The 49180-nt window shown below is 63.9% G+C and carries 46 protein-coding genes and 2 tRNA genes; 16 read left to right on the top strand and 32 right to left on the bottom strand.

Features of this window, described 5'->3' with window-relative positions:
* Positions 1-1020: O-antigen ligase family protein (locus tag RIN79_RS18255; protein ID WP_309086112.1), on the top strand; the 1020-nt coding region annotated here is incomplete at its 5' end.
* 44 nt (positions 1021-1064) lie between these two features.
* Positions 1065-1141: transfer RNA gene (locus tag RIN79_RS18250), tRNA-Pro, on the top strand.
* Positions 1142-1187: 46 nt separating this feature from the next.
* Here RIN79_RS18250 and RIN79_RS18245 read toward each other — a convergent pair.
* The gene (locus RIN79_RS18245) at positions 1188-1829 is read right to left on the bottom strand and encodes a TerC family protein (RefSeq protein WP_309086111.1); all 642 of its coding nucleotides are present in this window, start codon (positions 1827-1829) and stop codon (positions 1188-1190) included.
* A 144-nt stretch (positions 1830-1973) separates the two neighbouring features.
* On the opposite strand from RIN79_RS18245, the gene RIN79_RS18240 reads away from it, so the two are divergent.
* A complete protein-coding gene (locus tag RIN79_RS18240; RefSeq protein ID WP_309086110.1) occupies positions 1974-2783 on the top strand; it encodes a Ku protein in 810 nt (269 codons plus the stop codon).
* A gap of 24 nt (positions 2784-2807) precedes the next feature.
* On the opposite strand, the gene ligD is transcribed toward RIN79_RS18240, so the two are convergent.
* From ligD to RIN79_RS18200, 8 genes are all read right to left on the bottom strand, one after another.
* A complete protein-coding gene (gene ligD / locus RIN79_RS18235; RefSeq protein WP_309086109.1) occupies positions 2808-5288 on the bottom strand; it encodes a DNA ligase D in 2481 nt (826 codons plus the stop codon).
* Positions 5288-6151 carry a Ku protein gene (locus RIN79_RS18230; protein WP_375165969.1) on the bottom strand — a complete coding sequence of 288 codons (864 nt, stop codon included), beginning with the start codon at positions 6149-6151 and terminating at the stop codon, positions 5288-5290. The genes ligD and RIN79_RS18230 overlap by 1 nt, the downstream gene beginning before the upstream one ends.
* Before the next feature lie 140 nt (positions 6152-6291).
* Positions 6292-6801 carry a MerR family transcriptional regulator gene (locus RIN79_RS18225; RefSeq protein WP_309086116.1) on the bottom strand — a complete coding sequence of 170 codons (510 nt, stop codon included), beginning with the start codon at positions 6799-6801 and terminating at the stop codon, positions 6292-6294.
* 100 nt (positions 6802-6901) lie between these two features.
* The gene (locus RIN79_RS18220) at positions 6902-7225 is read right to left on the bottom strand and encodes an integration host factor subunit alpha (protein WP_309086108.1); all 324 of its coding nucleotides are present in this window, start codon (positions 7223-7225) and stop codon (positions 6902-6904) included.
* Positions 7226-7334: 109 nt separating this feature from the next.
* Positions 7335-8306, bottom strand: coding sequence for a beta-ketoacyl-ACP synthase III (locus RIN79_RS18215; RefSeq protein ID WP_309086115.1), 972 nt, complete (start codon positions 8304-8306; stop codon positions 7335-7337).
* A gap of 9 nt (positions 8307-8315) precedes the next feature.
* On the bottom strand, positions 8316-9368 hold the full coding sequence (plsX, locus tag RIN79_RS18210; RefSeq protein ID WP_309086107.1) for a phosphate acyltransferase PlsX: 1053 nt from the start codon (positions 9366-9368) through the stop codon (positions 8316-8318).
* 98 nt (positions 9369-9466) lie between these two features.
* Positions 9467-10018, bottom strand: coding sequence for a DUF177 domain-containing protein (locus tag RIN79_RS18205; RefSeq protein WP_309086114.1), 552 nt, complete (start codon positions 10016-10018; stop codon positions 9467-9469).
* Positions 10018-10563 carry a ubiquinol-cytochrome C chaperone family protein gene (locus RIN79_RS18200; RefSeq protein ID WP_309086106.1) on the bottom strand — a complete coding sequence of 182 codons (546 nt, stop codon included), beginning with the start codon at positions 10561-10563 and terminating at the stop codon, positions 10018-10020. The genes RIN79_RS18205 and RIN79_RS18200 overlap by 1 nt, the downstream gene beginning before the upstream one ends.
* A 140-nt stretch (positions 10564-10703) precedes the next feature.
* Between RIN79_RS18200 and RIN79_RS18195 the strand changes: the two genes are divergently transcribed.
* Complete coding sequence (locus tag RIN79_RS18195) at positions 10704-11240, top strand: outer membrane protein assembly factor BamE (RefSeq protein WP_375165968.1); 537 nt, start codon at positions 10704-10706, stop codon at positions 11238-11240.
* A gap of 66 nt (positions 11241-11306) precedes the next feature.
* Here RIN79_RS18195 and RIN79_RS18190 read toward each other — a convergent pair whose 3' ends face one another.
* The 12 genes from RIN79_RS18190 to RIN79_RS18135 form a co-directional block, all read right to left on the bottom strand.
* A complete protein-coding gene (locus RIN79_RS18190) occupies positions 11307-13445 on the bottom strand; it encodes a sodium-translocating pyrophosphatase (protein WP_309086104.1) in 2139 nt (712 codons plus the stop codon).
* Positions 13446-13603: 158 nt separating this feature from the next.
* Positions 13604-14818 (bottom strand): MFS transporter, encoded by a 1215-nt coding sequence (locus RIN79_RS18185; protein ID WP_309086103.1) that lies wholly within the window; start codon positions 14816-14818, stop codon positions 13604-13606.
* A complete protein-coding gene (gene nusB / locus RIN79_RS18180) occupies positions 14815-15318 on the bottom strand; it encodes a transcription antitermination factor NusB (RefSeq protein WP_309086102.1) in 504 nt (167 codons plus the stop codon). Before nusB ends, RIN79_RS18185 begins: the two co-directional genes overlap by 4 nt.
* Positions 15319-15321: 3 nt before the next feature.
* Complete coding sequence (gene ribH / locus RIN79_RS18175; protein ID WP_375165971.1) at positions 15322-15795, bottom strand: 6,7-dimethyl-8-ribityllumazine synthase; 474 nt, start codon at positions 15793-15795, stop codon at positions 15322-15324.
* 174 nt (positions 15796-15969) lie between these two features.
* Positions 15970-16584 carry a riboflavin synthase gene (locus RIN79_RS18170; RefSeq protein WP_309086100.1) on the bottom strand — a complete coding sequence of 205 codons (615 nt, stop codon included), beginning with the start codon at positions 16582-16584 and terminating at the stop codon, positions 15970-15972.
* Positions 16584-17693, bottom strand: a complete 1110-nt coding sequence (ribD, locus tag RIN79_RS18165) for a bifunctional diaminohydroxyphosphoribosylaminopyrimidine deaminase/5-amino-6-(5-phosphoribosylamino)uracil reductase RibD (RefSeq protein WP_309086099.1) — start codon at positions 17691-17693, stop codon at positions 16584-16586. The genes RIN79_RS18170 and ribD overlap by 1 nt, the downstream gene beginning before the upstream one ends.
* A gap of 76 nt (positions 17694-17769) precedes the next feature.
* Positions 17770-18234, bottom strand: a complete 465-nt coding sequence (gene nrdR, locus RIN79_RS18160; RefSeq protein ID WP_309086098.1) for a transcriptional regulator NrdR — start codon at positions 18232-18234, stop codon at positions 17770-17772.
* Positions 18235-18271: 37 nt separating this feature from the next.
* The gene (glyA, locus tag RIN79_RS18155; RefSeq protein WP_309086097.1) at positions 18272-19585 is read right to left on the bottom strand and encodes a serine hydroxymethyltransferase; all 1314 of its coding nucleotides are present in this window, start codon (positions 19583-19585) and stop codon (positions 18272-18274) included.
* A 187-nt stretch (positions 19586-19772) separates the two neighbouring features.
* Positions 19773-21032 (bottom strand): L,D-transpeptidase family protein, encoded by a 1260-nt coding sequence (locus RIN79_RS18150; RefSeq protein ID WP_309086096.1) that lies wholly within the window; start codon positions 21030-21032, stop codon positions 19773-19775.
* Between the two features lie 319 nt (positions 21033-21351).
* The gene (gene ldtR, locus RIN79_RS18145; protein WP_309086095.1) at positions 21352-21867 is read right to left on the bottom strand and encodes a transcriptional regulator LdtR; all 516 of its coding nucleotides are present in this window, start codon (positions 21865-21867) and stop codon (positions 21352-21354) included.
* Positions 21868-22019: 152 nt separating this feature from the next.
* Positions 22020-22442, bottom strand: a complete 423-nt coding sequence (locus tag RIN79_RS18140; protein ID WP_309086094.1) for a DUF6163 family protein — start codon at positions 22440-22442, stop codon at positions 22020-22022.
* The gene (locus RIN79_RS18135) at positions 22439-23485 is read right to left on the bottom strand and encodes an enoyl-CoA hydratase/isomerase family protein (RefSeq protein ID WP_309086093.1); all 1047 of its coding nucleotides are present in this window, start codon (positions 23483-23485) and stop codon (positions 22439-22441) included. The genes RIN79_RS18140 and RIN79_RS18135 overlap by 4 nt, the downstream gene beginning before the upstream one ends.
* Before the next feature lie 151 nt (positions 23486-23636).
* Here RIN79_RS18135 and hemB point away from each other — a divergent pair, with 151 nt between their 5' ends.
* The 4 genes from hemB to RIN79_RS18115 all read left to right on the top strand — a co-directional run bounded on the left by hemB (position 23637) and on the right by RIN79_RS18115 (position 27061).
* Positions 23637-24668: a porphobilinogen synthase gene (gene hemB, locus RIN79_RS18130; RefSeq protein WP_309086092.1), complete on the top strand. Its 1032-nt coding sequence runs from the start codon at positions 23637-23639 to the stop codon at positions 24666-24668.
* 73 nt (positions 24669-24741) lie between these two features.
* Complete coding sequence (locus tag RIN79_RS18125) at positions 24742-25206, top strand: RDD family protein (RefSeq protein ID WP_309086091.1); 465 nt, start codon at positions 24742-24744, stop codon at positions 25204-25206.
* Positions 25207-25376: 170 nt separating this feature from the next.
* Positions 25377-26123: an arginyltransferase gene (locus RIN79_RS18120; RefSeq protein ID WP_309086090.1), complete on the top strand. Its 747-nt coding sequence runs from the start codon at positions 25377-25379 to the stop codon at positions 26121-26123.
* 38 nt (positions 26124-26161) lie between these two features.
* Positions 26162-27061, top strand: coding sequence for a DMT family transporter (locus RIN79_RS18115; RefSeq protein ID WP_309086089.1), 900 nt, complete (start codon positions 26162-26164; stop codon positions 27059-27061).
* A gap of 6 nt (positions 27062-27067) precedes the next feature.
* Here RIN79_RS18115 and RIN79_RS18110 read toward each other — a convergent pair whose 3' ends face one another.
* Positions 27068-27553: an SRPBCC family protein gene (locus RIN79_RS18110; protein WP_309086088.1), complete on the bottom strand. Its 486-nt coding sequence runs from the start codon at positions 27551-27553 to the stop codon at positions 27068-27070.
* A 105-nt stretch (positions 27554-27658) separates the two neighbouring features.
* Between RIN79_RS18110 and RIN79_RS18105 the strand changes: the two genes are divergently transcribed.
* Positions 27659-29248: a DUF6600 domain-containing protein gene (locus RIN79_RS18105; protein ID WP_309086087.1), complete on the top strand. Its 1590-nt coding sequence runs from the start codon at positions 27659-27661 to the stop codon at positions 29246-29248.
* A 119-nt stretch (positions 29249-29367) separates the two neighbouring features.
* On the opposite strand, the gene parC is transcribed toward RIN79_RS18105, so the two are convergent.
* A complete protein-coding gene (parC, locus tag RIN79_RS18100) occupies positions 29368-31623 on the bottom strand; it encodes a DNA topoisomerase IV subunit A (protein ID WP_309086086.1) in 2256 nt (751 codons plus the stop codon).
* Positions 31624-31959: 336 nt separating this feature from the next.
* Here parC and RIN79_RS18095 point away from each other — a divergent pair, with 336 nt between their 5' ends.
* On the top strand, positions 31960-33156 hold the full coding sequence (locus tag RIN79_RS18095) for a hypothetical protein (protein ID WP_309086085.1): 1197 nt from the start codon (positions 31960-31962) through the stop codon (positions 33154-33156).
* A 159-nt stretch (positions 33157-33315) separates the two neighbouring features.
* On the opposite strand, the gene RIN79_RS18090 is transcribed toward RIN79_RS18095, so the two are convergent.
* On the bottom strand, positions 33316-33831 hold the full coding sequence (locus RIN79_RS18090; protein WP_309086084.1) for a hypothetical protein: 516 nt from the start codon (positions 33829-33831) through the stop codon (positions 33316-33318).
* Between the two features lie 47 nt (positions 33832-33878).
* Entirely contained in the window at positions 33879-35663 is a 1785-nt protein-coding gene (gene aspS, locus RIN79_RS18085) for an aspartate--tRNA ligase (RefSeq protein ID WP_309086113.1), read from the bottom strand.
* 192 nt (positions 35664-35855) lie between these two features.
* On the opposite strand from aspS, the gene rnd reads away from it, so the two are divergent.
* A complete protein-coding gene (gene rnd / locus RIN79_RS18080; protein WP_309086082.1) occupies positions 35856-37034 on the top strand; it encodes a ribonuclease D in 1179 nt (392 codons plus the stop codon).
* Here the strand turns inward: rnd and ppx are convergent, their stop codons facing one another.
* Together ppx and RIN79_RS18070 are read right to left on the bottom strand one after the other, a co-directional pair.
* Positions 37035-38555 carry an exopolyphosphatase gene (ppx, locus tag RIN79_RS18075; RefSeq protein WP_309086081.1) on the bottom strand — a complete coding sequence of 507 codons (1521 nt, stop codon included), beginning with the start codon at positions 38553-38555 and terminating at the stop codon, positions 37035-37037.
* A 4-nt stretch (positions 38556-38559) separates the two neighbouring features.
* Positions 38560-40764 (bottom strand): RNA degradosome polyphosphate kinase, encoded by a 2205-nt coding sequence (locus RIN79_RS18070; RefSeq protein WP_309086080.1) that lies wholly within the window; start codon positions 40762-40764, stop codon positions 38560-38562.
* 140 nt (positions 40765-40904) lie between these two features.
* On the opposite strand from RIN79_RS18070, the gene RIN79_RS18065 reads away from it, so the two are divergent.
* Both RIN79_RS18065 and RIN79_RS18060 read left to right on the top strand, forming a co-directional pair.
* Entirely contained in the window at positions 40905-41150 is a 246-nt protein-coding gene (locus RIN79_RS18065) for a zinc-finger domain-containing protein (RefSeq protein ID WP_309086079.1), read from the top strand.
* A gap of 18 nt (positions 41151-41168) precedes the next feature.
* Positions 41169-42374: an FAD-dependent monooxygenase gene (locus tag RIN79_RS18060; RefSeq protein WP_309086078.1), complete on the top strand. Its 1206-nt coding sequence runs from the start codon at positions 41169-41171 to the stop codon at positions 42372-42374.
* A gap of 14 nt (positions 42375-42388) precedes the next feature.
* Here the strand turns inward: RIN79_RS18060 and RIN79_RS18055 are convergent, their stop codons facing one another.
* From RIN79_RS18055 to RIN79_RS18040, 4 genes are all read right to left on the bottom strand, one after another.
* The gene (locus tag RIN79_RS18055) at positions 42389-43192 is read right to left on the bottom strand and encodes an amino acid ABC transporter ATP-binding protein (RefSeq protein WP_375165967.1); all 804 of its coding nucleotides are present in this window, start codon (positions 43190-43192) and stop codon (positions 42389-42391) included.
* 14 nt (positions 43193-43206) lie between these two features.
* Entirely contained in the window at positions 43207-44700 is a 1494-nt protein-coding gene (locus RIN79_RS18050) for an amino acid ABC transporter permease (protein ID WP_309086076.1), read from the bottom strand.
* An 8-nt stretch (positions 44701-44708) separates the two neighbouring features.
* On the bottom strand, positions 44709-45899 hold the full coding sequence (locus RIN79_RS18045; RefSeq protein WP_309086075.1) for an amino acid ABC transporter permease: 1191 nt from the start codon (positions 45897-45899) through the stop codon (positions 44709-44711).
* Positions 45900-46009: 110 nt separating this feature from the next.
* Positions 46010-47035 carry an amino acid ABC transporter substrate-binding protein gene (locus RIN79_RS18040; RefSeq protein ID WP_375165970.1) on the bottom strand — a complete coding sequence of 342 codons (1026 nt, stop codon included), beginning with the start codon at positions 47033-47035 and terminating at the stop codon, positions 46010-46012.
* A gap of 244 nt (positions 47036-47279) precedes the next feature.
* Here RIN79_RS18040 and RIN79_RS18035 point away from each other — a divergent pair, with 244 nt between their 5' ends.
* Entirely contained in the window at positions 47280-48449 is a 1170-nt protein-coding gene (locus RIN79_RS18035; RefSeq protein ID WP_309086073.1) for a cystathionine beta-lyase, read from the top strand.
* A 14-nt stretch (positions 48450-48463) separates the two neighbouring features.
* On the opposite strand, the gene RIN79_RS18030 is transcribed toward RIN79_RS18035, so the two are convergent.
* A tRNA-OTHER gene (locus tag RIN79_RS18030) sits at positions 48464-48569 on the bottom strand.
* A 157-nt stretch (positions 48570-48726) separates the two neighbouring features.
* Between RIN79_RS18030 and RIN79_RS18025 the strand changes: the two genes are divergently transcribed.
* Both RIN79_RS18025 and RIN79_RS18020 read left to right on the top strand, forming a co-directional pair.
* Positions 48727-48978: a hypothetical protein gene (locus tag RIN79_RS18025; RefSeq protein WP_309086072.1), complete on the top strand. Its 252-nt coding sequence runs from the start codon at positions 48727-48729 to the stop codon at positions 48976-48978.
* Positions 48979-48993: 15 nt separating this feature from the next.
* A partial coding sequence (locus RIN79_RS18020) for a hypothetical protein (RefSeq protein ID WP_309086071.1) occupies positions 48994-49180 on the top strand: 187 nt, incomplete at its 3' end.

Below are 49180 nucleotides of genomic sequence, written 5' to 3'. Positions count from 1 at the left end.
TTCAATATCGGCGGGCTGATTTCCATGAGCCAGCTCGCCGACCTCGGCGACATACCCCTCTACCTCGCCGTATCCCTATTTCTGGCCTTCACGTCCGTCTTTTTCGCCTCCGTGGTCGAGACCCAGTCGAGCCTCTTGTCGCTCGTCTTCCGCGCCTGGACGGCGGCGGCGGTGGTCACTGCGCTGTTGGGCATCGCCGGCTATTTCCAGGCCTTTCCGGGCGCGGAGATGTTCACCCGCTACGGCCGCGCGGCGGGCGCGTTCGAGGACCCTAACGTCTTCGGTCCGTTCCTGACCCTGCCGGGCATCTATCTCCTGCACCGCATCATGACGGGACGCCCTGCGGCCGCGCTGCTGGCGATCCCGCCCTTCCTCATCATCACGCTCGGCGTCTTCCTCTCCTTCTCACGCGGCGCATGGGGGCTGTTCCTCGTTTCGGCGCTCATGCTCATGCTGGCGCTCTTCATCCATAACCAGCGCGGCGTGGTGCGCCTCAGGATCATCGGCATGAGCCTCGCAGCCTTCGCCATCGCCGCGGTCGCCCTTCTCCTGGCGCTACAGATCACGGAAGTGGCCGACCTCTTTTCCGAGCGGGCGCGGCTGGTGCAGGACTATGACGCCCAAAGGCTCGGCCGCTTCGACAGGCACTTCATCGGCTTCGAGCTCGCCGCCGAGCGGCCCCTCGGCATCGGCCCGCTGGAGTTCGGGCAGATCTACGGCGTGGACACGCACAACATCTGGCTGAAAGCCCTTCTGGACTATTCCTGGCTTGGCTTTGCCGCCTATCTGATGCTGATGGTTTGGACGGTCGCGGCCTGCTTCCGCATCCTCTTCCGCGCGCGGCCATGGCAGCCCTATCTCGTCTGCGCCTATGTCGTCTTCATCGGCCACATCATGCTGGGCTGGGTGATCGACACCGATCACTGGCGGCATTTCTATCTGCTGCTCGGCCTGCTCTGGGGCATGATGGCTCTGGAGCAGCGATACCAGGCGTCCCCCGCCGCCCTGCAGCGGATTTAAGGCCTTGCGCAGGCGGCGGCGAGACTATAAGGCTTCACGCGGTTCGGAGCGTAGCGCAGCCCGGTAGCGCACTTGACTGGGGGTCAAGGGGTCGTCGGTTCGAATCCGGCCGCTCCGACCAATTTTCCCCAAGCACCCCGATTGTGTCGTCGCAGGCTCGCCACCGGTCACAACCAGGTCGAGACTGGGTCGGAGACTTCGACCGCGCCGCGATAGATCATCTCCAGCGCCACATAGAGGACAATCGCCAGCCCCAGATAGGCAATCCAGCGGTAGCGGTCGAGGAGTCGTGCAATGAGGGTCGCTGCTAACCCCATAAGCGCGATCGACAGGCCAAGGCCGATGATCAGCACGGAGGGATGCTCCCGCGCGGCTCCTGCCACGGCGAGCACATTGTCCAGTGACATCGACAAATCCGCGACGACGATCTGCGTCGCCGCCTGACGGAGCGTCTTGCGGCCGCCCGGAACGGGATTCGAGCCGGCAACGCCCTGCCCAGCCGCGGCCCGCGGCTGGGCGTCCTCGGAGGCGCGGAGCTCCCGCCACATGCGCCAGCAGACCCACAGCAGCAGAAAGCCGCCGACCAGAACCAGACCGACGATGCGGAGAAGTTCCAGCGCGATGGCGGCGAATGCGATTCTTAGAACGGTCGCCGATCCGATGCCGATCAGAATCGCCTTCCTCCGCTGCGAGGCAGGCAGGCCGTTCGCGGCAAGCCCGATGACGACAGCGTTGTCGCCGGCCAGCAACAGGTCGATCATGATCACCTGCAGCAGGGCCGCAAAACCGGCGGCGGTAAAGATATCCATATTTGCCCCCGATCCCCGTCCAATCTTCCGCCGCAGTCGTGCCCGGCTTGCGATCCCAATCCCGCGCGCCCAATGCATGCAAAAGCCAGCCTGGGGAAACCATCTCGGCTTACGTGCGTTCCAGATTGTCCCCGGGAGGGCAATATGGCGCCACGACCCTATTGGAAAGGTTATCTGAAGCTCTCGCTCGTCACCTGCGCGGTGTCGCTGACACCGGCGACCAGCGAACGGGAGAAGATTCGCTTTCACACGATGAACCGCGACACGGGCAACCGTGTGCGGAGCCGCTATGTGGACGCCGAAACGGGCAAGCCGGTCAGCGACGAAGACGAGGTCCGCGGATACGAGACCGAGGACGGCAAATACATCACCTTCGAGGACGAGGAACTGGAGGCGGTGGGCCTCGAAAGCACGCGCACCATCGACATAAACCAGTTCGTGCCCGCTGATTCGATCGACTGGATCTGGTACGATACGCCCTATTACCTGATGCCGGACGACGAGGTGGCGCAAGAGGCCTTTGCGGTGATCCGGGAGGCGATGGCGGCGACGGGGACTGTGGGCATTTCGCGCCTCGTTCTCTCCCGGCGCGAGCGTGCGGTGCTGCTCCAGCCGCACGGGAAGGGCATCGTGCTCTGGACGCTGCGCTATGGCGATGAGGTGCGGGAGCCTGAGCAAGTGTTCGCCGGGCTTGATGACAAGAAGGTGGAATCGCGTCTGGTTTCCCTCATCGAGACGCTGATCGAGGATCTCACCAAGCCATGGGATCCCTCCATGGCCAGCGATCCCGTGCAGGAACGCCTCAAGGACATCATCGAGAGCAAGCAGAAGAAGGGCAAGCGTCCGGCCAAACGCAAGAAGACGGAGGAGGAGCCGGAAGCGCCCGACAATGTCGTCAGCATCCTGGACGCGCTGAAGCGGTCGATCTCGCAGGAGAAACGGAAAAGCCGCTAGGGCGGCGTTTTCCAGGGCGCCGCCTCAGGCGGCGCGCTTCATCCGCTTTCTGAGCGGCACTGCCGCTTTCCAGAAATCCTCCCACGGGTCTTTTTCCAGAGCCGCAAGGCGCGTCGGCGCGTTGACGACCGTGAAATAGTCGGCGCGGATGCCGGCGTTCAACTCCTCCCATGCAAGCGGCATGGAAACCGCCGCACCAGGTCTGGAACGGGTGGAATAAGGGGCGACCGCAGTGGCGCCGCGCCCGTTGCGCAGATAGTCGATCAGGATCTTGCCCGTGCGCTTGGCCTTCGTGACGGTCGCCACAAAACGCTCCGGACTATCGGACGCCATCGCGTCGGCAATGCCTTTGGCGAAGGCCTTCACTTCACCCCACTCCGCCCGGGGCTTGAGGGGCGCCACCACGTGCAGGCCCTTGCCGCCGGATGTCTTCACGAAGCTTGCAAGCCCAGCATCGGCCAATCTGTCCTTCACCTCCCGGGCGGCCTCGATCACCTCCTCCCAGGAGACGCCCGGACCCGGGTCGAGATCCATATTGATGAGATCGGGTTTCTCCAGATCGTCGAGCCGCGAACCCCAGGGATGGATCTCCAGCGTGCCGCCCTGAACCAGTCCGAGCAGCCCCGGCAGACCGTCGATAGCGATGATCGGCTCGTCATCCTCGGGATCGACCGCTTTCATGATCTCATGCGACTGGCCGCGCCAGGCATGCTTCTGAAAAAAGCACTGGCCGCCGACGCCGTCGGGGCAGCGGACCAGCGCCAGCGGACGGCCGACGATGAACGGACCCATGCGCGGCCAGACTTCCATGTAGTAGTCGGCAAGTCCCTGCTTGGTAACGCCGGCGTCCTTCCAATAGAGCCGGTCGGGATGGGTGAGGCGGACGGCAGGCGCCGGCCGCTCCACCGGCCCCTTGCCGCCGGTCTCCCGCGTTACCTCCTTGGGCTCCTTGTCGTCGCGCAGGCCCCTGAAGGAGGCGTGCCGGATCAGGTTTTCGGCGGTCCAGGTTCTGAACTCCACCTCGGCGACGAGTTCCGGGCGCACGAATTTCGCTCCGCGAGCCTCCTCGGCCGTCAGCTTCTTGGAAAAAGGGCTCTTCGGTATGCGAATCTTGTCGAGGCGGTTGAACAGCTCCTGCGCCAGGACGTGGCTGAACCCGGTGCCGACGCGGCCGGCATGGACGAGCTTCCCGCCCTCATAGTAGCCCAGCACCAGCGACCCTATCGCCCGGTTGAACGTGGACGAGGGCACGAAGCCCGCCACCACAAATTCCTGCCGCATCGAGCACTTGGATTTGAGCCAATCCTTGCTGCGGCCGGAGCGATAGGGCGCGTCGCGATCCTTTGAGACGATGCCCTCAAGGCTGAGCCGGCAGGCATGGCGGAAGACAAGTTCGCCGTCCTCCTCGAAATGCTCGCTATAGCGGATGAGCGGAGGCGCTCCCTTCAGGATCCTTTCCAGAACGGCTTTCCGCTCGATGAGCGGCACCGGACGGAAGTCATAACCGTCCAGGTAGAGGATATCGAACAGATACAAAGCCATCCGGTCGGTGCGGCCCTCCGACAAGGCGGCCTGGAGGGCGGAGAAGTCAGACGCGCCGCCGGCTCCCTCTACGATCAGCTCACCGTCGAATATGGCCTGCTCGACCGGTAGGCCGCTCAGTGCATCGGCAATGGGGCGGCCGAACTTTTCCGTCCAATCAAGGCCGCTGCGCGTCAGGAGCCGGGTCCTGCCGTCGCGGATATGCGCCTGCAGCCGGTAGCCGTCATACTTGATCTCGTGCAGCCACTTGGTTCCAGGAGGCGCGGTGCTGCGCAATGTCGCGAGCGCCGGCTCGATGAAGCCGGGATAGCCGGCCTTCTTGGCCTGCTTGGGAAGCGGCAGCTCTTCCTCCGCGGGCTTCTGGATTCGTCCTGTCTTCGATGACCAGCCGGGCGCCTCGCCCTCGACATCCTCTATGAGCCTGCCCGTTTTCACGGATTCGGGACGCTCCTCGACGATATCCGGATCGCCCTCGCCCCGGGCGAAGTCGTCGTCGCCCTTGATGAGAAGCCAGTTCTCCTTCTTGTCGCGCGGCTTCTTGGCCATGCGGACAAGGTGCCAACGGCCGCGCAGCTTTTCGCCATGCAGCTCGAACTCAAGATGGCCCTTGGCGTAACCTTTCTTGGCGTCGCCGATGGGCGACCATCGGCCGCGATCCCAGACGATCACAGTCCCGCCGCCATATTCGCCCTTGGGGATCGTGCCTTCGAAATCGCCGTAGTCCAGCGGATGGTCCTCCACATGGACGGCAAGCCGCTTGTCACCCGGAACAAGGCTCGGCCCCTTGGTTACGGCCCAACTTTTCAGCACCCCATTCATTTCCAGGCGCAGATCGTAGTGCAGGCGTCGCGCCGCATGCTTCTGGATGACGAAGCTATCGCCGCCGGGCGAGCTCTTCTCCTCACCCGGCGGCTCGGGCGTGGCGGAAAAATTGCGCTTCTTGCGGTAGGTGCTGAGCGCCATCAGCTTGCCTTGCGGCGCTCCGCGGCCGCGCTCTTTTTGCCGGCGGCGGGCTTGGCCTTCTTCGGCGCCTTGCCGGTCGCCTGGGCGCTCTTGCGCAGCGCATCCATCAGGTTGACCACCTTGGTCTCCTTGGGCGGCTTCGGCACCTTGATCTCGCGGCCTTCCATCTTGGCCCGGACCAGTTCCGCCAGCGCCTCGTCATAGCGGTCGTCGAATTCACGCGGATTGAACTCCCCGCTCTTGGTCTTGATGATGTATTTGGCAAGATCGAGCATCTCGCCCTCGAGCTTCATCTCCGGTAGGTCGTCGAAGACCTCCGAGGCGGGGCGCACCGCATAGTCGAAATTGAGGGTATTGGCGACGAGCCCCGGCCCCTCCGGCCGCAGAATCAGCGTGCGCAAGCGGCGGAAGAGCACCGCGCGAGCCACCGCCGCTACATTCTTGCGCCGCATGCCCTCGCGGATCACCGCAAAGGAATCGACTGCCACAGCCCCCGAGGGCGAGAGATAGTAAGGCCGATCGAAAAAGACTGTGTCCACCTCCGAGCAGGGGATGAAAGCCTCGATGCGGATCGTCTTATCGCTTTCGGGAACAGTCTCGGCGATCTCCTCCGGCTCGAGGATCACATACTGGCCGTCACCAACCTCATAGCCCTTGACCTGTTGCTCCGGCTCGACCGGCTCCTCCGTCTCCTCGTCGAAATACTGCCGGTGAACGCGGTTGCCGGTCTTGCGGTTGAGGATATGGAAGGAGACGCGGTTCGACGTGGTGGCACCCGCATAGAGCGCGACCGGCAGAGCCAATTCGGAAATCTTCAGGAAACCCTTCCAGGAAGCCCGCGGTGCCAAGGTGATTCTCCCCATTGTCAAGACCCGATTCAACGTCTCGGCAATGGAGTTGTTCCGCAGCTCGCGGAATGTCGGCGGGGCGAAGCGGATTCCGGCGTGGCCAACTGATGCCGGCCCGCCGGGCAGCTTGAGCAGAGCCGGCAGCGATGGCTAGTCTAGCGAACCTGGTCCAGCAGGCGCTTGCATTCCAGGAGATCGAACAGAGCCTCCTGGAGAAGAGCGCGGTTGTCGCGCGAGAGCCGGTTCTCGTCGGGGGAGACGGGCCCATCCTCCTCGCCCCGGCCAAGCCCGAAGAAGCGCAGGCTGGGTTTGACCTTTGGCTTGCCGAGCACCAGCTCGTCCTCAGCCTTGTCGGCCTGCTTCTGCTGGGCGATCACCTCGGCGGCGGCGACATCGCCGCGGCCGACCGCCGCCACGAACTGGTTGCCCTTCTCGCGCAGGAGCTTCTGCACGCCTTTTATCGTGTAGCCCTGATCATAGAGCATGTGCCGAATGCCCTTGATCAGTTCCACGTCCTGCGGGCGGTAGTAGCGGCGGCCGCCGCCCCGCTTCATCGGCTTTATCTGCGTGAAGCGCGTCTCCCAAAAGCGAAGTACATGTTGCGGCAGGTCGAGATCCTCGGCCACCTCGCTGATGGTGCGGAATGCGTCCGGGCTCTTGTCCATCACGGGTCCGGTCTCCTGCGATTCGAGGAAGACATTTCACCAGCATCGCGCGCCGGATGGCAAGACGAAGCAGCAACAGGCCCGCGGGAAAACCGGCAGGTCAGGAATTCTTGCCGGCCTTGCGGGTCTGGTGCGCCTGCAGGATGCGGTTCTTCAGCACGTTCGAGGCCTTGAAGGTCATCACCCGGCGCGGCAGGATCGGCACTTCCTCGCCCGTCTTCGGGTTGCGGCCCACCCGCTCATTCTTTTCGCGGACCTGGAAGGTAGCGAAGGAGGAGAGCTTCACGGTCTCGCCGCGCACGATGGCGTCGCAGACCTCCTGAAGGACCATTTCCACGATCTGGGCCGACTCGGTGCGCGATAAGCCTACCTTACGGTAGACAGCCTCCGCGAGGTCGGCCCGTGTCACCGTCTTTCCCCCCATCCGACCCTTCCCAAATGTGGAAACTATTGAAAATACAAGCGACCTCCGGACGTTAAAAAATTGGAGGTGCAAGGTCAAGGACTGGAATCAAGGCCGGTGCGAACGAAGCTTACCAGCGCAGAAGCACCGCGCCCCAGGTGAAGCCGCCGCCCATCGCCTCCAGAAGCACGAGATCGCCGCGCTTGATCCGGCCTTGCGCGACCGCATGGGCAAGCGCGAGCGGGACGGAAGCCGCCGACGTGTTGCCATGCAGATCGACCGTGACGACCACCTTCTCCTCGGCGATGCCAAGCTTCCTTGCCGAGGCGTCGATGATGCGCTTGTTCGCCTGGTGGGGCACGAACCAGCTTATGTCCTCGGCCGAAACATCGGCCTTGCGGAAGACGTCCTCCACGACGTCGGTGATCATGCCCACGGCATGTTTGAATACCTCGCGGCCCTGCATGCGCAGGTGTCCGACGGTCTGCGTCGTGGACGGGCCGCCGTCGACGAAGAGCTTGTCCTTGTGCGAGCCGTCGGAGCGCAGCGCCGAGGCCAGGATCCCACGGTCCGCTATCGTACCCTCACCGTCCCGCGCCTCCAGGACCACGGCGCCCGCGCCGTCTCCGAAGAGGACGCAGGTGGTGCGGTCGTTCCAGTCGAGGATGCGCGAAAAGGTCTCCGCACCGATCACCAGCGCCCGCTTGGCAGTGCCGCCGCGCAGGTGGAGATCGGCGGCCGTCACCGCATAGACGAAGCCGCTGCAGACAGCCTGCATGTCGTAGGCGAAGCCGTGCCGCATGCCGAGCCGCTCCTGGATCTCGACGGCCGTGGCGGGAAAGGTGTTGTTGGGCGTGGACGTGCCGAGGACGATGAGGTCGACGTCCGCAGGAGTCATCCCCGCGCTTTCGAGTGCGCGGCGCGCGGCAGCCTCGCCCAGCGATGCAGTGGTCTCGTCCTCCGCCGCGATGTAGCGTTGGCGGATGCCCGTCCTCTGGACGATCCACTCGTCCGACGTCTCGAGCCTCTGCTCGAGGTCCTTGTTCGTCACGACGCGCCGAGGCAAGGCCGAGCCGACGCCGCACACGGTGGACCTGATCATCATCTTTCCTTATGCAGTTGAGACCGCGCCCGCCGCTTCCGCCGGCTTGCGGGCGTGATAGAGGTCGAGAGTCGCCCGCGTCCTGTCGAACACGCCGCTGCGCACCATCTCATAGGCAAGTTCGACAGCGGCGGCAAAGCCCTCTTCGTCGGCCGCGCCATGGCTCTTGACCACGATGCCCTTGAGGCCGAGGAACACGCCTCCATTGGTCTTGCGCACGTCCATCTTCTCGCGCAGGCGCTGGAAGGCGTCGCGCGCGAAGACATAGCCGATCCGCGCCATCAGCGTGCGGCTCATGGCGGCGCGCAGATATTCGGCGATCTGGCGCGCGGTGCCTTCCGCCGTCTTCAGCGCGATGTTGCCGGAGAAGCCTTCCGTCACCACCACGTCGACCGTGCCCTTGCCGATATCGTCGCCCTCGACGAAGCCGTGATACTGCATCGTGTCGAGAGCGGCTTCGCGCAGCATGCGGCCCGCCTCCCTCACCTCTTCCTGGCCCTTGATCTCCTCCACGCCGACATTGAGCAGACCGACGGTCGGCCGCTCGATGTCAAACAGGGCGTTGGCCATCGCCGCGCCGAGGATGGCGAAGTCGACCAGCTGCTGCGCGTCGGCGCCGATCGTGGCGCCCACGTCGAGCACGATGCTCTCGCCTCTGATGGTCGGCCAGATGGCGGCGATCGCAGGCCGCTCGATATCGGCCATGGTGCGCAGGCAGAATTTCGACATGGCCATCAGCGCGCCCGTATTGCCCGCGGAAATGCAGGCATCGGCGTCACCGGTCTTTACCGCCTCGATGGCGCGCCACATGGAGGATTTCCAGCGACCCTGGCGAAGCGCCTGGCTGGGCTTGTCGTCCATGCGAACGGCGACGTCGCAATGCACGAACTCGGCCACGTCCTTCAGCCGGGGCAAACGGTCGAGAACCGGCCGGACCTCGCCCTCGCGCCCGAAGATGAGGAAGCGCGCGTCGGGGCGACGCTCCGCGACGCGCAGGAGGCTCGGAACCGTCACTTCCGGCCCATGATCTCCGCCCATTGCATCGATCGAAATGCGTATCACGCGGCATGCCTCAGCTGTCGAACGGAGCCCCGGAAGGATGCGGGGAAAATAGCGTGTTTGCGCGTCGGCACAACCTCGATTTCATAGCCGCCCACGACTTAGCCGTTTCCCTTCAGCTTCTTCAGCGCCTCGTGAAGCGGGCCGGAACCCTGCTCCTCGCCCCCCTCGACAGGGAATTCGAGCGCGGACCCCTCCTTGCGGGGATAGGGATCGATGGCGAGGGCGAAGAACTCCTCGGCAAGCGCGCCGACATCGATCGAATCGCCTTCGAAGACCTCCGGCAGGTCATCGCCCTCGGCCTGGATGACGATCTCGTCGCTATCGGCCGCAATGCGGGCGAGCCGCGACCCCTCGGGGACGAACACCGCCGAAACCTGCTCCTCGATGCGCGCCGTCAGGGGATCCAAAGTGACCACGCAGGCTTGGGTGATATCGGCTTCCACACGGCCGGACACCTGCACGCCGTCCTTCTTCCAGGGGCGGATAGCGAGTTCCGCGGCGAATCGCTCGACCGAGAGCAGCCCGTGGGCTTTCGCCAGTTCCATCCGCTGCTGCTGATCGGCGTCGATCGACACGGTCACGCCTTTGGGGCCGAGATTCCTCACCGGCAGCGGGTAGGAAACAGGGCTCTTTTCCGTCTCGGTCCGCATCATTCCTCCTGCGGCAATGCTGCAAAACGCAGCTTCCCGGCAAGAAATTCGTCGGCGGCATGCGCGGCAAGCGCGTGATGCGCTTCCATAACATAGGCGGAAAGCGCCGCGGCCTCGCTCCATACCGCGCGCTCGGGCGCAATGTTCCGCCGCAATGCCTCGGCAAGGGCAGCCTGATCGCCCGCATCCACCGCCTGCCCATAGGAAGAGAGCCTGCCGTAGAACATGCGGGCGAGCTTCTTCATGCGCTTGGGCACGCCGAGGTCGCCGATGCCGAGTTCGCGCAGCGAATGGTCCACATCGAGGAAGAACTGGTCGGTCAGTTCCTGCGCAAGGTCCCGCGAGGGCCCCTTCTCCTCGCGCAGGCGATGCAGAATGAGGAAGAGATGAAGCGAAAGCATCTCAAACCGGCCGAGCGGCGTGTCCGGCACTTGCCATGCCGAATAGAAGCGCGGGCGCCGTGCCGCCGCCACGATTTCTCCATAGAGCGCGTCCACCACGACTCGGCGGGTGCGCCTTTGCGCGCTGAACGGCCACTGGAACATGAAGGGGCGCCCTCCTTCGGCTGGGATGATCGCCTCCGCGGGGCAGGACCGGGGTCCAGTTGCATCGGCGCGAAAGCTGGTTTACCGGTTTTGCCGACCTGTGCAAGGTGCGGCCTGCCCTCGGTCGGGCTCGGGGAACAATGGAGATGTCGTTGCGGGTAGTGAAAATCAATAGGAGCCAGGGCTGCAGGCTGGTGCTCGCCGCCGCGGTCGGCAGCCTGGCTCTAGCGAGCTCGGGCTGCGGCAGCGTCGGCTCCACGCTCAACGCGCGGGAAACGCTTACCCAGGGCTATGTCATCGATCCGCAGGCACTGGAGCTGGTGCCGGTGGGCTCCAGCCGCGAGCAGGTGCTGCTGGCGCTAGGCTCGCCCTCGACCACGGCGACCTTCGACAACGAGGTCTTCTATTATATTTCGCAAAAGCGCGTGCGCGGCGCTGCCTTCATGAACCCGAAACTGGTCGACCAGCAGGTCCTCGCCGTCTATTTCGGGCCCGACCAGCGGGTAAGGCAGATCGCCCATTACGGGCTCCAGGACGGCAAGGTGTTCGACTTCATCTCGCGCACGACGCCCACCGGCGGACGCGATCAGAATTTCATCGCGCAGATGATTTCCGGTGTGGCGAAGGGTACGCCGCTCGGCAATCCCCTGGGAGCAGCGGGCGGCGGCGGACAGTAGGGCCGAACTGCCTGAACAAAAAAGGCCCGCGTTTCCGCGGGCCTTTTTGCTTGGCAATGTCTGATCTCAGTGCGCGAGCACGGCGAGCAGCAGCAGGGCCATGATGTTGGTAATCTTGATGGCAGGGTTCACGGCCGGGCCGGCCGTGTCCTTGTAGGGGTCACCAACCGTGTCGCCCGTCACCGAAGCCTTGTGCGCCTCGGATCCCTTCATGTGCCTGACGCCGGCCCTGTCGACAAAGCCGTCCTCGAAGCTCTTCTTGGCGTTGTCCCACGCGCCGCCGCCGGACGTCATGGAGATGGCAACGAAGAGGCCGTTGATGATCACGCCGAGCAGCGACGCACCGAGGGCGGCGAAGGCCGACGCCTTGGAGCCGGAGATCAGCAGCACGCCGAAATAAACGACGAGCGGCGCCAGCACCGGCAGGAGCGACGGGATGATCATCTCCCGGATCGCGGCCCTGGTCAGCATGTCCACCGCGCGGGCATAGTCCGGACGCTCCGTCCCCTGCATGATGCCGGGCTTCTCGCGGAACTGCCTGCGCACCTCCTCCACCACCGCGCTTCCCGCGCGCCCGACGGCTGTCATCGCCATGCCGCCGAACAGATAGGGGATGAGGCCGCCGAAGATCAGGCCCGCCACCACGTAGGGGTTGGAGAGCGAGAAGGAAACCTCACCCATATCGGCAAAGTAGGGGAACCGGTCGCTATTGGCGGCGAAGAACTCCAGATCGTAGGAATAGGCCGCAAACAGCACCAGCGCGCCGAGACCGGCCGAGCCGATCGCGTAGCCCTTGGTCACCGCCTTGGTCGTGTTGCCGACCGCGTCGAGCGCGTCGGTCGAATGGCGCACCTCCGGCGGCATGCCTGACATCTCTGCGATGCCGCCGGCATTGTCCGTCACCGGACCGAAGGCGTCGAGCGCCACGATCATCCCGGCAAGGCCGAGCATGGTGGTGACGGCGATCGCCGTGCCGAACAAACCGGCAAGCTGATAAGTCGACAGAATGCCGCCGACGATGACGATGGCGGGAAGCGCCGTCGATTCCAGAGAGACGGCAAGGCCCTGGATGACATTGGTGCCGTGGCCGGTGACGGAAGCCTGGGCGATCGAGTTCACCGGACGCTTGCCCGTCCCGGTGTAGTACTCGGTGATCACGACGATGAGCCCCGTCACGACGAGGCCGATCAGGCCGCAGATGAACAGGTTCGTGCCGGTGATCGCCATGCCGTTGGCCGTGCCGATCTCGCCCCATCCGATGGTGAGCGAAGTAGCGCCGCCGACACCCAGAATGGTCAGCAGGCCGGTCACGATCAGGCCTTTGTAGAGGGCACCCATGATCGAGTTGTTGGAGCCGAGTTTCACGAAGAAGGTGCCGATGATGGAGGTGATGATGCAGGCGCCGCAGATGGCAAGCGGATAGATCATCACATTGGCGAGCACTTCGCTGCCGGCGAAGAAGATGGCGCCGAGCACCATGGTGGCCACAACGGTCACCGCATAGGTCTCGAAAAGGTCCGCCGCCATGCCCGCGCAGTCGCCGACATTGTCGCCCACATTGTCGGCGATGGTGGCCGGGTTGCGCGGGTCGTCCTCGGGAATGCCGGCCTCCACCTTGCCCACGAGATCCCCGCCGACATCGGCACCCTTAGTGAAGATGCCGCCCCCTAGGCGCGCGAAGATGGAGATGAGCGAGGCGCCGAAGCCGAGCGCCACCAGCGCGTCGATGACCGTCCGGTCGGCCGGGGCATAGCCCATTGGCCCAATCAGCACCCAGTAATAGACGGCAACGCCGAGCAGCGCGAGGCCGGCAACCAGCATGCCGGTGATCGCGCCCGACTTGAAGGCGATATCGAGACCGGCCGAAAGGCTGTTCGAGGCCGCCTGCGCCGTGCGCACATTGGCGCGGACGGAGACATGCATGCCGATGAATCCGGCCACACCCGAAAGGACAGCACCGATCAGGAATCCGACGGCCGCGGCGGAGTTCAAGAGCCACCAGGCCAGAATGAATACGATCACGCCGACGATGGCGATGGTGGTGTACTGGCGGGTCAGATAAGCCTGTGCGCCCTCCCGAATGGCGCCGGCGATTTCCTGCATGCGCGCATTGCCCTGATCGGCGGCGAGCACCGATTGCGTAGCCCAGATGGCATAGAGGACAGAGAGCAGGCCGCAGGCGATGACGACGTAAAGCATGGTCATTGCCGATGTATCCCTTGATTTCGGCCCGCTGGACACCCCTCCCGGGCCTAGAGAAAGGCCGCCGGCACGTATGGCGGCAGCCTCAAGCGTTGGCTTATGCGAAAGAGGCTTGGGAAGGTCAAGGTTTTGTTGGGATTTAGCCCGATTTTCGCCGCAGCTCAGGCCGGGCGCAGCCGACGCCGGCGCAGCGCCAGCATGCCGAGAATGAGAAGGCAGAAGCCGGCGACCGGAAAAATGATCCAGTTGAGCACGTCCCAGCCATGGGCGTTGTAGACCCGGCCCGACATCAGCGAGGAGAAGGCGACGGTGGAGAAAAGCATGAAATCGTGCACGCCCTGCACCTTGCTCTTTTCCGACGGGCGATAGCACTCCGCCACCATGGCGGTGGCGCCGATGAAACCGAAGTTCCAGCCGATGCCGAGAAGCACCAGCGCCAGCCAGAACTGCCAAAGGGCGATGCCGGAGAGCGCCACTAGTCCGCAGCCGATGAGGATGACGAGCCCGGCGGCGACGATTCTCTCCTGGCCAAAGCGCGCGATGAGGCTGCCGGTGATAAAACTCGGGGCGAACATCGCCAGCACGTGCCAGGAAATGCCGAGGGTTGCCTGATCGGGGGAGAAGCCGCAGTCCACCATGGCGAGCGGCGCGCCGGTCATGACGAAGCTCATCAAAGCGAAGGTGCTGATTCCGCAGAAAAGCGCCGTGACGAAGCGCGGCCGGGAAATGATCTCAGTCAGCGGCCGCGCCGGTTGGTCGTCGACCCTGGTGCTCGACGGCGCTTCGTCGCGACGAAGGCGCAGGAAGGACAGGATCACGCCGCCGAACGCCGCAAGGCCGATGATGGCGGCAAAGGAGCCGGCGAACATGACGGGAGCAAAAAGCTCGCGCGTATGGATTGCGACCTGCGGTCCGAGGATGGCCGAGACCACCCCTCCTCCAAGCACCCAGGAGATGGCGCGGGGCTTGAAGTCAGCGGGCGCGTTGTCAGCGGCGGCAAAGCGGTATTGCTGCAGAAAAGCGTTGCCGCCGCCCACCAGCAGCAGTCCGGCCGCAAACAGCCAGAAATTCGCCCATAGCAGCGCCAGGGCGGCGACCGCACCTCCCAATGCGGTGACACCGGTGCCGGAGATGAGGCCGTTGCGCCGGCCCAGCAGCCCGACAAGCATCGCCGCCGGCAGCGTGGCGAGCGCGACGCCCAGATTGAAGCCTGTTACCGGCGCGGTGGCGAGCGCCTTGTCGGAGCCGAGCAGGTAACTGCCAGCAAGGCCGCCCATGGAGATGGTGATCGGCGCGGACGCCCCTATGACCGCCTGTGCGGCTGCCAGGATCAGCGCGGTGCGCTTCGCCTCACGATAGAGGGCGTCCTCCGTCACGAGGGATCGCGCCCCCTGCCCTCCCCACGCACCCGCCGCGCCACACGGTCGAGCACGGCATTGACCAGCTTGGGCTCCTCCCCCTCGCCATAAAAAGCCTTAGCGATGTCGAGATATTCAGAGACCACCACAGCGACCGGGACGTCAGCGCGGCGCGTCAACTCATAGACGCCGGCGCGCAGAATGGCCCGCAGGGTCGAATCGAGGCGCGAAAGCGGCCAATCGTCCGTGAGCGACTGGCGGATCACAGGGTCGATGAGCTTCTGATCCTCGACGACGCCGGCAAGGATGGCGCGGAACCATTGCGGGTCCGCCTCGCGATAGACCACCCCGTCGATTTCCTTGCCGAGCCGGAAGCCCTCATATTCCGCCGTCGTCTCCAGGAGACCCGTGCCGGCCACGTCCATCTGATAGAGCGCCTGCACGGCGGCAAGGCGCGCCGCTCCCCGCTTGTTGGCGGGGCGGAACGTGTCGCGGTCGGATTCGGCAGGAGTGGCCAAGGCTTACGCTCCCAGGCGTTGCTTGAGTTCGATCATGCGCAGGGCTGCCTCCGCGGCGCCGCGCCCCTTGCCGAAACTCTCGACGGTTCCGGTCCCCTCGCGCCCCTTCACCCGGGCCCAGGCCTGTTCTTCGTTTTCCACGGTCAGGATGCCGTTGCCGATTGCAAGGCCATGCCTGACGGCGAGATCCATGAGGCCGCGCGCCGATTCATTGGCGACGATCTCGAAATGATAGGTCTCGCCGCGGATCACGCAGCCGAGCGCGACAAAGCCGTCATAGGCAGGCCCGCCCTTCTGCCCGGCCTGATGGGCAATCGCAATCGTTCCAGGTATCTCCAGCGCGCCGGGCACCGTCACGATGTCATAGACCGCGCCGGCTTCTTCCAGCGCGCGCTTGGCGTCCTCCAGCAGGCCATCGGCGAGGTCGTCGTAAAAACGCGCTTCGACGATGAGGAGTTTTGGGGAAATGGCCATCAGTCTCTCCGGTTGCCGGGTGACTTAGGCCGAAGCTTTTTCCTTAGCAAGCGCTACATGGAAGGAACTGCCTTGCGCCACACGCAGGGCATCGCAGGCAGCCGACCGTTATTTCTTCTACTGCAGCGCGATCAAGCGCTTTGGCCAAGAGTTTTGCCCGCTCATTGTCGACGAGGCTCATCCCTCGGCCGCTGCCTCCGCGAGCCGTGCGGCATAGCGTGCCATGGTATCGACCTCGAGGTTGACCCGGTCTCCCACCTTACGCTCGCCCCAGGTGGTCACGGAAAGCGAGTGGTGGATCAGCAGCACGTCGAAGCGGTTTCCTTCCACGCGGTTCACGGTCAGGGAAGTGCCGTCGAGCGCTACAGACCCTTTCGGCGCGATGAACTTGGCAAGTTCCTTGGGCGCTTCGAGGACGAACCGCACTGCCTCTCCTTCCTCCTGCCGATCGAGGATGAGCGCCTTGCCGTCGACATGGCCCGAGACGATATGCCCGCCAAGCTCGTCGCCGATCCTGAGGGAGCGCTCCAGGTTGACGCGCGTGCACTCCCGCCAGTCCGTTATCGTCGTGAGCTGAAGTGCCTCGTCCCATGCCTCGACCTCGAACCAGCGCTGGTTCGAGCCGATGTCTGGAAGTGCCACGACGGTGAGGCATACGCCCGCGCAGGCGATGGACGCGCCGATATCGATCGTCTCCGGATCGTAGTTTGTCTCGATCCTGAGGCGCAGCCCTTTTGGCAGAGGCGCGATGCGCTGAACCGTGCCTATATCGGTGACGATGCCGGTGAACATCAGTCCGCCCTCACAAATTCGAGATAAAGATCATCGCCGAAACGAGCCTCGCGCAGCTTGCGGAAGGCGGATGGCACATGACCGGGATCGACGGGCGACGCAATGCCGGCTGCGCCGATTTCCCGCGCGCCGACAAAGAGGCAGAGGCGGTCCACCAGATTCTCGCCCAGGAACTCGGCCGCGGTGAAGGCGCCGCCTTCCACCAGAAGCGTGGAAATGCCCCGGGCGGCCAAATCCTCGAGAAGCTCCGGAAGGGCGATGCGCCCTTCGAAGGCTTCCACGGCCAGGAAGTCGGCGCCGGCATCCGCAAGCGCCTGACGGCGCTGCCCGCTGACATCGCTTGCGGCCGTGACGAGCAGCGGCACCTGCCGGGCCCCACGCGCCAGTTCGGAGTTTTCCGGCAGCCGCAGGTATCGGTCCAGCACAATGCGCGTCGGCGAGCGAGCCTCCAGGCCCGGCAGGCGGCAGGTAAGCGATGGGTTATCGGCAAGCGCTGTGCCGATGCCGACCAGGATCGCATCGGCCTCGGCGCGCATGAGATGCACCTGGGCCCGCGCGATCTCCTCCGTGATCCGCACCTGCCCCTGGCCTTGCACGCCGATCTTCCCGTCCGCCGAAAGCGCAAGCTTGAGAGTGACTTCGGGACGCTTCTTCGTAGAACGAGTCAAATAGCCTTTGAGGAGATCGGCCGCCTCGGCAGCCAACAGATTCTCGACCACCTCGATGTCGGCTGCGCGCAGCATCGCATAGCCCTTGCCGCTCACGCGCGGGTCCGGGTCGCTGACCGCACCAACGACACGCGCGATGCCCGCCGCGATCAGCGCCTCGGCGCAAGGCGGCGTGCGGCCGTGATGGGCGCAGGGTTCGAGGGTCACATAGGCTGTGGCACCACGCGCCAGATCGCCCGCCTCTTGCAGCGCCTGCGGCTCAGCATGGGGGCGCCCGCCGACGGCCGTCACGGCTCGCCCGACAATCGACGGCGCCGCCCCGTCGTCACGCACGATCAAGGTGGCCACTGAAGGATTCGTGCCGGTGAGGCCCAGATGGCGGCGCGAAAGACGGATTGCCGCTGCCATGAAGCGGCGGTCCATTTCTGGGGAGAATGGCATCGCCTGCTATACCCGAGCCAAGCCGGACAGAGGGTGAACCGGCTGACAGCAAAGCACGCCATGATCCCTACCCTGCCTAGTCTGCCTCCGGCTCGCCCCTGAGCTCGCCCAGCACATCCTGAAAGTCCTTCGCCTCGCGGAAGTTGCGGTAGACGGAGGCGTAGCGGACATAGGCGACATCGTCGAGCGACTTCAGCGCTTCCATCACGAGGAGCCCGATCTCGCCGGCGCTAACCTCGCCCTCGCCGGAATTTTCGAGCTGGCGGACAATGCCGGTCACCGCCCGTTCCACCCGCTCCGGATCGACGTTGCGCTTCCTCAAGGCTATCTCGAAGGAGCGGTGCAGTTTGTCACGGTCGAAGGGCACTTTCCGGCCGGAGCGTTTCACCACGACGAGATCACGCAACTGCACGCGCTCGAAGGTCGTGAAGCGGCCGCCGCAGACGGGACAGGCGCGGCGGCGGCGGATGGCGGCGCCATCCTCGGCCGGCCGCGAGTCCTTAACCTGGGTGTCTTCGGACTGGCAGTAGGGACAGCGCATCTGAAGCCTTCGCTTGCGGGAATCGCAGCTTCATTCCCTAGCCCAGATGGGGATAGAGCGGAAAGCGTTCCGTCAGCGCCATGACCTTCTTCTTGACCGCTTCCTCGACGGCGACATTTCCATCATCGGAATTGGCTGCCCTCAATCCGTCCAGCACTTCGGCAATCAGCTCCCCGATTTGGCCGAATTCCGCCACGCCAAAGCCGCGCGTCGTACCGGCCGGCGTGCCGAGCCTTATGCCGGAGGTGACGAAGGGCTTTTCCGGGTCGAAGGGTATGCCGTTCTTGTTGCAGGTGATGTTGGCGCGGCCGAGCGCGGCTTCGGCGCGCTTGCCCGTCGCATTCTTCGGCCGCAGATCCACCAGCATCAGGTGGTTATCCGTGCCGCCGGAGATGATTTCCAGCCCCGTCTCCTTGAGGCTTGCGGCAAGCGCCCGGGCATTCGTCACCACCTGGTGAGCATAGGCCTTGAATTCGGGCTGCAGTGCCTCGCCCAAAGCCACCGCCTTGGCGGCGATGACATGCATCAGAGGTCCGCCCTGGAGGCCGGGGAAGACGGCGGAATTCACCTTCTTTGCGATCTCCGCGTCATTGGTGAGGATCATGCCGCCGCGCGGGCCGCGCAGCGACTTGTGCGTGGTGGTGGTGACCACATGGGCATACGGCAGCGGCGACGGATGGGCGCCGCCTGCAACCAGGCCGGCGATGTGGGCCATGTCCACCATCAGATAAGCGCCGACGCTGTCGGCAATCTCGCGGAAGCGCTTCCAGTCCCAGATGCGCGAATAGGCCGTGCCGCCGGCCAGAATGAGCCTTGGCTTCTGCTCGTGCGCAAGCCGCTCGACCTCGTCCATGTCGAGCAGGTGGTCGTCGCGGCGCACGCCGTAGGAGACCACCTTGAACCATTTTCCGGACATGTTCACAGGCGAGCCGTGGGTGAGATGGCCGCCGGAATTGAGATCGAGGCCCATAAAGGTGTCGCCCGGCTGAAGCAGCGCGAGAAACACCGCCTGGTTCATCTGGCTGCCGGAATGGGGCTGCACATTGGCGTATTCGCAGTGGAAGAGCTTTTTCGCCCGCGCGATGGCCAGGTCCTCGACGACATCGACGAACTGGCAGCCGCCATAGTACCGCTTGCCCGGATAACCTTCGGCATATTTGTTCGTGAGCACGGTCCCCTGCGCTTCGAGAACTGCGCGCGAAACGATGTTTTCCGATGCGATCAGCTCGATCTCGTGGCGTTGCCGGCCGAGCTCGTTGCGAATCGCCGTGAAGAGCTCGGGATCGGCCTCCTCGAGCGGCCGCGAGAAAAAGCTTTCCGTCTCGGCTGCGGCGGCGGACGCTTGTGCCATGGCAGGTCACCCTTCCAGTTCGTGGGAGCACGCGCAATATCACTTTTCGGCAGCGCTCACCATGTCTTGCGGAATTTTTTCGGCAAGGTGCCACATCTTGGGACGAGATGCCGCGCGTCAACGGCGCGGACAATGAAAAAGGCCGCCCGGGGCGGCCTTTTGGAAATCTGTCCCGAGAGCGGCGGGATCAGATCGAGCTTGTGATCTGCAGTTCCGCCGCCCCATCGAAGCCATAGATGTCGTCGCGGAAATGCACGACGCCGTCGCCGGTCGACCATGCGGAGACATAGACGAAATGAACCGGCACCGGCTCGGCCAGGTTGATGTGTACGTCTTCCTGCGTCTGGATCGTGGTCTCGATCTGACGGCGGTCCCAGCCCGGAGTATCGCGCAGCAGCCAGTTCACCAGATCGCGCACGTTCTGCACGCGCACGCAGCCGGAGGAATGGAAGCGCTCCTGGTCGCGGAAGAGATTCTGCTGCGGCGTGTCGTGCATATAGACCGCATGCTCGTTCGGGAAGTTGATCTTCACCGAAGCCATGGCGTTGATCTTGCCCGGATCCTGGCGGAAGCGGTACTTCGCCGCCTCCTCCGTCGACCAGTCCACCGTCAGCGGATCGATCTCGCTGCCGTCAGGGGCGATCATGCGGATATTATTGTTGGTCAGGTAGTTCGGGTCCTTCCGCATGAGCGGAATAATGTCCTTGCGGACAATGGAGACCGGCGCATTCCAGTAGGGATTGAGGATGATCTCGTTGATGTTCGAGCTGAGGACCGGCGTCTGCCGGTCGATCTTGCCGACAACCGCATTATGCCGCAGCACGACGCGGCCATTCTCGACCGCCTCGATTTGCGCTGCCGGAATGTTGACCATGACGAAGCGGTGGCCGAGCGGCTTGGCAGTCAGCTCGCGCAGGCGGCCGAGATTCGTCTGAAGCTGGCCGAGCCGAACCGGCGCGGAGACGTTGAGCGAATTGTAGGTATAGCGCCCCGTCACCCCGTCCGAAGGAAGGCCGTGGCGCGCCTGGAAGCGCTTGAGGGCCTCGTCGACATAGGAATCGAAGGCCGGAGACATCCCTGCGCGCGGCGAAAGGTCGCCCGAGACCATCAGGCGGCGGCGCAGAAGTTCAACATCCGGATCGACAACGCCGAGCTTCAGCTCTTTGGCAGCAGGGAGGGTCGGCCAACCGCCGCTCGCGACGATGTTCGAGTAGCTGGCTATGGCGCGCTCGACATAGCTTGCCGTTTCCATGCTCAACACAGGCAGGGTTGACGAGACCCTGCCCCCGCCGCTGCTCACCTCGGCGTCGAACTGGTCATCCCAGGCACCCCGGCGCGGGGCATTGATCACGGCGTCGAATGCGGTCTGCGCGCTGGCGGAACCCGCGAAAGCCGCCGCGGCGGCGGCTCCGGCCCCACTCAGAAAAACACGACGACTGGTCTTCATGTCCGATCCTTACCTAAAGCAATCAGCTTCGCCTCGGCCGAGATTCGCCGAAACAGCGTTAATTTTTCGCCAACCAGCCCGCCCAAGCCACTGCCCGCCAGCCAAGAGCGGAGCGGGCCTGCGGTCCGCCGACGATCTGGCGATCATGCATGTCAACCGAATTATGTTATTAACGTGACGCGGCGGCAGGCACTGCCGCCTCTTCACGCCCGTGAAAGCTTCACGTACATGAAAACGGACAGGGCCCCCAACGGAGACCTGCCCGCTTCATGAAAGCTTGGAATGTGACCCGTTGCCCCCGGCCGTCAATTGGCAGCGGTCACATACGATAGGCGATGGTGTCGTTCCAGAAGCGGTCGAGCCGCTGCAGCGCCCGGTTCATCTGGCGGAATTCCTCCGCTTTGATGCCCCCCACCTGCTCGATCGAGCCTATATGGCGATCATAGAGGCGCGACACGACGTCGGCGATCTCCTGCCCCTTGGGCGTCAGGCTGATGCGGACCGACCGGCGGTCGACGCGGGAACGCTGGTGGTGGATGAAGCCCATATCGACGAGCTTCTTCAGATTGTAGGAGACGTTGGAGCCCAGATAATAGCCGCGCGAGCGCAGCTCTCCGGCCGTCAGTTCCGCATCGCCGATGTTGAAGAGAAGCAGTGCCTGGATGGCGTTGATGTCGCTGCGCCCCTGGCGCTCGAACTCGTCCTTGATCACGTCGAGCAGGCGGCGATGCAGCCGCTCGACGAGTTGGAGGGCTTCGAGATAGAGGGAGCGCAGGCCTGTATCACGTTCTTCGTGAGCAGACTTGTTCTGTGTCGCGGATCGCGAGGTGATCATGACTGTTGCCTTTCGTTCGACGCCGGTGAGTTTTTTGTTTTTCACCTGGAGCCAGACTAGCCCGGGCACCTAAAATTCGACTTAAACGCCAAGCTTAACAACGGATTACGTCGAAGAGCCTGCGGACAGGGCTAAAAAGGCGTTAACTTCGGTTAATAGGCGGAGCGCCGGCGCTCCAGGGCAAGCAGGATGCGCAGGACCGTATAGGCGACCGCGACGCTCGCGTGCAGGACGAGGATCAGCACGAACCAGCCATAGCGCTCCGGAAAGAAGCCGTACATGACGACCTCCATCGCCGCGCAGAGGAACCAGACCACCGGGCCCCAGGAGGCAAGCATCCAGAGGCCAACGGCCGCGAAGGGAAAGAGGACCGCAAGCGGAACGGCGGTTGCCTGCCAGTAGAGCGGCATCAGGTCGAAGCGCCAAGCAGGCCCATCGAAGAAGCCCAGGAGCCTCACCCAATAGGCCGTTCCGAGCACGAGGCACGTAAGCGCGACGGCGCGCTGGAGCAGTTCCAGCGCATATTCATAGGGCGAAGGCCTGATCGGCAGCCGCGTGGCGACCTCGTCGGTCACAATTCCAACTCTCCCTCGTCGAGCGGCGCGAAGAAGGCATCTATCGCGGCAGGGTCCACCTCTTCCAAGGATGCAGGCCGCCACACCGGATCCTTGGTCTTGTCGACGATCGCGGCGCGGATGCCCTCGTAAAAATCATGGTTCTTCAGCATCCTGTTGAGGATCCGGAACTCCATGCGCATGCACTCCTCCATGGAGAGCATGGCCCCATAGCGCACCTCCCGGAAAGCCACATGAACGCTGGTGGGCGAGCGTGTCCGGATCGTTTCCAGCGCCTCGCTGGCAAATTCGTCGCCCTTGTCCTTGCCTTTTTCCAGGCTGGTCAGGCAATCCGACAGGGTGGCAAGCGAAAAATGCCGCTCGATGGAATGGAACCGCGCCTCGTCGGTTTCCGGCGGCGCATTCTTGCAGAAGTCGTCGAGGGCGCCGTCCGGGTCCCCGGTCTCGGCCAGGCGGTCGAGGACAGCAGGAAGGTCGGCCGAGTCCACCGCGTGGGTGGCCAGCCCGATGCGCAGCGCGTCGCCGCGCGCGATGCGGTTGCCGGTGAGCGCCAGGTACATGCCGTAGCCGCCGATCCGCGACAGCAGGTAGCTCCCGCCCACATCGGGGAAGAAGCCGATGCCGGCCTCCGGCATGGCGAAAACTGCCCTTTCGGTCATGACGCGATAGGAACCGTGGAACGACACCCCGACCCCGCCACCCATGACGATGCCGTCCGTGAGCGCGACATAGGGCTTTTTGAAACACGCAATATGCGCGTTCAGCCGGTACTCGTCGGCGAAGAAGGCCGGCGAAGCCTTGCCGGGGCCTGCCCTATAGACGTCGAGGATGTCGCCGCCAGCCGAGAAGGCGCGGCCCTCACCCTTGATGACGACAAGGCGGATATCGTCGTCGGCCTCCCACGCGGCCAGAGCCCGGCTCAGGGCGAGGATCATGCGGTGGTTGAGCGCGTTCAGCGCGGCGGGACGGTTGAGCGTGATCACGCCGGCCGCGCCGCGCCGCTCGAAGAGGATCTCGCCGCCGCTGCCGAAATCTTCGTCCAAACCGGACCTCCTCCGCAAAGATGCGGGTTATCATAGCTGCTGATAGGTGGGGTGCCGAGTCACGTCAATCCAATCCTACGCGGAGGTTTCCGGCCTCTGTTGTTCGCCGGCGCAGGCCCGTGGTAGAAACCGCCCAAACGGAGCAGAAGCCTTGAACAAGTTCAGCCGCCTCGGGTCGGAGCCCATCCGTAGCGTCGACGAGATCACCGGCGGTCGCAGGCTGCGCCGCATGCGCAGGGCCGACTGGTCGCGCCGGCTTGTGCGGGAAAATCACCTACGGGTTGATGACCTGATCTGGCCGATCTTCCTTGTCGAGGGACAAGGCCGGCGGGAGCCAGTCGATGCGATGCCCGGCGTGTTCCGCTATTCGGTGGACCTTGCGGTGCGCGAGGCCGAGCGGGCAGCCAAGCTCGGCATTCCGGCCATTGCCACATTTCCCAATATCGGCCTGGAAAAGCGCGACGCCACCGGCTCGGTCATTCTCGATCCCGACAATCTCATCAACCAGGCGAGCCGCGCCATCAAGGCGGCCGTGCCGGAGATCGGGATGATCACGGATGTGGCGCTCGACCCATTCACCAGCCATGGCCATGACGGCATCCTGCGCGGTGGCGTCATCGTTAATGACGAGACGGTGGCGCAGGTGGCGCAGGCAGCGGTGCTGCAGGCGGCGGCGGGGGCGGACATCATTGCTCCTTCGGAAATGATGGACGGGCGCGTCGGCGCCATCCGTGACGCGCTGGACGCCGCTGGCTTCCAGGACGTTGCCATCATGTCCTACGCGACGAAATTCGCCTCGGTCTTCTACGGACCCTATCGTGAGGCGATCGGCACGGGCGGGCTGCTCAAGGGCGACAAGAAGACCTATTATCTCGATCCGGCCAATTCGGACGAGGCGGTGCGCGAGGCCGAGCAGGATCTTCTGGAAGGGGCCGACATGCTGATGGTGAAGCCCGGTCTGCCCTATCTGGATATCATCCAGCGGCTCAAGGAGGAATTCGCCGTGCCGACCTTCGCCTACCACGTTTCGGGCGAGTATTCGATGATCAAGGCGGCGGCGGCGAACGGCTGGATCGACGGAGAAAGGGCGATGCTGGAGAGCCTGCTTGCCTTCAAGCGTGCAGGCTGCGACGGCATCCTCACTTATTTCGCGCCGGAGGTGGCGGAGCGGCTGCGGAGCTAGCAGCGACATTTGCTTGAAATGGCGGGCCGGTTCACCATCTGTTAGCGGCTGACCCTTTTACGAGGCTTTTGCCATGGTTGCGAAGACGATTGACATGACGCAGGACGGCGGCCGCCTCGACGCGCGCAGCTTCGACGGTGTGCTTACGCGGCGCGTCATCGCCTTTTGTATCGACTACCTCCTGATCGGCCTTCTTCTGATACCGGTCGCGCTCTTCGTCCTTCTTCTGGGCGTGCTAACGCTCGGCCTTGGCTGGCTGCTCTTTGGCATTCTGGGTCCCCTGACCGCCTTGGCCTATGTAGCGGTGACGCTCGGCGGCCGGCACCAGTCGACGCTGGGCATGCGGATGATGGGCGTTCGCCTAGAGCGGCTCGACGGCCACCGCGTGGACCCGATGCTCGCCATTCTGCACACGGTACTGTTCTGGGCCGGCAATGCCATCCTGACACCGCTCATCCTGCTGGCGGCTCTGTTCCTTGACCATAAGCGCACGCTGCACGACCTGCTGCTGGGCACCGCGGTGGTGCGCGCCGATTGACCCAAAGCGCGGCGGCCTCTTCGCCGCCGCGACAAATTCATTGACCTTTTCCTGCTTCGGTCCATGGTAGAGGGGCTCCCCGGAGTCGCCGCCGAAGGCCAGTGTTCGGTGAGCGCAAGCGAGGAGCACCCGGCCATTGCAGTTGGGCACAGGAGTTACGCCCTCCCGAAATGACGCAGCATCAGACCCAATCCCCACAGTTCTTCCTGACCGCCCCCTCGCCCTGCCCCTATCTTCCGGGACAGTTCGAGCGGAAGGTGTTCACGCATCTCGTGGGGAGCAAGGCGCCGGAGCTCAACGACCTTCTGACCCAGGGAGGGTTTCGCCGTTCGCAGAACATCGCCTACCGGCCCGCCTGCGAGACGTGCCGCGCCTGCGTTTCCGTGCGCATCCTGGCGCAGGAGTTCAAGCCGTCGAAGAACATGCAGCGTGTCCTGAAGCGGAATACAGACATTATCGGCACTGCCTACAACGCGGAGCCCTCGACGGAACAGTACTCCCTCTTCCGCGCCTATCTCGACGCACGGCACCGCCGCGGTGGCATGTCCGATATGACGGTGCTCGACTATGCGATGATGGTCGAGGACACGCATGTGGACAGCAAGATCATTGAGTATCGCCAGCGCGGGCCCGACTCCTTCATCACGGGCAAGGGCCGAGGCGAACTTCTGGCCGTAGCGTTGACCGACCAGATGGCGGACGGGCTGTCGATGGTCTATTCCTTCTACAATCCCGAGCTGGAACACCGCTCGCTCGGCACTTTTATGATCCTCGACCACATCCGGCGCGCAAATGCAGCCGGCCTGCCGCATGTCTATCTCGGCTACTGGGTCAACGGCTCGAAGAAGATGGCGTATAAGGTTCGCTTCACGCCCCAGGAACATCTCGGGCCGAATGGCTGGGAACGCTACGAATAGGCGCGCCGAGCCGATCTGCCCACAGGAAGCCGCGCCCTTTGTCCGAAGCCGAGAACAACCACGCCAAGGGTCTGCTGCTCACCGCGATTGGCGGGCTGGCGCTCACCGCCGACATCCCGCTCATCCGGCTTGCCTCGGGAGACCAGTGGTCGATCATGATGGCGCGCAGCGGCCTCACGCTCGCTGCCGGCCTCATCATTTGGATCGTTTGGAAGCTCGCATCGCGCAAGGCCCCCGCGCTCGTCCCCGGCAGGCCGGGCCTGGCGGTGGCGGCGCTCTACGGTCTGGCGACGATCTGCTTCATAGGGGCCGTCTACCACACCTCGACGGCCAATCTCGTCTTCATCCTCGCGCTCAACTCGATGTTCGCCGCCCTGCTCTCCCGGATTTTCCTCAAGGAGAAGCTGCGCCCGGCGACTTTCCTCGCGATGCTGGCGATGCTCGCCGGCGTGCTAATCATCGTCGGGGACAGCATCGGCACCGGCAATCTTTTCGGCGACCTTCTGGCGCTCGCCTCCGCCGTTCTGATCGCCGGGGCCATCACCATCTCCAGGGCGAGCGGCCGCGACATGGGCTTTGCGGCACTGCTGGCGGTGGCCCTGCCCCTGGTCGTAGCGGCCGCCATGACCGCGAAGACCGGCTTTCGTATCGACCACCCCTGGTGGATCGTGCTCAACGGCGCCTTGGTGATGCCGCTCTCCTTCTACTGCCTCGCTACTGGCCCGCGATACATTTCCGGGCCGGAAGTGGCGATGTTCTATCTTCTGGAGACGGTTCTGGCGCCGGTCTGGGTGTGGCTGCTTTTCGCGGAGGCGCCGACAAGGCAAAGCCTGGTCGGCGGCGCAATTCTCATCCTCGCGCTCGTCGCGCACTCGCTGTGGCAACTCTACTCCGGCCGGCGGCGCCGCGCCGCCAGCGTGCTGCGGCACCCGGCTTAGCTTCAGCTAAATCATCTTCAGCAGTTCGGCCAGCTGGTCGGCGCACTGGCCCCAGCCCTCGTGAAACCCCATTTCCTCATGCGCCTTTTTGTCCTCCAGCGTCCAGTGGCGGGCGCGGGCGGTATAGCGGGTCTTGCCGCCTTCCACCGCTTCGAAGGTGATGATCCCGGTGAAGAAGGGCTTTTGCGAAGGCTGCCAACCTTCCGTGTAGGCGTCCGTGAAGACGAGCTTCTCGTTCTCCACCACTTCGAGATAAACGCCCGCATTGGGATAGTCCTTGCCGTCCGGATCGCGCATGACGATCCGGCTTGAGCCGCCCGGCCGCACGTCGAGTTCGGCGGAGGCCATCGTCCACGGACGCGGCACGAACCACCGCTTCATGATTTCCGGGTCTGTCCATGCCCTGTACACCTTCTCGGGCGGCGCATCGAATAGGCGCGTCAGCACCAGTTCGCGCTCCTCGGTTGTGGCGGCATTCGGTTCTGCGATCATTTCGTACTCCTTTGGGATTGCTGTTCCGCCCTAGGACGATTGCAGCACGAGGGTTCCGACAAGGAGGGCTCTAGAATTTCCAAAAAGCGGCTGCCGAGGCCACGCGTGCCCTTTGCCACTTATCCTGAACGTTATCCTCTAGTATTCACGTTTTCCCACGGCAAATTCAAGCCGTCAATAGTTGCCCTTTATCGTCTACTTTCTCCAAAACCATACAACTTCTACGACATCAGGAACAAAACCGTTCTATTTTCGTTTGCCCAGGCTCTGAAATATAGAAGGAATACTGCCGTGAAGAGACTTCTCGCCAGCGTGGCCGCAGCCGCGCTTCTTTCTTCTCCAGTAATAGCTCCGCAAATCCCCTTGGTCGGCGTCCACCAGGCCCAAGCACAGAGCGCCGAAGTCAGCATCAGCGTGTTTTACGACCGCCTGGGCGAATATGGATCATGGGTCAGCCATCCGCGCTACCGCTATGTATGGGTGCCGACCGACGTGGATGCGGGCTGGGTGCCCTACACGAACGGGCACTGGGTCTATACGGAGCAATATGGCTGGTACTTCACGTCGGAAGAGCCTTTTGCCTGGGCCGTCTATCACTACGGCCGCTGGGCCTACGATGCCGAGATTGGCTGGTTCTGGGTGCCCGGAACGCGCTGGGCTCCGGCCTGGGTGTCGTGGCGGCGCGGCGAGGACTATGTCGGCTGGGCTCCGCTGCCGCCGGAGGGAGACGGGGCCGCCGTCGGTGTCGAGATCACGACCGTCGAGCCGCCGCGCGGCTATTGGGTGTTCGTGCCGGTTAACGAGTTCGTCGCGCCCGACCTTACAGTTGTGATCGTCGAGCGAGAGGAGATTCCGGTCATCTACGAGCGCACCGAAATTGTGGGCCCAGTGGTGGTGCAGAACAATGTGGTGGTGAACAACGTCATCGACATTGATTTCATCGAGCAGCACGTCCAGCAGGAAATCGAGGTCGTCGAGGTGCAGGAGGTGCAAGATCCGGCCGAGGCGGCGGAGAGCGACGGCGTCGTTGCATTCACCGGCGAGATCATGGCCGAGGAGGATGCCACTCCCGCGGAGGCTGTGGAACCGGCGCAGGTTGAGTCGCCCACAGTAGGCCAGGAGGTCGAAGCCGAAGGCACAGCCGGCGAAGCGCCGGCCGGGGGCACGACAGCACCAGCTGACGCAACCGGACAGAACCCAGCAGAGGGAACGGAGCAGCCACCGGCCGAAGGGACCGAACAAGCTCCTGCTGAAGGGGCCGATCAGGCGCCCGCCGGAGGCACGGAGGAGGCTCCCGCCGAAGACCAGCCTGCGGATGGAGCTACCGGCGAAGAGACCTCCGCCGAGCAGGGGGCTACCGAGGAACAGGCGCCGGCCGCGGACCAGCCGGCCGATCAGGCCCCTGCCGGTGAACAGCCGGCGGAAGGGCAGGCCGACGAGGACGCCCCGGCCGAAGAGCAACCCGCGGAAGAACAAGCCCCCGCCGCGGACCAAGCCCCTGCCGCCGAAGGTCAGGCGCCGGAGGAACAACCGGCAGAGGGAACCGCTCCTGCCGATCAGGGCGAACAAGCCCCAGCCGAAGAAGGCGCGGAGCAAACCGAAGAGGCACCTGAAGGCGCCGAGGAGGCTCCCGAAGCCGGCCAAGCGCCGGCCGCAGAGTGTTCTCCGGAGCAGAAGCAAGCCGGCCAGTGCTGATCGATTCTAGCAGATCCGCCCAAAGCCCCGCCCTCGCCGGCGGGGCTTCCTCTTGGAAACAGCGCGGATGCTAACCGGGTTCGGGCGCGGTCGGAGCGAGCGCTCCCTTAGCGCCGGCCTCAGCCGAACTTGCCGGTCCTCGGGAAGCCCTTGGGCGCCATTCGGCCCGCGGATGCGCGGTCACCCATCCACTCGGCGAGTTCCTCGCGGCTGCGCGTGAAGGCGCGGTCGGCCGAGTCCCGCCAGGTGAGGCCTTCGGCCATGGAAAAGGTCTTCAGGTCGCCGATGCCGCCGTCCTTGTAGCGCTGCAGCCGCACGCCCTTGCCGCGTGCCATTTCCGGAATCTGCGCCAGCGGGAAGACAAGCAGCTTCCTGTTCTCGCCGACGATCGCGACGTGGTCGCCCGCGACCGGGACGCAGAGCCGCGCTTCGTCCGGCGACTTGACGTTCATGACCTGCTTGCCCTTGCGCGTATTGGCCACGACCTCCTTCTCCGGCACGACGAAACCATTGCCCGCATAGGAGGCGACCAGCAGCCGGCGCTCGGGATCATGTGTGAAAGCGGTGACCACCGCCTGGTCATTCTCCATGTCGATCATGATGCGCACGGGCTCGCCATGGCCGCGGCCGCCCGGCAGCCGGTCGGCGCCAATGGTGTAGAACTTGCCGCCCGTGGTGAAGAGCAGGATCTTGTCCGTCGTCTGGGCGTGGAAGGAGAGTTTGAGGCTGTCTCCGTCCTTGAAGGCGATGCCTGAAAGGTCCGTCAGGTGCCCCTTCATGGCGCGCAGCCAGCCCTTCTCCGAAAGAATGACCGTGATCGGCTCGCGCTCGATCATCGCCTGCTGGACATCGCCCAGATCATGCGCCGGGGCTTCAGCAAAGGTGGTGCGGCGGCGGCCGAGGCCCGGGTTCTTCTCCGGATCGAAGGTCTGGCGCACCTTTGCCACCTCCCAGCGCACCGTCTTCCACTGGCGCGCCTCGGAGGTTAGCAAGCTCTCGATCTGCGTTTTCTCCTCCGAGAGCTTGTCGAACTCGGTGCGGATCTCGAATTCTTCCAGCTTGCGCAGGGCCCTCAGCCGCATGTTGAGGATGGCTTCGGCCTGATTGTCGGTCAGGTTGAAGCGCTGCATCATGGTCGGCTTCGGCTCGTCCTCCTCGCGGATGATCCGGATCACCTCGTCGATGTTGAGATAAGCGATCAGATAGCCGGCAAGGATTTCGAGCCGCTTCTCGATCTCTGCCAGCCTGTGGCGCGAGCGGCGGATCAGCACTTCGCGGCGGTGGTCCAGCCACTCGCGCAAGACATCCTTCAGCGACAGAACGGCCGGCACCTTGCCGCGCGACAGCACATTCATATTGAGCGGGAAGCGCGTCTCGAGGTCCGTCAGCCGGAAGAGAGACTCCATCAGGAGATCGGGCTCGACAGAGCGGCTCTTCGGCACAAGGACGATGCGGATGTCCTCCGCGCTCTCGTCGCGCACGTCGTCGAGCAGCGGCAGCTTCCTGGCGATGATCAGCTCGGCGATCTTCTCAATTAGTCTGGACTTCTGCACGCCATAGGGAATTTCGGTGACCACGATGTTCCAGGTGCCGCGACCCTGGTCCTCCTTCGCCCAGCGGGCGCGCAGCCGGAAGCCGCCACGGCCGGTCTCATAGGCCTCGCGGATCGAGGCGCGGTGCTCGACGATAATGCCGCCGGTCGGGAAGTCGGGCCCCTGCACGAATTCAACGAGCCGGGAGACGGGCATGTCGGGATCATCGATGAGCGCCAGCGCCGCATCGCAGACTTCGGCCGCGTTGTGCGGCGGAACCGACGTCGCCATGCCCACGGCAATGCCGGAGGAGCCGTTGCAAAGCAGGTTGGGGAAGGCACCGGGGAGCACCACCGGCTCCTCGTCCTCCTCATTGTAAGTGGGGCGGAAATCGACGGCGTCCTCGGTGATGCCGGAGAGCAACTCGACCGCGACTTCCGTCATGCGCGCTTCCGTGTAGCGCATGGCGGCGGCGTTATCGCCGTCGATATTGCCGAAGTTCCCCTGCCCGTCCACCAGCGGGTAGCGCATGGCAAAGGGCTGGGCCAGGCGCACCAACGCGTCGTAGATCGACTGGTCGCCATGGGGATGGAACTTACCCATGACGTCGCCGACGATGCGGGCGCATTTGGCAAAGCCCTGGTCCGGATTGAGACGCAGAAGCCGCATCGTATGCATGATGCGCCGATGCACAGGCTTCAGCCCATCGCGCACGTCGGGAAGTGCCCGGTGCATGATGGTGGACAGCGCATAGGCGAGATAGCGCTCCTCCAGCGCCTTCTTGAGGTCTACCGGAGCGGCCCTGTCGTCGCCGTTGCCGGGCGGAAGCAGCTCTTTTCCCATGGCTTCCGGTTAACGGACGGGGCGATTCGCGGCAAGAGGTCGAATCTCCCGGGCGGCTCTTCGCCAAGTCAACGGCCCTGTGCTGTGGAAAAAGAGCAGGGCTCATCCGCAGACTTTACTGACTCACTGCCTTCAACCACGGCAGGAATTGGCGCGTGAAGAGAACGAGATCTTGGAAAAGCGCAAAGCCCTGAGCCGCCACCGACCTGATCCGGCATCGCAGAAACAGCGCGGCGCTGAATTTGCCAGCGCGCTTCATGAGTGGCCTCAAAAAGCCCGCGAAATCCGCCTTCATTTGTGCGATAAGCTCCGGCGATCAACACTGGAACCGCTCCCATGATACCCGACACTTTCCGCCTTCGACCCGTTCTTCTGGCCGGCCTTCTTGCGGCGGCGAGCCCTTACCAAGCCTTCGCGCTCGAAGCGCAGGAGGTGGCCGACCGGTTCAAGGCCCTGATGGCGCTGCAGCAGATCGAACTCAGCTATAGTGCAGCCAACCTCGCCGGCGGCGATGTGACGCTTGAAGGCGTGACGGTGAAGCCGACGGGCGGCGAGCAAAGCTTCGATCTTGGGCAGATCGTGCTGCAGGATGTGACCGAGGCGCAGGACGGCAGTTTTCGGGTCGGCACGCTCGAAATGGACGCGTTCGAGCATTCACAGAACGACATCACCGTCTCCATGACGGATCTCTCGATCGAAGGCCTGGTGCTGCCGGACGATCCGGCCTCCGATCCCTTCGGCGGGGCGATGCGCTATGACCGGATGGAGCTTGCCCGCGTCAATGTGGAGGGCAAGGACGGGCCGCTGGCCTCCGCGACCAATCTTTATGCCGATGTGGCGGTCGGGGACGACAACACCATGGCGATGGACGGCGCCATCGAATCCTTTTCTCTCAATCTTGCCTCGCTCGTGGAAGATGCGGAAGGCGCAAATACGCTGGACGAGATGGGATATAGCGAGCTCGGCGGAAAGGCAGTGATGGAGGCGAGTTGGCAGCCTTCCGATGGGCGTCTCACAGTCTCGCGGTATGAGATGGCCGTCGACGATGCGGGGACGCTCAACATGACGATGGACCTTGCCGGCTACACCCCTGCCTTCATCAAATCCCTGGACGAAACAATGAAAGCCATGGAACAGCAGCCCGAGGGCAGCGAGAACCAGTCCATGCAGGGGATGGCCATGCTCGGCCTAATGCAGCAGCTGACTCTGCACGGCGTCACCATCCGCTTCGCGGACGATTCTCTTACGGGCAAGGTGCTGGAGCAAGTGGCCGAGAAGCAGGGCAGCACGCCCGCCGACCTGATCTCCCTGGCGAAAGCGGCTATCCCGCAGCAACTCTCGCCGTTCGTCGGCGCCGAGCTCGCCGCCAGCATCAGCCAGGCGGTGGGCACCTTCCTCGAGAACCCGCAGAACATCGAGGTCAGCGTGAAGCCGGCAAATCCGCTGCCCTTCGCCATGCTGGCCGCGGCCGCCATGACCTCGCCGGAGGCGCTGGTCAAGCAGCTTGGACTGGCAGTGACGGCGAACCAGTAGCACAGCTGGCGGCGGTAGCGGCGGGTATCCTGAAGCCACCGCAGGGGATGGTCCTGCGTGGAGTTGGTCGACCTCAGCCGCCGGCCATCTCCCGCTCGCTCCATACGCCGATGCAGCGCCGGACAATGGCGGTCGCGCCGGAGAGCAGGTCCTCGAACTTCATGACATCAAGTGGCGGCACGTGGACGAAGCCGGACATATCCGGCGCAAAGCCCCCGGGCAGGTTCCCGATCGCGAGAGATAGAAGAGGTAATTGCACAAATACCCGCCGGCATCATCGGAGTAGCGGACCGGCAGCCCCTTGGCGGAGAGTGCTTCGTAAATGGCCGGAAGAGGCAGCGTCGAAGGCTGGTCGCCCGCCCCTCCGCAAATCTGTCCCCCTGAGCGCAGTTCGCCTTTGTTGTCCGGCTTCTCGCCGCGTATTTCGTTGCGGGCCACCCGCTCCAGGGTGAAACCCCCGGCCCGGGTACTGAGGCCGAAGTGGATGGCAATGTCGGGCGCAAAACCGCTCAGCCCGGCCAGATGTCCCGGCACGGCCTGATATTCGACCGGCAGCACCTCGAACCGCATGTCAGCGTCCCGCGAAAAACCGGGCGAGGCGGCGAGCGCGCCGATCAACGCCTCCGTCGGGTTCTCCGGCGCGCCGGGGAAAGGTCCGAAGCCGGTGACGAGCACGCGTGGGCGGGGCAGTCGGGCTCTTTGCCGACCGGCCGCCATCGTGGTTATTCCTTCACCGGGGCTAGCCGCAGGTGAAGCTCGCGCAGTTGCTGGGACGTCGCCTCCGAAGGCGCGCCCATCAGGAGGTCCTGTGCCTGCTGGTTCATGGGGAACATGGTGATTTCGCGAAGATTCCTTGCGCCGCAGAGCAGCATCACGATGCGGTCGATGCCCGCCGCCATGCCGCCATGGGGAGGCGCGCCATATTGGAAGGCGCGGTAGAGCCCACCAAAGCGCTCCTCTACCGTCTGCCGGTCAAAGCCGACGATCTCGAACGCCTTCACCATCACCTCGGGCAGGTGGTTGCGGATGCCGCCCGACGCGAGCTCATAGCCGTTGCAGACGAGGTCGTACTGAAACGCTTTGATCGACAGCGGCTCCTGGTTTTCCAGCGCCCCAAGCCCGCCTTGCGGCATGGAAAAGGGATTGTGGCCGAAATCGATGCGCTTCTCGTCCTCGTTCCACTCGTAAAAGGGGAAATCGACGATCCAGGCGAGCTCGAAACGGTCGCGGTCGACGAGGTTCAGTTCTTCGCCGGCGCGCGTGCGCGCGGCTCCCGCGAAGGAGACGAATTTCTTCGGGTCACCAGCCACGAAGAAGCAGGCGTCGCCATCGTCGAGGCCGATCTGCGTGCGGATTGCCTCCGTCCGCTCCGGGCCGATGTTCTTGGCCAGCGGGCCTGCGCCTTCGAGCCCCTCGCCCTCCTTGCGCCAGAAGATGTAGCCGAGGCCGGGCTGGCCCTCACTCTGTGCCCAGGAATTCATGCGGTCGCAGAAGGCACGGGAGCCGCCGGTCTTGGCCGGTATGGCCCATACCTCGGCCTTCGGATCATTCGCCAGGATGTTGGCGAAAACCTTGAAGCCGGAATCGCGGAAATGCTGCGAGACGTCTTCCATGACGATCGGGTTGCGCAGGTCCGGCTTGTCGGAGCCGTACTTGCGCATCGCCTCGTCATAGGGGATGCGCGGAAATTTCTGCGTGACCGGCTTGCCCTGCGCGAAGGCCTCGAACACGGCACGCATGACCGGCTCCATAGTGGAGAACACGTCCTCCTGCTCGACAAAGCTCATCTCCAGGTCGAGCTGGTAGAATTCGCCGGGCAGGCGGTCGGCGCGCGGGTCCTCGTCGCGGAAGCAAGGCGCGATCTGGAAATAGCGGTCGAAGCCGGAGACCATGATGAGCTGCTTATAAATCTGCGGTGCCTGCGGCAGCGCATAAAACTTGCCTGCATGCAGCCGCGAGGGCACGAGAAAGTCGCGCGCGCCCTCAGGCGAGGAGGCGGTCAGGATTGGCGTGGAAAATTCGGTGAAGCCCGCCTCCGACATGCGCTTGCGCATCTCGGCGATGATCTTCGTGCGCATGACGATATTCTTGTGCAGCGTTTCGCGGCGCAGGTCGAGAAAGCGGTATTTCAGCCGGATGTCCTCGGGATAATCGGGTTCGCCGAAGACGGGCAGCGGCAGTTCCTTGGCCTGGGAAAGAACCTCGATCTCGCGCGCGAAGAGCTCGATCCCGCCGGTGGGTAGGTTCGGATTGACAGTCTCCGGGGTTCTCGCCTTGACCTCGCCATCAACACGGATCACCCACTCGCCGCGCACCTTCTCGGCCATGCCGAAGGAGGGCGAATCCGGATCGGCGACGATCTGCGTGATGCCGTAGTGATCGCGCAGATCGATGAAGAGCAGGCCACCGTGGTCGCGCACGCGGTGAACCCATCCGGACAGGCGGACGGTCTTGCCGACGTCGGAAGGCCTCAACTCGGCGCAGGTATGGCTGCGGTAGCGGTGCATCATCCTATTGCGTGTCCTGAAAGGTGAGGAGCGGGCTCGGTTGCCCCTGAAAACGGCGCGAAAAGCGCATGCGAGGCCGCATTTGTCAAGGCGCGAGCCTTTTCGCGTCAGGGAGGGATGCGGCCGACCGGGAAAGGCGGGGCTTTTGCGGACGGCCTTCACATTTTGCGCGCCAGCGCCTAAAGAAAGTGGATGGACCTGATCACATCGCGTCATGAGCTGGAAAAGGCGATCGCCGCGCTCGAACAATCCGATTTCGTCACCATCGACACCGAATTCATCCGCGAGACCACCTTTTGGCCGGAACTCTGCCTGATCCAGATGGCAGGGCCAGGCGTGACCGCACTCGTGGATCCGCTCGCGGAGGGAATGGACCTCGCACCCTTTTTCCGTCTGATGGCGAATGAGAGGGTCACGAAGGTGTTCCACGCTGCGCGGCAGGACATCGAAATCATATACAATCGCGGCGGGCTGATCCCGCATCCCATCTTCGACACGCAGGTGGCGGCGATGGTCTGCGGCTTCGGCGACAGCGTGTCCTATGATCAGCTGGTCCAGCGGGTTGTCGGGGAGCACATCGACAAGACCTCGCGCTTCACCGACTGGCGGCAGCGGCCGCTTTCAGAAAAGCAGCTCAGCTACGCCCTTGCCGACGTCACCCATCTCATCCCGGTCTACGAGCACCTGAAGGCAGAACTCGCCCGCGAGGGGCGCGAGGAGTGGCTGAAGGAAGAAATGGCCGTGCTCACGGCACGCGAAACCTACGACCCGGATCCGGACGACGCATGGCGGCGCCTCAAGATGCGGGCGCGCAAGCCGATCGAGCTCGCCGTCCTGCAGCATATCGCAGCCTGGCGGGAACGCGAGGCGCGCGAACGCAACGTACCCCGCGGCCGCGTGATGAAGGACGACGCCCTCTACGAAGTTGCCCAGCAGCAGCCGCGCGACGTGACCGCCCTCAGCCGTCTTCGCAGCATCCCCAAGGGCTGGGAGCGCTCCGCCTCGGCGGCGGGCCTTTTGAAGGCGGTGAATGAGGCCTGCTCCCTTCCCAAGGACGCCCTGCCGAAGCTGCCCAAACATCAGCAGGCGCCGGAAGGAGCCGCGGCGGCGGCCGAGCTCATCAAGGTGCTGCTGAAGCTGGTGGCGGAAGAAGAGGGCGTCGCGCCCAAGATGCTCGCCTCCGCGGAGGATATCGAAAAGATCGCCTCCGAAGCAGAGGCCGCCGATGTTCCCGCGCTTTGCGGCTGGCGGCGGGAGGTGTTCGGGGAAAAGGCGCTCAAGCTTCTGCGCGGTGAGATCGCGCTGCGCTTCGCCAACCGGCGAATCGAGACCTTCGCTCCCATGCGCCAGATGGAAAGCGCGGCCGAGTAGTCAGTCCTTCGCCACGTCCAGCACGAGGTTCCTGCCCGTAAGCCTTGCCAGCTGGGCCATACGGCCCTGCGGACGCTCGCCGACGAGGGCAGCGCGGTCAGGCGGGACCAGGAGCGCCAGCGAGCCGTCGGACCGGCTCTCCCATTTCAGGCGCGGGATGATGCCGGGCATGGACGCCGAAAGAAGATAGACGACCCGCATCAACCCGCCGAGCAGCCGCGCCCGCTCGGCATAATGAGGGGTGGCAAGCTTGCGCATCTCGGGCGAGAGCGCGTCATCGAACAGACCCTCGTGGCGGAAGAGGCTCGTCAGCGCGATGAAGGCGCGGCCCGGATGGTCAATGCCGATGAAGGATCCGTGGGCGATGATGTTGAGCGATTGCGTGCCCCTGTATTCCGGATGGGCACGCCAGCCGATATCGGCGAGCAGGCATGCTGCCCGGCGATAGCGCGCCTCGTCCTCGGTCTCTGTGATGCCGAGCACTGCCAGTGCTTCTCCGCACCATTCGGCGAGCTCGTAGGCGTGCCTTACCGACCGGGACCGCAGGAGCGCAAGCTCCTCGGCGGCCGAAATCAGCGGGTCCGTGCCGCGCTCGTCCTCCGGCAGGAGCGAGAAGAGATAGCCTTCGCGCACACCATTGGCGGAAAAAATGACCTTCGATGGTTTGGCGGCGCTGATGATCTCGAGCAGGACGACCGCACCGTAGGGCAGCAGCGCCCGCCGGCTCTTCGAAACCCCCTCCACTCCCCTGATCCGTTCGATCTCGCTGCGGGCGACGCGGCGAACGAAGGGCGCCGCAGCAACCGGATCCATCTCGTAGTGATGCATCACCTCGAGCGGATAATGGGTGGCGCACATATGCAGCCTTGCCAGATTCCGCCAGGTGCCGCCGATGCAGTAGAACGGGCGGCCCTCCCCCTGCGCAAGCCATGGAGCGCGCGCGATCTCCCGGCGCGCGATATCCGCCGCGGCGGTGAGCGAATCGTTCGCCATATCGCGCAGCCTCAGTCCGCCGAGCGGCAAGGTGATCCCCTCGCCGATCGATCCGCCTCTGACATCGACCAGCTCCAGGCTGCCCCCGCCAAGGTCGCCAACAAGGCCGTCCGGCCGGTGGAAGGCGGCAATCACGCCGAGCGCGGAATAATAGGCTTCCTCGCGGCCGGACAGAACCTTGATCTGCGTGCCAAGGATTTCCTCCGCCCGGCGAATGAAGTCCGGCCCGTTCTTCGCCTCGCGGGCGGCAGCGGTGGCGACGACATGGAGCGACTGGGCGCCCGCCTGTTCGGACAGGGCGCGGAAGCGGCGGAATTCCTCGATCGCGCGGCTCACGCCGTCAGGGTCCAACTCGCCGGTAGTGACTATGCCCCGGCCGAGACCTGCCAGCATCTTTTCATTGAAGAGGACCGTGGGAGCGCGCGCGACGCCTTCATAGATGACGAGGCGAACGGAGTTGGAGCCGATATCGATAACCGAGACCGGCTGCCGGTCCTGCAACCGGCCCTGGGAAGAGGAGATGCTCACGGGGTCAGCCGACAGCGACAGCCTTCTTACGCCGCTTGAAGGCAGCGATGCGCTTCGGCGCATGGGATTTCAATGCTTCACCTCGGCCCGAGAGACTTGGATTGGTCATGAAATATTCCTGGGCGTTGAAGGTCTCTTCGCCATCCTCGGGCTGGATGCGCCGCGAGGTGCCATCAGGCAATACTTCGAAACTCTGCTGGTTGTCCATGATGTTTCCAAGCATGATCTGACCCAGCACCTGCTCATGCACCGTGGGATTGGTCATGGGCACCATGCACTCGACCCGGCGGTCAAGATTGCGCGGCATCATGTCGGCGGAGGCGATATAGACGATCGCCTCATCCGAGGGCAGGCCATGGCCGTTACCGAAGCAATAGATGCGGCTGTGCTCCAGGAACCGGCCGATGATCGACTTCACGCGTATATTTTGCGAGAGGCCGGGCACCTGCGGCCGCAGGCAGCATATGCCGCGCACGACGAGGTCGATCTCGACCCCGGCCCTGCCCGCCTCATAAAGCGCGTCGATCACCTCGGGATCGACAAGCGCATTCATCTTCATCCAGATCTGCCCCGGCCGGCCCGCCTTCGCATGCTCCATCTCCTCGCGTATATGCTGGAGGATGCGCGTGCGCATGGTGAAGGGCGAGACCGCAAGTTTCATGTCCACATCCGGCTCAGCATAGCCGGTGATGAAATTGAAGACCTTGGCCACATCGTGGGCGATCGTCGGGTCGACCGTGAAATAGGAAAGGTCCGTGTAGATGCGCGCCGTGATCGGGTGATAGTTGCCGGTACCCAGATGCACATAGCTGCGCAGCCGGCCCTCTTCCCGGCGCACGACGAGCGACATTTTTGCATGGGTCTTCAATTCGATGAAGCCGAAGACCACCTGCACCCCAGCCCGCTCCAGGTCGCGCGCCCAGCGGATATTCGCCTCCTCGTCGAAACGGGCCTTGAGCTCGACGAGCGCGGTAACCGATTTGCCCGCCTCGGACGCATCGATCAGCGCGCGCACGATGGGGCTGTCGTTGGACGTGCGGTAGAGGGTCTGCTTGATCGCGACCACATCCGGATCCTGGGCGGCCTGGCGCAGGAACTGCACGACCACGTCGAACGATTCGTATGGGTGATGGACGATGATGTCCTTCTCGCGAATGGCTGCGAAGCAGTCGCCGCCATGGTCGCGGATGCGTTCGGGAAAGCGCGCATTGTAGGGCAGGAATTTCAGGTCGTCGCGCGGGAGCTTCACGATCTCCGAAATCTGGTTGATGGCGAGCGGCCGCTCGAGCACGCTTATGCGCGAACTGGCCACTCCGAGTTGTGAGGCGACGAAGTCGCGCAGCCCCTCGGGCATGGAACTGTCGAACTCGATGCGGATCACCCAGCCGCGGCGGCGCCGCTTCAGTGCCGTCTCGAACAGGCGCACGAGGTCCTCGGCCTCTTCCTCCACCTCGATATCGCTGTCGCGGATGATGCGGAAGGTGCCCCAGCCATTCACCTTGTACCCGGGGAATAGCTTGCCGATGAACATCTCAACCACCTCTTCCAAGGTGATGAAGCGCACAAGCTTCGGCCGTTCAGGGAGCGCGATGAAGCGCTGCAGGGTTGGCGGCAGACGGAGCAGCGCTGTCATCGTCTGGTTGTTCGAAAGGTTCTGGAGATCCAGCGCAATCGAAAAGCCCAGATTGGGGATGAATGGGAACGGGTGCGCCGGATCGATCGAAAGGGGCGTCAGGACCGGATAGATCTCATCCATGAAATGCCGTTCGATCCAGGCGCGGTCGTCACGCGATAGTGCTTCGGGGCGCACGATGGCGATGCCCTCCTTCCTCAGCAGATCGAGGAGGCGCACCAGGTGTTCGTGCTGCTCCACCTGCAGCCGGCTCACCTCCCTCAGTATGTTTTCGAGCTGCTCTTCCGGCGTGCGGCCGTCGGCGCTCTTTTCCGAGATTCCGGCACGCACCTGTCCGGCAAGGCCAGCCACGCGCACCATGAAGAATTCGTCGAGGTTGTCGGCCGAGATGGAGAGGAAGCGCACCCGCTCCAGGAGGGGATGACACGGGTTCTGCGACTCTTCCAATACGCGGCGATTGAACTGTAGCCAGGAAAACTCCCGGTTTACGAAGCGGTCGGGGCTCGTCAGCGCGATCGGGACTGCCGCCCCAGGCTGGCTTGGAAATTCGCTCTTGACCGGCTTCAACTCGTTCATTGCTCTATTGCTCCGCGTCGGACGGCCTGCCCCGCCTCTCTCGTGGCAGGCTTTTGCGACAGTTTTATCACGGACTTGCAAAGAACCTATTTATGCTCCAAACGCTCCAGGTCCCCAACAGGTACGTCGCGGAGATTTTCATGGCCGGCCACGGAACACCGCATTTCCACAATACGAGCGGCTACCGGTCGATCGAGATCGGCGTGAAGGAGTTCATGTGCGTGGGCGCCAAGCCTCCCTTCGATCATCCGCACGTGTTCCTCGATATGGGGGACGATGCCGAGCGCATATGCCCGTATTGCTCTACCCTCTACCGGTACAATCCGGCGCTGAAGCCGGAAGAAAGCGTGCCGGCGGACTGCCGTTACCACGAGGAAATCGTGTGATCCAAATCCGGCCGCGCCATGGCTAGGCGCCATGTGGCCATTGCCGGCGCGGGGATTGCGGGGCTAACAGCCGCCCTCTCGTTCGCGGCAAAAGGATTCTCCGTCTCGATCTTCGAGCGGGCGGAGCACCTGGAGGAAGCGGGCGCGGGCCTGCAGCTCTCGCCCAATGCGACACGCATTCTGGCGTCGCTGGGCGTGCTGGAGCGCTTGCGCAGGAATGCCATCCAGCCGGAAGCCATCCACCTCAAGGATGCTGCCAGTCTTGCGCCCCTCGCCCGCATACCGCTCGGCGAGGCCGCGGAAGCGCGCTGGGGCGCGCCCTATCTCGTCTCCCACCGCGCGGACCTGCAGCTGGCGCTGCTGCAAGCCGTCGAAGACTGCGCCGCCATTGCACTCACCACCGGCGCGGAAATCGGCAAGGCCGAGTTCGGGACGGCTGGCGTGACCGCCCTGGTGCAGGACCGGCAGGGGGAGCGGAAGCTCGCCTGCGAATTCCTCATCGCCGCCGACGGCGTCTGGTCGGGACTGCGGCGTCTTGCTGGAAGGGGTGAAAGCCGCTTTACCGGCTACATCGCCCATCGCGCGATCCTGCGCCGAGAAGGGCTGGAGGTGGACGATATTTTACCCCCGGACTCCGTCACTGCTTTCCTGTCGCCCCGGTTCCATCTCGTTGCCTATCCGCTACGCGGAGGGACTGAGATCAACCTTGTGGCGATCACCAAAGGCGCCGAGGTCGGGCGGCGCTGGGCGAGCAGCGCCGATATAGATCACATGCGCGCCATCGCACGAGACGCGCCCGCCCTTTCCGCACTGGCGGTGCAGGCCGGCGCATGGACAGCCTGGCCCATCCACGAGGTGGAAGTTCCCGGCCGCTGGGGCGATCCCGGAGGGCTGGTGCTGATCGGCGATGCAGCTCACGCGCTTGCGCCTTTCGCCGCACAGGGTGCGGCGATGGCAATCGAGGATGCGGCAGTGCTCGCCGAGCTTGCGACGCGCAAGGCCAATGTTCCCTCCATGCTTGCCGGATTCGAGCGGCTGCGACGGCCGCGGCTTGCCCGCGTCGCCCGCCGCGGCAACTTCAACCGTCTTGTGTGGCATGCGGGCGGCCCAATCGCGCTCGTGCGCAACCTCGCCCTGCGTTTTTTTCGAAACGAACAGAGGCTCGCTGCCGACCTTGACTGGCTCTATGGGTATGATGCTGCAGCGGAGGCCGGTGACGCTTAGAAACTAGCCTGCCGTCAATGCAGTATCTGCGACAGGAACAGCTTTGTCCGCTCGTGCTGCGGGTTGTCGAAAAACTGGTCGGGCGTGTTCTGCTCGACAATTTGCCCCTGGTCCATGAAGATGACACGGTTCGCGACCTGGCGGGCGAAGCCCATTTCGTGGGTGACGCAGATCATGGTCATCCCCTCCTGCGCCAGATCCACCATGGTCTCCAGCACTTCCTTGATCATCTCCGGGTCGAGGGCGGAGGTCGGCTCGTCGAAGAGCATGATGCGCGGGTTCATGCAGAGCGCACGGGCGATCGCCACGCGCTGCTGCTGACCACCGGAAAGCTGTCCCGGGTATTTGTGTGCCTGCTCGGGGATGCGTACGCGCTCCAGATACTGCATGGCGACCTCCTCAGCCTGCCTTCGCGGCATCTTGCGAACCCAGATCGGCGCCAGTGTGCAATTTTCGAGGATGGTGAGGTGCGGAAACAGGTTGAAGTGCTGAAAGACCATGCCGACCTCGCGCCGCACCTCGTCGATCTTCTTCAGATCGTTCGTCAGCTCGATTCCGTCGACGATGATCCTCCCCTTCTGATGCTCTTCCAACCTGTTGATGCAGCGGATCATAGTGGATTTGCCGGAGCCCGACGGGCCGCAGACGACGATGCGCTCGCCGCGCATCACCTTCAGGTTGATGTCGCGCAGCACGTGGAATTCCCCGTACCATTTGTGCATGCCGATGATTTCGATCGCGACGTCGGTATCCGAGATGTGCAGCTTCGAGCGGTCGATATGTATTTCTGTGGCGACGACACTGTGTTGAGACACCATGTTCACCTTTCCCGTTATCTTTTGTGGCCGGTTTCGAGCCGGCGCTCCATGAACATCGAATAGCGCGACATGCCGAAGCAGAACAACCAGTAGACAAAGGCTGCGAAGATGAGTCCAGTCGCGGCCGTCGAGGGCGTGATCCAGTTCGGGTCGGAAAAGCCACGGCGCACTGTGCCAAGCAGGTCGGCAAGGCCGATGATGTAGACGAGGCTCGTATCCTTGAACAGCCCGATGAAAGTGTTCACGATGCCCGGAATGACGAGTTTGATCGCCTGCGGCATGATGACGAGGCGCATCATCTGCCAGTAGCTGAGGCCGAGCGCCTGCGCACCCTCATATTGCCCCTTCGGGATCGCCTGCAGCCCGCCGCGGATCACCTCCGCCATATAGGCGGCGGAGAAGATCGCCACGCCGATCAGCGCCCTCAGCAGCTGGTTGAAGGACACCCCGTCCGGCAGGAAGAGCGGGATCATGAAAGCCGACATGAAGAGCACGGTGATCAGCGGCACGCCGCGCCAGAACTCGATGAAGATGATCGAGAAGAGCCGCACAGCGGGCAGATGGGAGCGGCGCCCAAGCGCCAGAAGAATGCCGAGCGGGAGCGACGCGGCGATGCCCGTAAGGGCGACGACGAGCGTCACCAGGAGCCCGCCCCAGAGATTCGTAGGGACCGGCTGGAGGCCGAAATCCACCGAGAGAGCCGCCACGAGCACGGCCGTCACCAGCGGCGGCATGAGCACGCGCCCCGCGCCGGCCGAGCTTTCGCCCCCCGTGCGCCCTGCAAAGAGGCTGGCAGCGACGGATGCCAGAGCGAGCAGGAAAGCGAGGAGCGACAGGGTGGAGAATTCGAAACCCAGAAGGTCGAAGCGCCCGCTCCTTATCGCTGCGGCGATGAGCAAGACCAGGAGCGAGACCGCCGCGAGCCCCATCGCGGCTTTCAGCAAAGCAGGCCTGGCGCCGCTGCTGCCTCCGGCGAAGGCGGCGGAAACGAAAGCAGCCAGCGTGAAAAGGAAGGCTACCCAACCGCCACTGACGCCGATCTCGCCGCCCGTCAGGAGCACCAGCGCGACAACGGGAAAAGCGATGCCGAGCAGCAGCGCGTTCAGCCGCTTGTATGGCGCCCGCGGAATGGCCAGCGGTATTGTCAGCAGGACGAGAAGCAGGAATGCCAGGTCGACACGCCAGCGTTCATCCAGCGGATAGCGCCCGTAGATGAACTGCCCCAGCTTCGCATTGACGAAGGCCCAGCAGGCACCGATCTCGCCTCCGCCGGGCAGCAGGCAAGCCTCGCGGTCGGCGCCTGTGAAAACCGCCCGCAGCAATCCCCACTCGATCAGGTTCCACGCCGCCCAAGCGGCAAAGAGCCCGAGCGCGACGGTGATGACGCTGTCCAGAGGCGTGGCGAAGAGATTCTTGCGCAGGGTCGCAGGCAGACCCACCTCGCTCCTGGGTGGCGGCAAGGAGGGCTCCTGCCCGCGCGCGACATAGAATGCGACTTGTTCTTCCATCGCCGTTCCTACCGCTCCACGAGGGCCATGCGCGCGTTGAACCAGTTCATGAAGGCAGCGGTCGCGACGCTCAATCCGAGATAGACGACCATCCAGACCGCCACCACCTCGACGGACTGGCCGGTCTGGTTCAGCACCGTCGAGCCCACCGCCACCAGATCGGGATAACCTACAGCCAAGCCCAGGGAAGAATTCTTCGTCAGATTGAGGTATTGGCTGGTGAGCGGCGGGATGATCACGCGGAAGGCTTGCGGCACGATCACCAGCCTCAGCGATTGCCCGCGCGTGAGCCCGAGCGCGGATGCCGCTTCCGTCTGGCCTTTGGAAACGGCCACGATCCCGGCCCGCACGATTTCGGCGATGAAGGCGGCCGTGTAGAAGGAGAGCGCCAGGAAAAGCGAGAGGAATTCCGGCTTGATCTGCCAGCCTCCGACGAGATTGAACCGGGTTGCCGTGGGCAGTTCGAAGGTGACCGGCGATCCAGTCGCGACGAATACGAGGAGCGGAAGGCCGATGATGAGGCCAACGCTCAGCCACAGGATCGGGCGCCGCTCGCCTGTCTCAAGCTGGCGCTTCCTGTTCTGGCGTACCAGGAAGACCGTTGCGGCGATCCCGAAGGCAAAGGCAGCCAGGGTCAGCAGCGCTGCCTGCTCAAAGACCGCCGCCGGCGTCTGCAGACCACGGTTCGAAAGATAGGAGCCGAACGGCAGTTCGACGGCGTTGCGCGGCAACGGCAGAACCGAAAGGACGCCGAAATACCAGAACAAGATGACCAGCAGCGGGGGAATGTTGCGGAAGGTTTCCACATAGATCGTGGAGAGTGCCCGCAGGAGATAGTTGCGCGACAGGCGGCCGATGCCGATCAGGAAGCCGACGATCGTGGCGAGAACGATGCCGCAGGCGGCCACGATGACGGTGTTGACGAAACCGACGAAAAGCGCGCGGCCATATGTGGAGTTGGAGGTATAGGCGATGGGCGCCTGGCCGATGTCGAAGCCCGCCCTCGCCGAGAGGAAGCCGAAGCCGGAGGCAATGCGGGCACTGGCCAAGTTCTGGACCGTGTTGTTGACGAGCCAGGACGCAAACGCCAGAATCGCGATGATCATCAGGATCTGAATGACCAGGCCGCGTGTATGCGGGTCGCGCATGAGCGAAATGCGCTCATGCGGCACGGAAATGCTTTCTGTGTCCGCCGTCATCGATCCGCCATGCGCGATGGGAGCCGCCCCTCAGGGCCGGCCCAGCCGCGTCCTTAAGAAGGAGTGCCGCGCCCCCGAGTGCGGGTGCGCGGCTTCGCTTTCGGCGACGGTCAGCGGACCGGCGGGGCGTATTGCAACCCGCCCTTCGTCCAAAGGGCGTTCTGGCCGCGCTGGATTTTCAAGGGCGTGTCGGGGCCGACATTGCGATCGAAGATCTCACCATAGTTGCCTACGGCTTTGATCACGTGGACCATCCACTGGTTGGTGAGGCCGATATCTTCCCCGAAATTGTCGTCCGCGCCGAGCAGCCGGCGGATGTCCGGGTTTTCAGAGTTGGCCGCCATGTCCTCCACATTCTCCTGGGTGACGCCCAATTCCTCGGCGTTGATGAGACCGAAATGCACCCATTTGACGAGGTCGAACCATTGCTCGTCGCCCTGGCGCACCACAGGCCCCAAAGGCTCCTTTGAGATGATCTCGGGCAGCACGATATGCTCGTCGGGATTGGACATCTCCAGGCGGCTAGCATAGAGGCCCGACGCGTCGGTGGTCAGCACGTCGCAGCGGCCCTGCTCGTAAGCGGTGTTCACGCTGTCCTGGGACTCGATGACGACTGGATTGAAATCCATATTGTTGGCCCGGAAGTAGTCGGTCAGGTTGAGCTCGGTGGTGGTGCCGCTTTGCACGCATACGGTGGCGCCGGAAAGCTGCAGCGCCGAGGTGACGTTGAGGTCCCTGCGCACCATGAAGCCCTGCCCGTCATAATAGTTGACGCCAACGAAGTTCAGCCCAAGGGCGGTGTCACGGTCCATCGTCCAGGTGGTGTTGCGGGCAAGCAGGTCGACCTCATTGTTCTGCAGCGCGGGGAAGCGCTGCACCGCCGAAAGCGGAGAGTACTGCACCTTGCTCGCGTCACCGTCGAATATGGCCGCGGCGACGGCCTTGCAGTAGTCGATGTCCAGGCCCTGCCACTCGCCCTGGTCATTCTGGGAGGCAAAGCCCGGCAGGCCGGTATTGACGCCACAGCGCAGCGTGCCACGGTTCTTCACGTCATCAAGCGTTGCAGCCGTGGCGGGCACGACGGCGCTCGCGACGGCCACGGAGCCAAGCAGCGCCAGAATGGAATTCTTCATGATTGTTGACCCTTTTCTGAGATACAGGGCTTATCCCCATTGAACTTGCAGAAGCCGAACATCCGTCTGTCGCAGAACAGCGGCCGCAAGGCGTTCTTCTCCCAAGCACGGGCCCATCGAATGCCATAAATGGGCGTGGGTCAAGAGGTTTGACGTAAAGGTGAAAGGGCGGCGACGGAGCTTGCGGGCAGGTTCCGGAGACACTAAGCCGGGCCATACAACGCTTTCGCGGAATAGGACACGCGCCATGGCCAGGGACGAACACAAGAGCGGCATCAATACGAGGCTTGCCCATATCGGCAACGATCCGGGCGCCTTTCACGGCTTCGTGAACCCGCCGGTCGTGCATGCCTCGACCGTGCTGTTCCCCGACGCCGCCACCATGGCCTCGCGCAAGCAGAAATACACCTATGGCACCCTCGGCACCCCCACCACCGACGCGCTGGCCGAAGCCATGAACGAACTTGAAGGCGCGGCCGGCACGATCATCGTACCCTCGGGGCTAGCCGCGGTATGCGTCCCGCTTCTCGCCTTCCTCTCCGCCGGGGACCATGCACTCATCGTTGATACCGTCTACCATCCCACGCGGCGTTTTGCCGACACGCTGCTGAAGCGCCTGGGCGTGGAGATCGAGTACTACGATCCCTCTGTCGGCGCAGACATCGCCCGCCTGATGAAGCCGAATACGAAAGTGGTCTTCACGGAATCGCCCGGCTCCAACACGTTCGAGATGCAGGATATCCCGGCCATTGCCGCGGCCGCCCATAAAGGCGGGGCGATCATGATGATGGACAATACCTGGGCGACTCCCCTCTTCTTCCGTCCGCTCGAGCATGGCGTCGACATTTCCGTCCACGCCGCGACAAAGTACCCGGCCGGCCATTCGGACGTGCTGCTCGGGACGGTTTCCGCCAACGCGGCATGCTGGGAGCGGCTGCACGAGACCTTCATCACGCTCGGCGTGTGCGCCGGCCCGGACGATGTATACCAGGTGCTGCGCGGCCTGCGCACCATGGGTGTGCGGCTTGAGCGCCACCAGGAGAGCGCGCTGGCGATTGCCCGCTGGATGGAGGGAAAGCAGGGCGTCGCCCAGGTGCTGCATCCAGGGCTGGAATCGCATCCCGGCCATGCGATCTGGAAGCGGGACTTTTCCGGCGCGAGCGGCCTCTTCTCCTTCGTGCTCGACGCCGGAGGTGAACGCGAGGCTCATGCCTTTCTTGACGCGCTACAAATCTTCGGGCTGGGTTTTTCCTGGGGCGGATTCGAGAGTCTTGCCGTCCAGGTCTCCCTGGCCGACCGCACGATAGCCAAAGGCCCCTATGCGGGTCCCGTGATCCGGCTTCAAATCGGACTCGAAGACGTGGAGGACCTCAAGGCCGACATCGAAAGAGGCCTAAAGGCGGCCCGCAGCCTTTAGTGAACCAATAGGCGTGGCGACCCCGGCAGGACTCGAACCTGCGACCATCGGCTTAGAAGGCCGTCCGAAACCCAGCCTTTTCAAAGGAAGTTCCGCTTCGGGCCTGCGCCACAAGGGGCCTATTTCAGCGAAAGTTGGAACGCAGCCGGCGCGACGGCTGACGCCGATGTCCGCGTTTCTCTAACGGCCCCCAGCGGTCAGCTGGTGCGGTTGACACCCGGAATAAAGCAGGAATATATCCCTTTCATTGCGGCGCCCAAAGATACGAGGAACACCCATGCGCCGCTACATCATCCGCACCCTTCAGGATTTGGTCGACCACGAGATGCAGCTCACGGCTCATTGTGGATCTGCGTTCTGCGGCCACCACAAGGTGCTGGACCTGAAGGAGATGATCGCCACCTTCGGACCGGACTATTCCTGTATTGGCGACGACAGGCTCAGGAACGCGATCCGTTGTCGGCGGTGCGGTCACAAAGGCGGATCGGTCACCGTCTCCCCTCTCAAAATGACATTCCACGCGGCCTAGAGGGGAGGAGCGCGTATGCCCCTACGGCCGCCACGGCACGATTGGCCTGCTTCCGTCTATTCGGTTGATGAGAATTTCGACATTGTCGAGGAACTGGCCCAGTGCGCCAATTTCGGCATAGGATACGTCGCCTACAAGAAGGCGCTCCAAATGCGCTCCTATTCCATCATTCAACTTTGCGAGAAGGGGCGGATCGTCTGGA

The sequence above is a fragment of the Chelativorans sp. genome (genome assembly GCF_031180965.1).
Classification (GTDB): Bacteria; Pseudomonadota; Alphaproteobacteria; order Rhizobiales; family Rhizobiaceae; genus Chelativorans.
Note: the sequence above shows the minus strand (reverse complement) of the source record. Positions and strands in the feature narration are given on the sequence as shown.

Coding starts and splice junctions, on each gene's coding strand:
- RIN79_RS18245 (WP_309086111.1), bottom strand. CDS start 1,829: ATGGATATCTTTACCGCCGCCGGTTTTGCGGCCCTGCTGCAGGTGATC.
- RIN79_RS18240 (WP_309086110.1), top strand. CDS start 1,974: ATGGCGCCACGACCCTATTGGAAAGGTTATCTGAAGCTCTCGCTCGTC.
- ligD (WP_309086109.1), bottom strand. CDS start 5,288: ATGGCGCTCAGCACCTACCGCAAGAAGCGCAATTTTTCCGCCACGCCC.
- RIN79_RS18230 (WP_375165969.1), bottom strand. CDS start 6,151: ATGGGGAGAATCACCTTGGCACCGCGGGCTTCCTGGAAGGGTTTCCTG.
- RIN79_RS18225 (WP_309086116.1), bottom strand. CDS start 6,801: ATGGACAAGAGCCCGGACGCATTCCGCACCATCAGCGAGGTGGCCGAG.
- RIN79_RS18220 (WP_309086108.1), bottom strand. CDS start 7,225: ATGGGGGGAAAGACGGTGACACGGGCCGACCTCGCGGAGGCTGTCTAC.
- RIN79_RS18215 (WP_309086115.1), bottom strand. CDS start 8,306: ATGATCAGGTCCACCGTGTGCGGCGTCGGCTCGGCCTTGCCTCGGCGC.
- RIN79_RS18205 (WP_309086114.1), bottom strand. CDS start 10,018: ATGCGGACCGAGACGGAAAAGAGCCCTGTTTCCTACCCGCTGCCGGTG.
- RIN79_RS18200 (WP_309086106.1), bottom strand. CDS start 10,563: ATGTTCCAGTGGCCGTTCAGCGCGCAAAGGCGCACCCGCCGAGTCGTG.
- RIN79_RS18195 (WP_375165968.1), top strand. CDS start 10,704: ATGGAGATGTCGTTGCGGGTAGTGAAAATCAATAGGAGCCAGGGCTGC.
- RIN79_RS18190 (WP_309086104.1), bottom strand. CDS start 13,445: ATGACCATGCTTTACGTCGTCATCGCCTGCGGCCTGCTCTCTGTCCTC.
- RIN79_RS18170 (WP_309086100.1), bottom strand. CDS start 16,584: ATGTTCACCGGCATCGTCACCGATATAGGCACGGTTCAGCGCATCGCG.
- ribD (WP_309086099.1), bottom strand. CDS start 17,693: ATGCCATTCTCCCCAGAAATGGACCGCCGCTTCATGGCAGCGGCAATC.
- nrdR (WP_309086098.1), bottom strand. CDS start 18,234: ATGCGCTGTCCCTACTGCCAGTCCGAAGACACCCAGGTTAAGGACTCG.
- glyA (WP_309086097.1), bottom strand. CDS start 19,585: ATGGCACAAGCGTCCGCCGCCGCAGCCGAGACGGAAAGCTTTTTCTCG.
- RIN79_RS18150 (WP_309086096.1), bottom strand. CDS start 21,032: ATGAAGACCAGTCGTCGTGTTTTTCTGAGTGGGGCCGGAGCCGCCGCC.
- ldtR (WP_309086095.1), bottom strand. CDS start 21,867: ATGATCACCTCGCGATCCGCGACACAGAACAAGTCTGCTCACGAAGAA.
- RIN79_RS18125 (WP_309086091.1), top strand. CDS start 24,742: ATGGTTGCGAAGACGATTGACATGACGCAGGACGGCGGCCGCCTCGAC.
- RIN79_RS18120 (WP_309086090.1), top strand. CDS start 25,377: ATGACGCAGCATCAGACCCAATCCCCACAGTTCTTCCTGACCGCCCCC.
- RIN79_RS18110 (WP_309086088.1), bottom strand. CDS start 27,553: ATGATCGCAGAACCGAATGCCGCCACAACCGAGGAGCGCGAACTGGTG.
- parC (WP_309086086.1), bottom strand. CDS start 31,623: ATGGGAAAAGAGCTGCTTCCGCCCGGCAACGGCGACGACAGGGCCGCT.
- RIN79_RS18095 (WP_309086085.1), top strand. CDS start 31,960: ATGATACCCGACACTTTCCGCCTTCGACCCGTTCTTCTGGCCGGCCTT.
- aspS (WP_309086113.1), bottom strand. CDS start 35,663: ATGCACCGCTACCGCAGCCATACCTGCGCCGAGTTGAGGCCTTCCGAC.
- rnd (WP_309086082.1), top strand. CDS start 35,856: ATGGACCTGATCACATCGCGTCATGAGCTGGAAAAGGCGATCGCCGCG.
- RIN79_RS18070 (WP_309086080.1), bottom strand. CDS start 40,764: ATGAACGAGTTGAAGCCGGTCAAGAGCGAATTTCCAAGCCAGCCTGGG.
- RIN79_RS18065 (WP_309086079.1), top strand. CDS start 40,905: ATGGCCGGCCACGGAACACCGCATTTCCACAATACGAGCGGCTACCGG.
- RIN79_RS18060 (WP_309086078.1), top strand. CDS start 41,169: ATGGCTAGGCGCCATGTGGCCATTGCCGGCGCGGGGATTGCGGGGCTA.
- RIN79_RS18055 (WP_375165967.1), bottom strand. CDS start 43,192: ATGGTGTCTCAACACAGTGTCGTCGCCACAGAAATACATATCGACCGC.
- RIN79_RS18050 (WP_309086076.1), bottom strand. CDS start 44,700: ATGGAAGAACAAGTCGCATTCTATGTCGCGCGCGGGCAGGAGCCCTCC.
- RIN79_RS18045 (WP_309086075.1), bottom strand. CDS start 45,899: ATGACGGCGGACACAGAAAGCATTTCCGTGCCGCATGAGCGCATTTCG.
- RIN79_RS18035 (WP_309086073.1), top strand. CDS start 47,280: ATGGCCAGGGACGAACACAAGAGCGGCATCAATACGAGGCTTGCCCAT.
- RIN79_RS18025 (WP_309086072.1), top strand. CDS start 48,727: ATGCGCCGCTACATCATCCGCACCCTTCAGGATTTGGTCGACCACGAG.